This window comes from Pseudomonas sp. R37(2017) (assembly GCF_002113375.1).
In the GTDB taxonomy this organism is placed as follows: domain Bacteria; phylum Pseudomonadota; class Gammaproteobacteria; order Pseudomonadales; family Pseudomonadaceae; genus Aquipseudomonas.
Genome location: NZ_NEHO01000007.1, coordinates 1 through 57,671 on the forward strand (window position 1 = coordinate 1; position 57,671 = coordinate 57,671).

Annotated in this window: 51 protein-coding genes and 1 riboswitch (1 of these 52 running past the window's edge); of the genes, 19 read left to right on the plus strand and 32 right to left on the minus strand. The window is 61.0% G+C overall.

What is annotated here, in order from left to right; genetic code table 11:
• Positions 1–98 precede the first annotated feature (98 nt).
• Genes CAG47_RS28705 through CAG47_RS13335 form a run of 3 tightly spaced genes read left to right on the plus strand, consistent with a single transcriptional unit; the run spans position 99 to position 2,845 of the window.
• Entirely contained in the window at positions 99–266 is a 168-nt protein-coding gene (locus tag CAG47_RS28705) for a hypothetical protein (protein WP_177408982.1), read from the plus strand.
• Between the two features lie 12 nt (positions 267–278).
• On the plus strand, positions 279–1,289 hold the full coding sequence (locus tag CAG47_RS13330) for an extracellular solute-binding protein (protein WP_085725329.1): 1,011 nt from the start codon (positions 279–281) through the stop codon (positions 1,287–1,289).
• A complete protein-coding gene (locus CAG47_RS13335) occupies positions 1,289–2,845 on the plus strand; it encodes an iron ABC transporter permease (protein WP_085725330.1) in 1,557 nt (518 codons plus the stop codon). The genes CAG47_RS13330 and CAG47_RS13335 overlap by 1 nt, the downstream gene beginning before the upstream one ends.
• Positions 2,846–2,965: 120 nt before the next feature.
• Here the strand turns inward: CAG47_RS13335 and CAG47_RS13340 are convergent, their stop codons facing one another.
• The 12 genes from CAG47_RS13340 to CAG47_RS13395 all read right to left on the minus strand — a co-directional run bounded on the left by CAG47_RS13340 (position 2,966) and on the right by CAG47_RS13395 (position 17,968).
• Complete coding sequence (locus tag CAG47_RS13340) at positions 2,966–4,900, minus strand: methyl-accepting chemotaxis protein (RefSeq protein WP_085725331.1); 1,935 nt, start codon at positions 4,898–4,900, stop codon at positions 2,966–2,968.
• Positions 4,901–5,050: 150 nt separating this feature from the next.
• Positions 5,051–6,340, minus strand: coding sequence for an adenylosuccinate synthase (locus CAG47_RS13345; protein WP_085725332.1), 1,290 nt, complete (start codon positions 6,338–6,340; stop codon positions 5,051–5,053).
• Between the two features lie 54 nt (positions 6,341–6,394).
• On the minus strand, positions 6,395–7,582 hold the full coding sequence (locus CAG47_RS13350) for an ATP phosphoribosyltransferase regulatory subunit (protein ID WP_085725333.1): 1,188 nt from the start codon (positions 7,580–7,582) through the stop codon (positions 6,395–6,397).
• Between the two features lie 309 nt (positions 7,583–7,891).
• On the minus strand, positions 7,892–8,761 hold the full coding sequence (gene hflC, locus CAG47_RS13355) for a protease modulator HflC (RefSeq protein WP_085725334.1): 870 nt from the start codon (positions 8,759–8,761) through the stop codon (positions 7,892–7,894).
• Entirely contained in the window at positions 8,761–9,936 is a 1,176-nt protein-coding gene (gene hflK, locus CAG47_RS13360; RefSeq protein WP_085725335.1) for an FtsH protease activity modulator HflK, read from the minus strand. Before hflK ends, hflC begins: the two co-directional genes overlap by 1 nt.
• A 96-nt stretch (positions 9,937–10,032) precedes the next feature.
• Entirely contained in the window at positions 10,033–11,334 is a 1,302-nt protein-coding gene (hflX, locus tag CAG47_RS13365; protein ID WP_085725336.1) for a ribosome rescue GTPase HflX, read from the minus strand.
• Positions 11,335–11,346: 12 nt separating this feature from the next.
• On the minus strand, positions 11,347–11,607 hold the full coding sequence (gene hfq, locus CAG47_RS13370) for an RNA chaperone Hfq (protein ID WP_003221112.1): 261 nt from the start codon (positions 11,605–11,607) through the stop codon (positions 11,347–11,349).
• Between the two features lie 94 nt (positions 11,608–11,701).
• On the minus strand, positions 11,702–12,673 hold the full coding sequence (gene miaA, locus CAG47_RS13375) for a tRNA (adenosine(37)-N6)-dimethylallyltransferase MiaA (RefSeq protein ID WP_085725337.1): 972 nt from the start codon (positions 12,671–12,673) through the stop codon (positions 11,702–11,704).
• Positions 12,673–14,583: a DNA mismatch repair endonuclease MutL gene (mutL, locus tag CAG47_RS13380; protein WP_085725338.1), complete on the minus strand. Its 1,911-nt coding sequence runs from the start codon at positions 14,581–14,583 to the stop codon at positions 12,673–12,675. The genes miaA and mutL overlap by 1 nt, the downstream gene beginning before the upstream one ends.
• Positions 14,580–16,010: an N-acetylmuramoyl-L-alanine amidase gene (locus CAG47_RS13385; protein WP_085725339.1), complete on the minus strand. Its 1,431-nt coding sequence runs from the start codon at positions 16,008–16,010 to the stop codon at positions 14,580–14,582. Before CAG47_RS13385 ends, mutL begins: the two co-directional genes overlap by 4 nt.
• Positions 16,011–16,481, minus strand: a complete 471-nt coding sequence (gene tsaE / locus CAG47_RS13390; RefSeq protein WP_085725340.1) for a tRNA (adenosine(37)-N6)-threonylcarbamoyltransferase complex ATPase subunit type 1 TsaE — start codon at positions 16,479–16,481, stop codon at positions 16,011–16,013.
• A complete protein-coding gene (locus CAG47_RS13395; protein WP_085725341.1) occupies positions 16,469–17,968 on the minus strand; it encodes an NAD(P)H-hydrate dehydratase in 1,500 nt (499 codons plus the stop codon). Before CAG47_RS13395 ends, tsaE begins: the two co-directional genes overlap by 13 nt.
• Positions 17,969–18,031: 63 nt before the next feature.
• Between CAG47_RS13395 and queG the strand changes: the two genes are divergently transcribed.
• Positions 18,032–19,111 carry a tRNA epoxyqueuosine(34) reductase QueG gene (queG, locus tag CAG47_RS13400; RefSeq protein ID WP_085725342.1) on the plus strand — a complete coding sequence of 360 codons (1,080 nt, stop codon included), beginning with the start codon at positions 18,032–18,034 and terminating at the stop codon, positions 19,109–19,111.
• Here the strand turns inward: queG and CAG47_RS13405 are convergent.
• Both CAG47_RS13405 and orn read right to left on the minus strand, forming a co-directional pair.
• On the minus strand, positions 19,093–19,704 hold the full coding sequence (locus tag CAG47_RS13405) for a trimeric intracellular cation channel family protein (RefSeq protein WP_085725343.1): 612 nt from the start codon (positions 19,702–19,704) through the stop codon (positions 19,093–19,095). The genes queG and CAG47_RS13405 overlap by 19 nt on opposite strands.
• Positions 19,705–19,819: 115 nt before the next feature.
• Positions 19,820–20,362: an oligoribonuclease gene (gene orn / locus CAG47_RS13410; protein ID WP_085725344.1), complete on the minus strand. Its 543-nt coding sequence runs from the start codon at positions 20,360–20,362 to the stop codon at positions 19,820–19,822.
• A 107-nt stretch (positions 20,363–20,469) separates the two neighbouring features.
• Here orn and rsgA point away from each other — a divergent pair, with 107 nt between their 5' ends.
• The 4 genes from rsgA (at position 20,470) to CAG47_RS13430 (ending at position 23,561) form a co-directional block, all read left to right on the plus strand.
• Entirely contained in the window at positions 20,470–21,501 is a 1,032-nt protein-coding gene (rsgA, locus tag CAG47_RS13415) for a small ribosomal subunit biogenesis GTPase RsgA (protein WP_085725345.1), read from the plus strand.
• A 199-nt stretch (positions 21,502–21,700) separates the two neighbouring features.
• The gene (locus CAG47_RS13420; RefSeq protein WP_085725346.1) at positions 21,701–22,108 is read left to right on the plus strand and encodes a TIR domain-containing protein; all 408 of its coding nucleotides are present in this window, start codon (positions 21,701–21,703) and stop codon (positions 22,106–22,108) included.
• A 2-nt stretch (positions 22,109–22,110) separates the two neighbouring features.
• Positions 22,111–23,070, plus strand: coding sequence for a caspase family protein (locus tag CAG47_RS13425; RefSeq protein ID WP_085725347.1), 960 nt, complete (start codon positions 22,111–22,113; stop codon positions 23,068–23,070).
• Positions 23,070–23,561, plus strand: coding sequence for a toll/interleukin-1 receptor domain-containing protein (locus CAG47_RS13430; protein WP_085725348.1), 492 nt, complete (start codon positions 23,070–23,072; stop codon positions 23,559–23,561). Before CAG47_RS13425 ends, CAG47_RS13430 begins: the two co-directional genes overlap by 1 nt.
• A 47-nt stretch (positions 23,562–23,608) precedes the next feature.
• Here CAG47_RS13430 and motB read toward each other — a convergent pair whose 3' ends face one another.
• Together motB and motA are read right to left on the minus strand one after the other, a co-directional pair.
• The gene (gene motB, locus CAG47_RS13435; protein WP_085725349.1) at positions 23,609–24,658 is read right to left on the minus strand and encodes a flagellar motor protein MotB; all 1,050 of its coding nucleotides are present in this window, start codon (positions 24,656–24,658) and stop codon (positions 23,609–23,611) included.
• A gap of 3 nt (positions 24,659–24,661) precedes the next feature.
• Positions 24,662–25,513, minus strand: coding sequence for a flagellar motor stator protein MotA (gene motA, locus CAG47_RS13440; RefSeq protein ID WP_085725350.1), 852 nt, complete (start codon positions 25,511–25,513; stop codon positions 24,662–24,664).
• Positions 25,514–25,680: 167 nt separating this feature from the next.
• Here motA and CAG47_RS13445 point away from each other — a divergent pair, with 167 nt between their 5' ends.
• From CAG47_RS13445 to asd, 3 genes are read left to right on the plus strand one after another with little or no spacing between them, the layout of a single operon-like run.
• On the plus strand, positions 25,681–27,219 hold the full coding sequence (locus CAG47_RS13445) for an HDOD domain-containing protein (RefSeq protein WP_085725351.1): 1,539 nt from the start codon (positions 25,681–25,683) through the stop codon (positions 27,217–27,219).
• 41 nt (positions 27,220–27,260) lie between these two features.
• Complete coding sequence (gene rhdA / locus CAG47_RS13450) at positions 27,261–28,085, plus strand: thiosulfate sulfurtransferase (RefSeq protein WP_085725352.1); 825 nt, start codon at positions 27,261–27,263, stop codon at positions 28,083–28,085.
• 9 nt (positions 28,086–28,094) lie between these two features.
• Positions 28,095–28,955: an archaetidylserine decarboxylase gene (gene asd / locus CAG47_RS13455; RefSeq protein WP_085725353.1), complete on the plus strand. Its 861-nt coding sequence runs from the start codon at positions 28,095–28,097 to the stop codon at positions 28,953–28,955.
• Positions 28,956–29,094: 139 nt separating this feature from the next.
• On the opposite strand, the gene serB is transcribed toward asd, so the two are convergent.
• Positions 29,095–30,309 (minus strand): phosphoserine phosphatase SerB, encoded by a 1,215-nt coding sequence (gene serB, locus CAG47_RS13460; RefSeq protein ID WP_085725354.1) that lies wholly within the window; start codon positions 30,307–30,309, stop codon positions 29,095–29,097.
• A gap of 135 nt (positions 30,310–30,444) precedes the next feature.
• On the opposite strand from serB, the gene CAG47_RS13465 reads away from it, so the two are divergent.
• Positions 30,445–31,962, plus strand: a complete 1,518-nt coding sequence (locus CAG47_RS13465; protein ID WP_085725355.1) for an AhpA/YtjB family protein — start codon at positions 30,445–30,447, stop codon at positions 31,960–31,962.
• A gap of 250 nt (positions 31,963–32,212) precedes the next feature.
• Here CAG47_RS13465 and CAG47_RS13470 read toward each other — a convergent pair whose 3' ends face one another.
• The 9 genes from CAG47_RS13470 to CAG47_RS13510 all read right to left on the minus strand — a co-directional run bounded on the left by CAG47_RS13470 (position 32,213) and on the right by CAG47_RS13510 (position 41,704).
• Positions 32,213–32,926 (minus strand): membrane integrity-associated transporter subunit PqiC, encoded by a 714-nt coding sequence (locus CAG47_RS13470; RefSeq protein ID WP_085725356.1) that lies wholly within the window; start codon positions 32,924–32,926, stop codon positions 32,213–32,215.
• Positions 32,927–33,156: 230 nt separating this feature from the next.
• Complete coding sequence (gene parC / locus CAG47_RS13475; protein WP_085725357.1) at positions 33,157–35,424, minus strand: DNA topoisomerase IV subunit A; 2,268 nt, start codon at positions 35,422–35,424, stop codon at positions 33,157–33,159.
• Between the two features lie 7 nt (positions 35,425–35,431).
• On the minus strand, positions 35,432–35,956 hold the full coding sequence (locus CAG47_RS13480; protein WP_085725358.1) for a TIGR02281 family clan AA aspartic protease: 525 nt from the start codon (positions 35,954–35,956) through the stop codon (positions 35,432–35,434).
• A complete protein-coding gene (locus CAG47_RS13485; RefSeq protein ID WP_085725359.1) occupies positions 35,953–36,942 on the minus strand; it encodes an esterase-like activity of phytase family protein in 990 nt (329 codons plus the stop codon). Before CAG47_RS13485 ends, CAG47_RS13480 begins: the two co-directional genes overlap by 4 nt.
• Positions 36,942–38,846, minus strand: coding sequence for a DNA topoisomerase IV subunit B (gene parE / locus CAG47_RS13490; protein ID WP_085725360.1), 1,905 nt, complete (start codon positions 38,844–38,846; stop codon positions 36,942–36,944). Before parE ends, CAG47_RS13485 begins: the two co-directional genes overlap by 1 nt.
• A 50-nt stretch (positions 38,847–38,896) precedes the next feature.
• Positions 38,897–39,505, minus strand: coding sequence for a YqiA/YcfP family alpha/beta fold hydrolase (locus CAG47_RS13495; protein WP_085725361.1), 609 nt, complete (start codon positions 39,503–39,505; stop codon positions 38,897–38,899).
• A 209-nt stretch (positions 39,506–39,714) separates the two neighbouring features.
• Positions 39,715–40,530 (minus strand): 3',5'-cyclic-AMP phosphodiesterase, encoded by an 816-nt coding sequence (gene cpdA / locus CAG47_RS13500; RefSeq protein WP_085725570.1) that lies wholly within the window; start codon positions 40,528–40,530, stop codon positions 39,715–39,717.
• Positions 40,531–40,643: 113 nt separating this feature from the next.
• Positions 40,644–41,096 carry a DUF1249 domain-containing protein gene (locus tag CAG47_RS13505; protein ID WP_007977461.1) on the minus strand — a complete coding sequence of 151 codons (453 nt, stop codon included), beginning with the start codon at positions 41,094–41,096 and terminating at the stop codon, positions 40,644–40,646.
• The gene (locus CAG47_RS13510) at positions 41,087–41,704 is read right to left on the minus strand and encodes an NUDIX domain-containing protein (protein WP_085725362.1); all 618 of its coding nucleotides are present in this window, start codon (positions 41,702–41,704) and stop codon (positions 41,087–41,089) included. Before CAG47_RS13510 ends, CAG47_RS13505 begins: the two co-directional genes overlap by 10 nt.
• A gap of 214 nt (positions 41,705–41,918) precedes the next feature.
• Here CAG47_RS13510 and CAG47_RS13515 point away from each other — a divergent pair, with 214 nt between their 5' ends.
• Positions 41,919–42,665 (plus strand): RsiV family protein, encoded by a 747-nt coding sequence (locus CAG47_RS13515; protein WP_085725363.1) that lies wholly within the window; start codon positions 41,919–41,921, stop codon positions 42,663–42,665.
• On the opposite strand, the gene cytX is transcribed toward CAG47_RS13515, so the two are convergent.
• Complete coding sequence (gene cytX / locus CAG47_RS13520) at positions 42,634–43,926, minus strand: putative hydroxymethylpyrimidine transporter CytX (protein WP_085725364.1); 1,293 nt, start codon at positions 43,924–43,926, stop codon at positions 42,634–42,636. The genes CAG47_RS13515 and cytX overlap by 32 nt on opposite strands.
• A 103-nt stretch (positions 43,927–44,029) precedes the next feature.
• Positions 44,030–45,919 (minus strand): phosphomethylpyrimidine synthase ThiC, encoded by a 1,890-nt coding sequence (gene thiC, locus CAG47_RS13525; protein WP_085725365.1) that lies wholly within the window; start codon positions 45,917–45,919, stop codon positions 44,030–44,032.
• 150 nt (positions 45,920–46,069) lie between these two features.
• Positions 46,070–46,175: riboswitch (TPP riboswitch) on the minus strand.
• 205 nt (positions 46,176–46,380) lie between these two features.
• On the opposite strand from thiC, the gene CAG47_RS13530 reads away from it, so the two are divergent.
• The gene (locus tag CAG47_RS13530) at positions 46,381–47,820 is read left to right on the plus strand and encodes a TolC family outer membrane protein (RefSeq protein ID WP_085725366.1); all 1,440 of its coding nucleotides are present in this window, start codon (positions 46,381–46,383) and stop codon (positions 47,818–47,820) included.
• A 100-nt stretch (positions 47,821–47,920) separates the two neighbouring features.
• Here the strand turns inward: CAG47_RS13530 and waaA are convergent, their stop codons facing one another.
• Together waaA and CAG47_RS13540 are read right to left on the minus strand one after the other, a co-directional pair.
• On the minus strand, positions 47,921–49,198 hold the full coding sequence (gene waaA, locus CAG47_RS13535) for a lipid IV(A) 3-deoxy-D-manno-octulosonic acid transferase (RefSeq protein ID WP_085725367.1): 1,278 nt from the start codon (positions 49,196–49,198) through the stop codon (positions 47,921–47,923).
• Between the two features lie 11 nt (positions 49,199–49,209).
• A complete protein-coding gene (locus CAG47_RS13540) occupies positions 49,210–50,112 on the minus strand; it encodes a LysR family transcriptional regulator (RefSeq protein WP_177408984.1) in 903 nt (300 codons plus the stop codon).
• Between the two features lie 103 nt (positions 50,113–50,215).
• Between CAG47_RS13540 and CAG47_RS13545 the strand changes: the two genes are divergently transcribed.
• From CAG47_RS13545 to CAG47_RS13560, 4 genes are all read left to right on the plus strand, one after another.
• Entirely contained in the window at positions 50,216–50,548 is a 333-nt protein-coding gene (locus CAG47_RS13545; protein WP_085725368.1) for a multidrug efflux SMR transporter, read from the plus strand.
• Positions 50,549–50,713: 165 nt separating this feature from the next.
• Positions 50,714–51,889, plus strand: coding sequence for an FAD-binding oxidoreductase (locus CAG47_RS13550; protein WP_085725369.1), 1,176 nt, complete (start codon positions 50,714–50,716; stop codon positions 51,887–51,889).
• Positions 51,886–52,698 (plus strand): aldo/keto reductase, encoded by an 813-nt coding sequence (locus CAG47_RS13555; protein WP_085725370.1) that lies wholly within the window; start codon positions 51,886–51,888, stop codon positions 52,696–52,698. Before CAG47_RS13550 ends, CAG47_RS13555 begins: the two co-directional genes overlap by 4 nt.
• 32 nt (positions 52,699–52,730) lie before the next feature.
• Positions 52,731–53,696 carry a metal ABC transporter ATPase gene (locus CAG47_RS13560; protein ID WP_085725371.1) on the plus strand — a complete coding sequence of 322 codons (966 nt, stop codon included), beginning with the start codon at positions 52,731–52,733 and terminating at the stop codon, positions 53,694–53,696.
• A 197-nt stretch (positions 53,697–53,893) separates the two neighbouring features.
• On the opposite strand, the gene hldE is transcribed toward CAG47_RS13560, so the two are convergent.
• Both hldE and msbA read right to left on the minus strand, forming a co-directional pair.
• Positions 53,894–55,315: a bifunctional D-glycero-beta-D-manno-heptose-7-phosphate kinase/D-glycero-beta-D-manno-heptose 1-phosphate adenylyltransferase HldE gene (gene hldE / locus CAG47_RS13565; protein WP_085725372.1), complete on the minus strand. Its 1,422-nt coding sequence runs from the start codon at positions 55,313–55,315 to the stop codon at positions 53,894–53,896.
• A gap of 205 nt (positions 55,316–55,520) precedes the next feature.
• Entirely contained in the window at positions 55,521–57,323 is a 1,803-nt protein-coding gene (gene msbA / locus CAG47_RS13570) for a lipid A export permease/ATP-binding protein MsbA (RefSeq protein WP_085725373.1), read from the minus strand.
• 154 nt (positions 57,324–57,477) lie between these two features.
• On the opposite strand from msbA, the gene CAG47_RS13575 reads away from it, so the two are divergent.
• A protein-coding gene (locus tag CAG47_RS13575) for an O-antigen ligase family protein (RefSeq protein WP_085725374.1) crosses the window boundary here: on the plus strand, positions 57,478–57,671 show its 5' portion. It continues 1,672 nt past the right edge of the window; 194 of the gene's 1,866 nt are visible here — the first part of the coding sequence; its start codon is at positions 57,478–57,480; its stop codon lies off the right edge, out of view.

Consider the following 57,671-nt stretch of genomic DNA (forward strand, 5'->3'; position numbering starts at 1 on the left):
ACACCCCCACTCAGACGCCGGATAGATGAAAGCAAGCCAAACACAACATCAAAAACAGTATTGCAGAAAAGGGGGTAACCATAGATGTAGGAGCGAGCATGCTCGCGATGGACGTTAACGATGATGCTGGCTGCCTGACACTCCTCGGCACCACTGCGTCCATCGCGAGCGTGCTCGCTCCTACAGAAAAGAGATGGACCACGCAAGGCGCATTTGAGAAACAATATCGTTTATCATTGTTGCAAGTTTTTGCAATGCGACAGTGAGGAACCCTGCGAATGATGCTTCGAAATACCCTGCGCCGCGGCTTGACCACTACCCTGCTCGGCCTGGCACTTGCCTCCCCCCTCACCCAAGCCGCCGACCCGGTTTCCCTGACCCTCTACAACGGCCAACACAAAGAAGTCGGTGACGCAGTCGCCAAAGCCTTCGAAACCAAGACCGGCATCCACGTCAATGTACGCAAAGGCAGCAGCAACCAACTCGCCAGCCAGGTCGTCGAAGAAGGCGATCGCTCCCCTGCCGACGTGATCTACACCGAAGAATCGCCTCCACTGAACAAACTGGGTGAGCAAGGCCTGCTGGCCAAGGCGGATGACGCCACGCTGGCCGTTCTGCCCAAGGAATACGTCGCCGGCAATGGCACCTGGATTGGCGTGACCGCCCGAGTGCGCGTCGTCGCGTTCAACCCCAAACTGATCGACGAAAAAGATCTGCCGAAGTCGGTGATGGAGTTCTCCAATCCAAAATGGCAAGGCAAGGTCGGATTTGTACCCACCAGTGGCGCCTTCCAGGAACAAGCCGTTGCGATCATCAAGGTGCACGGCATGGACGCCGCGGAAGAATGGCTGACCGGGCTGCGCGCATTCGGTAAAACCTACAGCAACAACATGGTTGCACTCAAAGCCGTGGAAAATGGCGAAGTGGCCACCGTACTGGTCAACAACTACTACTGGTTTGCCTTGCAGCGCGAAAAAGGCCAGCTCGATTCCAAACTGCATTATTTCACCGGCGGCGACGTCGGCGGGCTGATCACCGTTTCCAGTGCAGCAGTGCTGAAATCCAGCAAACACCCGAAAGAAGCACAGCAATTGCTCGCCTACATGGCCAGTGAGGAAGGCCAGCGCGTGATCACCCAAACCACCGCCGAATACCCCCTGCACAAAGGCATGGAATCCGATCGCGGGCTCAAGCCATTCAGCGAACTGGAAGCACCGAAAGTCACGCCAGCCGACCTGGGCAATGCCGAAGAGGCCCTGGACCTGGAACGTGACGTTGGCCTGAACTGATGAGCGCATCGCTTTCCGCGCATGACGGGTACGCGCCACGGCGCAAGCGGCCGTCTATCTGGTTGGTCCTGCCGGTTTTGCTACTGGTGGTGCTCAGCCTGCTGCCGTTGGCCTATGTAGGACTCAAGGCCTGGCAAGCAGGCTGGGCCGAGGCACTGCATTTGCTGTGGCGCCCCTATGTGTTCGGACTGTTGCGCAACACCCTGGCACTGATGGTCGGGGTGACACTGGCCTGCGGCGTTATCGGCCTGTCGCTGGCGTGGTTGCTGGAGCGCAGCAACCTTCCAGGCCGGCGCCTGTGGGGCGTGATCCTGTGCCTGCCATTTGCGGTACCGGCGTTTGTCAGCAGCTTTACCTGGGTTTCATTGAGCGCGCATTTCGAAGGGCTCGGCGGGGCAATCCTGGTGATGACGCTCTCCAAATACCCGCTGATTTTCCTGCCGGTGGCGGCGACCCTGCGTAATCTCGACCCCTCACTGGAAGAGTCTGCGCGCACGCTGGGACAAAACCGCTGGGGCGTATTCTTCAAGGTCACCCTACCCTTGCTCTGGCCTTCACTGCTCGCTGGCTCCTTGCTGATTGCCCTGCACATGCTGGTGGAATTCGGCGCGCTGTCGATCATCGGCCTGCAAACCTTCACCACCGCGATCTATCAACAATTCGAGCTGGAGTTCAGCAATGCCAACGCGGCGATGCTCTCCGCCGTACTGTTGATACTGTGTCTGGCGCTGTTGTGGCTGGAGTTGCGCGCGCGCGGCAGAGGTCGACACGTACGCACCGGCCAGGGCGCCGCGCGACAGGCGGAGCAGGTTCAATTGGGGCCGTGGGCAGTGGCAGGACAGCTTTATTGCCTGATGCTGGCCATCATCGGCAGCGGGATTCCGCTGGGCATGCTGGCGTACTGGTTGGCGGTGGGTTCATCGGCAGCGTTTCCCGTGGCGGCCATCGTTGAAGCATTGCTGTCATCCCTCGCACTGTCGCTGGGTGGCGCTGCGGTTTGCCTGGTACTGGCGGTGCCGGTCGGCCTGCTGGTGGTGCGCTACAAAGGTCAATTGGCGATCTGGGCCGAGCGCTTGCCGTACTTGCTTCATGCTCTGCCGGGACTGGTCATTGCCCTGACTCTGGTGTATTTCGCCCTGCACTATGTACCGATGCTGTACCAGACCTCGGCACTGCTGCTGATCGCCTACGCCTTGCTGTTTCTGCCGCTGGCCCAGGCACCCATCCGCACCGCCCTGAACAAGGCAGCACCGCAGCTCGAAGAGGCGGCACGCACGCTGGGCGCCTCGTCTTTCAGCGCCTTTTGCCGGGTGACACTGCCGATCATTTTCCCGGCGCTGGGGGCGGCGTTTGCGCTGGTGTTTCTGGATGCGATGAAGGAACTGACGGCGACTTTGCTGCTGAGTCCGACCGGGCTCAATACATTGGCGACCGAGGTCTGGGCTCATACCGCGAACGTTGAGTTTGCGGCGGCGGCGCCTTATGCGGCGTTGTTGATTGTGGTGTCGGGGTTGCCGGTCTATCTGCTGACGACCCGGATGTATCTGAGCCGCTGAAACCGCTTTCGCGAGCAGGCTCGCTCCCACAGGTTTCGATGGTGAACACAAAGTTTGTGAACACCCCGGGTCAAATGTGGGAGCGAGCCTGCTCGCGAAGGGGCCGGCACCAACAACCGATCACGCTCTGAACTGCCCCAGGCTCGCCTTCAACTGCGCCGCCAGGCCATCCAGCACCTTGCCGCTCGCCGTGGTCTCCACGACGGCTTGCGCCGCTTTCTCGGCCTGGGCGTGAATGGTCTGGACCCGCCCCCGCACTGCCTGCGCGCCCTGAGCCTGATGCGCCGCAGCCTGGGTAGCCAGGCCAATCGCCGCATGCACCTGCTCGACCGATGCCTGCACCGACTGCTGCAACCGCGCACTGTCACGCAACACCAGCAAGCCTTCACTGGCCTGGCGCCCGGCCTGACCAATCGCCGCCACCGCCTCACGCGCGCCTTGCTGCAGCGCAACGATGTGCGCCTGAATATCGCCGGTGGAGCTTTGCGTCTTGCTCGCCAGCGCCCGCACCTCGTCGGCCACCACCGCGAACCCGCGCCCGGTCTCGCCGGCACGTGCTGCCTCAATAGCCGCGTTCAGTGCCAGCAGGTTGGTCTGCTCGGCGATGCCATGAATCACCGTCAACACCACCTCAATCTGTTCACTTTGCTGCGCCAGGCGCTCGATGACCTGCGCCCCGGTATCGACCTGACCGGCCAACGCCTCAATCAGGCTGCCGACCTTCGCCGAAGTTCGAGTGTTTTCATCAGTGGCCTGACGAATGTCCACCACCTGCTTCAGCGCCGCCTGCATGGCATGGCTTTCCGACTGCGCCTCATCGGCCATTTGCGACAGCGCACGCAAACTCTCCGCCACCTCGTCACGCTGCATGCCAGCAGCCGCATCCGCGCCAGCATTGCGCAAGGTCATGGCGCCAATTTCCACACCGGTACGCTGAGCCACATCGCCTGCCTCGCGCACGATCGGCTGCAACTTATCCACAAAGCGATTGACCGCCGAGGCCATGTCGCCGATTTCATCCTTGCTGTTGATCTGCACACGCTTGGTCAGATCACCCTCGCCCGCCGCCAGGTCATCCATGGCGACGATCAGCATTTTCAGGCGATTGACCACTCGGCGACCGAGCACCACCGCCAACAACAGCAGAACACCAAAACCCACTACCGCCAGGCACACACCGATGCGCCAGCGCAAAGTCGCAGCCGCTTCCTGCACGGTGCTGGTGGTGTTGGCTTTCATTTCGGCCGCCGTGGACTGAGCCGACTGCAGACGCGAGCGCATGGCCGCCGCGCTGTCAGCCGCCGCGCCTTTGAGGCTGTCGCCTACCAGTTGATCACTACTGGCGATCAACGCCGAGAAGCGCTTGTCCAGAGCCGCGAGATCGGCCTCCACCGAAGCGGTCGAGACCCCCATCAAAACCTTGCCGATTTCCACGCCATTGGGGTTGATCGAAGCCTCGATGTAGAAGACCGAAGGATCGTTCTTCGCCGCATCCAGTACCTTGTCGAGCGCCCGCTCGCCCTGGCCTTTTTCCAGCAGCGCCTTGTTGATCGGATTTTCCCGGTTGAGGTAGCGCGTCAAGTGCTGGCCGGTGGCATCGTCATACACCACGAACAGCACATTCGGATTGCGTTGGGCCCGACGGGCGAATTCAGACAGTGTCGGAATGTCGTTGTCCCACATGGCGCGGGGCGCGACCGAAGCCAGAAGCTGCGCCATATCGCTGGCGGAATCCTTCAGGTCCTTTTCCAGGGTCGAACGCAATTGCGCCTGCTCTTCCTCAAGTCGCGAGGACAAACCGGCCGTGAGGCGTTGACGGGTACTGGTAGAGAGACTGTCCAGACTGGACGTCACTTCGCGCCCTGCCTGCTCAAGCTCCGTAGAAAGCTTTTGGCTGTCCACGCCCAGGCGCTTACTCAAATCGGCTTCCAATGCGGTCACCGTGCTCCGGGTCAGAGCAACAGCTACCAGCACCTGCACCAAAAGGGCGATACCAAGGGTAACGAACACGGGCCGCAACAAACGGCTTTGTAACAACGAGAGAACGGCAGACATCTGAAATCCCTCTGCTTTGGCGCCATTAAATTGATAGCACGCCGGAAGCAATGCTTTTTTTAATGTTCCCAGCAAAGGTCATGCCGTCCTGCAGACAAATACGACAAAGGCCCCGATCAAGGAGCCTTTGTGTTTTACATCAACAACTTATCAAGCAAACGGATGACGCAGAACGATGGTTTCGTTGCGGTCCGGCCCCGTCGAAATAATGTCGATCGGCGCACCGATCAGCTCTTCGACGCGCTTGATGTAAGCACGGGCGTTAGCTGGCAGCTCTTCGAGGGTTTTGGCACCCACGGTCGACTCGGTCCAGCCCGGTACTTCTTCGTACACAGGCTGCAGGCCCACGTAGCTGTCAGCATCAGTCGGGGCAACGGCCTTGCCTTCCGCATCCTTGTAGCCGACGCAGATGTTGATGGTTTCCAGACCGTCGAGCACGTCCAGCTTGGTCAGGCAGATGCCCGAGATGCTATTCACATCGATAGCGCGACGCAGGATAACAGCGTCGAACCAGCCACAACGACGTGCACGGCCGGTTGTCGCACCGAACTCGTGACCTTGTTTAGCCAGGTGCGCACCGACTTCGTCGAACAGCTCAGTCGGGAATGGACCCGAACCTACACGCGTGGTGTAAGCCTTGGTGATGCCCAGGATGTAGTCAAGGAACATGGGACCAACGCCCGAACCGGTAGCAACGCCGCCAGCGGTGGTGTTGGAGCTGGTCACGTACGGGTAGGTACCGTGGTCGATGTCCAGCAGAGAGCCTTGGGCGCCTTCGAACATGATGTCTTTGCCAGCGCGACGCAGGTCGTGCAGCTCAGCGGTCACGTCCAGCATCAGCGGCTTGAGCAGCTCAGCGTATTCTTTGCATTCGGCCAGGGTCTTGTCGAATTCGATGGCCGGCTCTTTGTAGTAACCCACCAGCATGAAGTTGTGGTAATCCACCAGTTCACGCAGCTTGTCTTCAAAGCGCGGCATGTTGAGCAGGTCGCCCACACGCAGGCCACGACGTGCAACCTTGTCTTCGTAGGCCGGACCGATGCCGCGACCGGTAGTACCGATCTTCAGCTCGCCACGGGCCTTTTCACGGGCCTGGTCCAGCGCAACGTGGAAGGACAGGATCAGCGGGCAGGAAGGGCTGATACGCAGGCGCTCGCGCACCGGTACGCCTTTCTCTTCCAGCTTGACGATTTCCCGCATCAAGGCGTCAGGTGCAACCACCACGCCATTGCCGATCAGGCACTGCACACCTTCGCGCAGCACGCCCGACGGAATCAGGTGCAGAACGGTCTTTTCACCGTCGATCACCAGAGTGTGGCCAGCGTTGTGGCCACCTTGGTAGCGCACTACGGCGGCAGCATGTTCGGTCAGCAGATCAACGATCTTGCCTTTGCCCTCATCACCCCACTGGGTGCCCAGGACTACGACATTCTTACCCATAACACTTGTCCTCATTCGCGCAAACTTGGTGCCGGCGGCAGCCGGCGGGAAAACTCAAGAAGCCAGTGGCGATACTTGCCAAAGCCCGTTCTGCTGAATCAATTGACGGTCGCAGTCCGCTTCACGGGCGGCGGCCAAAGGTTGTCCAGGCAAAGCCTGAACGACACGCTGACCCTCACTGCGCAACTGGCAAACCTGCTGCCAGAGTGCCGCATCCGTACTGTCAGGCATCCAGATACCGCCAGACGGTAGCTCGATCTCAGCACGCCCCAGGGTCACCAGGGTTTTCAAATCGGTAGAGAAACCGGTTGCCGGACGGGCACGACCGAAGTCGGCGCCGATGTCGTCGTAACGACCGCCCTGGGCAATGGACTGACCAACACCCGGTACGAACACGGCGAACACCACACCGGTGTGGTAGTGGTAACCGCGCAGCTCGCCCAGATCGAAATACAGCGGCAGCTCAGGGAAACGCACGGACAGCCGCTCGGCAATCGCCAGCAAGTCGTCCAGCGCCGCCAGTACAGGGGCCGGCGCCTTGGCCAGACGCTCGCGGGCTGCGCTCAATACTTCACGACCGCCACACAGATCGACCAACGCACGCAACATGCCCGACAGATCGGCAGGCAAGCCTTCGGTCAAGGTAATGACCTCATCGATGGCCTTGCGTTGCAAAGCATCGAACAACTGCTGCTCGACTTCACCAGACAAACCAGCCGCGCGGGCCAGGCCACGGTAGATGCCAACATGACCCAGGTCCATGTGCACATCCGGCACATCGGCCAGTTGCAGCATGGCCAGCATCAGACTGATGACTTCGACGTCGCTGCCTGGGCTAGCGTCGCCGTACAGCTCGGCACCCAGTTGAATCGGGCTGCGCGAGGACGACAATGCACGAGGCTGGGCATGCAGCACGCTACCGGCATAGCACAGGCGGCTCGGACCTTCCCGGCGCAGGGTATGCGCATCGATGCGCGCCACTTGCGGCGTGATGTCAGCCCGGAAACCCATCTGCCGACCCGATTGCGGGTCGATGACCTTGAAGGTGCGCAGATCCAGATCCTGGCCTGCGCCAGTCAGCAGGGATTCCAGGTACTCGATATGGGGAGTCACGACAAACTCGTAACCCCAGCTCTGGAACAGATCCAACACCTGACGACGCGCGACTTCAATACGCGCAGCTTCCGGTGGCAGTACTTCTTCGATGCCATCTGGCAGAAGCCAGCGGTCTACCGTTGCCATTACGCCTTCCCCTATCTCCGGGCAGCCAGCCTGTCGGCGAGCCTTGAGTGAAGCAGAAAATGATCGGCTCATGCACAAACCACGGGCATGAGCGACGAAGCGAAAAGCCTTTACCGGCTTCGCCAACCACTTTCCTCGAAAAACTGTCGAGCCAATTGGCCCGGCATCTGCTCAAAAAACAGCAATCAAACGTGCAGACGCAAAAAAGCCGGGAATTTCCCGGCTGCCGCATCATACACACGTTTTCCCAAAGGATCACCCCGCCAGAGCTTTTAGCCGCCCGGCGGAGTGATTCAGGTCAACGTCGTATCAAGGCTTGGCTTTTTCCAGGTAGCGGAAGAAGTCGCTGCTTGGGTCGAGGACCATGACGTCGGATTTGTTCGCGAAACTTTCACGGTAGGCACGCAGGCTACGATAGAACGCGTAGAACTCCTGATCCTGACCGTAGGCCTTGGAATAGATCGCAGCAGCCTGGGCATCGCCATCACCGCGAACCTCTTCGGATTCACGATAGGCTTCAGCCAGCAGCACGCGGCGCTGACGATCGGCGTCGGCACGGATGCCCTCGGCCAGCTCGTTACCCTTGGCGCGGTGCTCGCGAGCTTCACGCTCACGCTCGGTGCTCATACGCTCGAACACACTGCGGTTCACTTCTTTCGGCAAGTCGATGGCCTTGACCCGGACATCGACAACTTCGATGCCCAACTCTTTCTCGGCCATCTTGTTCAGCGAAGCCGTGATATCCGCCATCAGCGCATCGCGCTCACCAGAGACCACTTCATGCAGGGTGCGCTTACCGAACTGGTCACGCAGGCCCGATTCCAGACGACGGGACAGACGCTCGTCGGCGATCTGCTTGAGGCCGGAAGTCGCGGTGTAGTAACGCTCCGCGTCCTTCACGCGCCACTTGGCATAGGCATCGACCATCACGGCTTTCTTTTCCAGCGTCAGGAAGCGCTGCGTCGGTGCATCCAGCGTCATCAGGCGTGCGTCGAATTTACGCACCTGGTTAACGTAAGGCACTTTCACATGCAGGCCTGGCTGAACATCGGTCTGAACCACGCGACCGAACTGCAGCAACACCGCACGCTCGGTCTGAGCCACGATGTAGAAGCAGTTCCAGGCAGCGATCGCCACGACGACGCCGACAATAAGGGCGATCAGCGATTTATTGCTCATCAGCGACTCTCCCTGGTACGTGCTTGCTGTTGCTGCAGGTCTGCTGCCGCACGCACATTCGCTTCATTGCTGGTGGCTGCCGAACTGCTGATCGGAGCACTGACGCTGCGTCCACTTTCGACCATCTTGTCCAGCGGCAGGTACAGCAGGTTGCTCTGGCCATTCTTGTTGCCGGTCACGAGTACCTTGCTGGTGCTGCTGAAGACTTCCTGCATGGTGTCCAGGTACAGACGCTGGCGGGTGACTTCAGGTGCCTTGCGGTACTCGGCGACCAGCTTGGTGAAGCGATCGGCCTCACCCTTGGCGCGCGAGACGGTTTCGTCACGGTAACCATTGGCATCCTCAAGGATGCGCTGGGCCTGACCACGCGCTTCCGGCACAACGCCGTTGGCATAGGTTTCAGCCTGGTTGCGCGAACGCTGCTCGTCTTCCCGGGCGCGGATCACGTCATCGAAGGCTTCCTGGACTTCACGCGGTGCCGCTGCGCTCTGAACGTTGACCTGGGTGACGGTGATACCGGTGCGATAGGTATCCATGAAGCGCTGCAGACGCTCCTTGATCTCACTGGCCATCAACTCACGACCCTCGGTCAGCACCTGGTCCATCGCGGTGGAGCCCACCACATGGCGCAAGGCGCTGTCGGTCGCGTGCTGCAGGCTGATTTCCGGCTGATCGACGCTCAGCACGAAGTCCTGCAGGTTGCTGATCCTGTACTGCACGGTCAGCGGCACTTCGACGATGTTTTCGTCTTCAGTCAGCATCTGGCCCTGCTTGGTGTAGGCACGCTCGCGCGTGACGTTTTCCATGTACTTCTTGTCGATCGGCGGGAAGTAGATATTCAGGCCCGGCCCCACGGTTTCGTAGTACTTGCCGAAGCGCAGCACCACGGCTTGCTCCTGTTCGTCGACGACATAAACCGCGCTGTACAGCCAAACGGCGGCCAACACGACCAGGCCGATGCCGAGCAAGCCGCCAAAGCCGCCACTCTTGCCCGGACCACCGCCGTCGTCGCCACCACGTTTCTTACCACCACCGAACAAACCGTTCAGGCTTTCCTGCAGCTTTCGGAAGGCCTCGTCGAGATCCGGTGGTCCCTTGCGGTCGCCGTTGTTACGACGCTTGCCACCCCAGGGATCCTGATTATTCGAGTTGCCACCCGGCTCATTCCAAGCCATAGCGCTCTCCATCTGATAAAGCAAAGACGCACCCACGGCGCGCCGACCAATGCTACAGAATGCCTGTCACCACGGCACAACCGCTTTCTCAGGCTTTTATTGCAAAGTGTGTTGCTCGATGAATTCCATCGGTTGCAAACCTTCGCGGCTCACCAGCCGATTCAATTCGGCCCGTGGCAAACGAACGGCCAGTAAACTGATGCCTTCGTCATCGTGTTCTTCTTTCTGTACCGCACCGAGTTCGAAAAACTGCGCACGCAGTCGAGCAAAACGGCTGGGCAGGCGCAAGGTGCCAACAAACAACTCCTCGCCAAGCAACTCGGCCACGGCCTGCCTGAGCAGGTCCAGACCTGTACCATCTTTCGCCGAAAGCCAGACCCGTTGCGGCTTGCCATCGGCATCGCGCTGGATCTGCGGCTCCACGCCCTCGAGCAAATCGAGTTTGTTATAGACCTCCAGGATCGGCAAGTCTTGAGCCCCGATCTCTCCGAGCACCACCATGACCTGTTCAATCTGGGCCATACGCTCAGGCTCATGGGAGTCGATCACGTGCAGCAACAGATCGGAGTTGCTCGACTCTTCGAGCGTAGCTCGAAATGCCTCGACCAGCTTGTGCGGCAAATGCCGAATGAAGCCCACGGTGTCCGCCAGCACGATCGGGCCCAGATCCTCGAGTTCGAGTCGGCGCAAGGTCGGATCGAGGGTGGCGAACAATTGGTCAGCTGCGAAGACTTCGGAATCGGTGACCGAGTTGAACAGCGTCGATTTGCCGGCGTTGGTATAACCCACCAGGGAAACCGTCGGAATGTCAGCCCGCTTGCGGCCGCGACGTGACTGCTCGCGCTGGCTGCGAACCTTTTCCAGGCGTCCCTTGATTTGCCTCAGGCGCACTCGCAACAGGCGCCGGTCGGTTTCCAGCTGGGTTTCACCCGGACCGCGCAGACCGATACCGCCTTTCTGTCGCTCGAGGTGAGTCCAGCCGCGAACCAGCCGCGTGCTCATGTGCTCAAGCTGGGCCAGTTCGACCTGGAGCTTGCCTTCATGGGTACGGGCGCGTTGGGCGAAGATATCGAGAATCAGACCCGTGCGGTCGATCACGCGACACTCGAAAACACGTTCGAGGTTACGTTCCTGACTGGGCGTGAGGATGTGATTGAAAATCACCAGATCTGCCTGCTCGGCTTTGACCAGGTCGCGAAGTTCCTCGACCTTGCCGCTGCCAATCAGGTATTTGGCGGTTGGCCGATTGCGCGGCACGTTGAAAAACGCGGCGGTCTCGGCGCCAGCCGACGTTGCCAACTCCTGGAACTCCTGCGGATCTTCGCGCGCCTCAGGGTCCTGACCATCCAAGTGAACGAGAATGGCTCGCTCACCACCACCGTGGCGCTCAAAGAACAAAGGAGACTCCTATCAGGCGTTACCTGGCTCAGCGTCACCTGCATCGGATTCGGTCGCGCTAGGCAGACGAATTGGACGCACCGGCACCACTGTAGAGATAGCGTGTTTGTAGACCATCTGGCTTACGGTGTTTTTCAGCAGGATGACGAACTGGTCGAACGACTCGATCGTACCTTGCAGTTTGATACCGTTGACCAGGTAGATGGACACCCCAACTTTCTCTTTACGTAAAGTATTCAAGTAAGGGTCTTGTAGCGAATGCCCTTTTGACATGTGCCGCACTCCTTTAAGGATTCAATATAAAAAAATAGGTAAACAGATGGCTTCAGCCGCCACACCCCCAAGGATAGACGGCAATTGCAAGGACTCAGCTCAATATGGAGATGGTCCCTAGGTATTTCAAGGCGCGTGGCAGATTGTCGCAATCCAGACTGTCCAGCCAATGCAGATCAGTCCAACTGCGCAGCCAGGTGAACTGGCGTTTCGCCAATTGGCGCGTGGCAATGATTCCACGCTCCTGCATCTCGGCTGACGTCAGCTTGCCATCCAGGTAGTCCCAGACTTGGCGGTAGCCTACTGCACGTATAGACGGCAACCCGGCATGCAGGTCACTTCTCTTGCGCAGGGCTACGACCTCGTCAATGAATCCCTGTTCCAACATTAAAGTGAATCTTTGTTTAATTCGCTCGTGCAGTACCTGGCGATTTGCCGGGGCAATAGCCAAGTTTGCAACAGTATAGGGCAATTGTTGCCGCCCCGAAGCGGCTGCTTCAGTACTTTGCACAGATTGTTTCAATCGCAGGGCAGTCATGCTTTGACCGCTGACACGATAAACTTCCAGCGCTCGACTCAAACGCTGGGGATCGTTCGGATGTATTCGCGCCGCAGACTCCGGATCGATCACCGCCAATTGTTCGTGCAAGGCTTGCCAGCCAAGGCGCGCAGCCTCTTCTTCGATTTGCGCACGGACGTCGGGGTCGGCAGCCGGCATATCCGCCAGACCTTCAACCAAAGCCTTGTAATAAAGCATGGTGCCGCCCACCAGCAGCGGAATTTTTCCGCGCGCGGTGATATCGGCCATGGCTTCCAGGGCGTCGCGGCGGAAATCCGCGGCCGAATAGCTTTCGGCCGGGTCGAGAATATCGATCAGGCGATGCGGATACTGTGCCAGCAGCTCTTTGGAAGGCTTGGCGGTACCGATGTCCATGCCACGGTAGACCAGTGCCGAATCGACGCTGATCAACTCGCACGGCAGGACTTTGCTGAGTTCGATGGCCAGGTCGGTCTTGCCGGCGGCGGTCGGACCCATCAGGAAAATCGCAGGTGGGAACTGGCTCATCAACGACCGCGCAAAAACAGTTTGTCCAGATCGTCAAGGCCCAGCTGGGTCCAGGTCGGTCGGCCATGGTTGCATTGACCGCTGCGCTCGGTGTTTTCCATGTCACGCAGCAGACCGTTCATTTCCGGCAGGGCCAGGCGCCGATTCGCGCGAACCGCGCCGTGGCAGGCCATGGTCCCGAGCAATTCGTTCAGGTGCGCCTGAATGCGATCACTGGTGCCGAACTCCATCAGATCAGCCAGTACGTCGGCGACCAGCCGGTTGGCTTCGGCCTGTTTGAGCAGTGCCGGGATCTGCCGGATCGCCAGGGTTTCCGGGCCCAGGCGCTGCAACTCAAAGCCCAGGCGCTGGAACCAGGCGACATGCTCCTCGGCGCAATCGGCTTCACGCTGGCTGACGGCCAGGGATTCCGGCACCAACAACGGCTGGCCACTCAAGCCTTCGCTGGCCATGGCGACCTTCAGACGTTCGTACATGATCCGCTCATGCGCGGCATGCATGTCCACCAGCACCAGGCCCTGGGCATTCTCCGAAAGGATGTAGATACCCTTGAGTTGTGCCAGCGCATAACCCAGCGGCGGAATGTCATCCTGCCCGGCCGGTAGCGCGACAGCATTGGCCTCGGGCAGCGGTGCAAAAAACTCGCGATAGGCGGCCTTCGCTTCAGCGACAGGCACACCGGACTGCGGACGCGGGGTGTATTGATACTGATAACCCGCGCCAGAACCCGACCCCGCCGGCGTATTGAACGACGGCTGAGCCTGGGGCTGCTCCAGCAGTGCGTTGGCGGCCAGGCGCATTTCGCCCTGAGGCCCGAACTCGCCGGCTTCGAGGCCGGTGGGCCGAACGATGGCAGTGGCAACCGGCGTCGCCAGATGGTCGTCCGGTCGCACATCGCCCAGGGCGCGGTGCAAGGTGCCGTAGAGGAAGTCGTGAACCATGCGCCCTTCACGGAAGCGCACTTCGTGCTTGGTCGGGTGCACATTGACGTCGACGCCGGTCGGATCGACTTCGAAAAACAGTACGAAGGTCGGGTGCCGACCGTTGAACAGCACGTCGCGATAAGCCTGGCGTACCGCGTGGGCCACCAGCTTGTCGCGCACGGCACGGCCATTGACGAAGAAATACTGCAAGTCGGCCTGGCTGCGATTGAAGGTCGGCAAGCCAACCCAACCCCACAGACGCAGACCGTTGCGCTCGATTTCTATCGGCAGTGCCTGCTCCAGGAATCCAGGACCGCAGATCGCCGCCACGCGCCGGGCGCGGGCCGCTTCATCCCGGGCTTCGTGCAGACTGAGGATGGTCTTGCCGTTGTGGCGCAAATGGAACGCCACATCGAAGCGCGCCAGCGCCAGACGCCTGATCACTTCTTGCAGGTGATCGAATTCGGTTTTTTCGCTTTTGAGAAACTTGCGTCGTGCCGGCGTATTGAAAAACAGATCGCGCACTTCCACCGATGTGCCCACCGGATGAGCCGCCGGCTGTACCCGGGCCGCCATTTCACGGCCCTCGGTCTCGACCTGCCATGCCTGATCGGCGTCGCGGGTCCGGGAGGTCAGGGTCAGGCGCGCGACGGAGCTGATCGATGCCAGGGCCTCGCCGCGAAAACCCAGGCTCATGACCTGTTCGAGGTCTTCCAGGTTGCGGATCTTGCTGGTGGCGTGACGAGCCAGGGCCAGGGGCAGATCGTCGGCGGAAATTCCGCTGCCATCGTCGCGCACCCGCAGCAGCTTGACACCACCCTGCTCCACATCGACGTCGATGCGCCTGGCACCGGAGTCAAGGCTGTTTTCCAGCAGCTCCTTGATCACCGAAGCCGGGCGCTCGACCACCTCACCCGCGGCAATCTGGTTCGCCAGTCGCGGACTGAGCAGCTCGATTCGCGCGCCGTTGTTCACGACCTGGTTCATTCTTTGGCCGCCAATTCAGTGCCCGGGATAGTCAGGTGCTGACCGATCTTGAGCTCATCGCTCGACAGGTTGTTGGCGCTGCGCAGGGTCGCGGGCGATACCTGATAGCGCACGGCGATCATTGCCAGGGTCTCGCCCGGGTTGACGCGGTGGTCACGTGGACCCTGCACAATCTTGCCAGAGTCACGCAGCCAGGCGATGTAAGTGCCGGGTGGCGGGTTCTGCTGGAAGAACTGGCGCACGCCGCTGCTGATCGAACGCGCCAGTGCCTGCTGGTGGCTTGATGCGGCGAGCTTAGAGGCTTCGTTGGCGTTGGAGATAAACCCGGTTTCCACCAGGATCGACGGAATATCCGGCGACTTCAGCACCATGAACCCGGCCTGTTCGACCCGCTGCTTGTGCAGAGGGGTCACCCGGCCGATGTTGCTCAGCACCTTCTGGCCAACGTTAAGGCTGGATGTCAGGGATGCCGTCATCGACAGGTCAAGCAGCACCCCGGCAAGCATGCGGTCCTTGTCATCGAGGCTGACGTTACCGGCGCCACCGATCAGGTCGGAGCGGTTTTCGCTATCGGCCAGCCAGCGGGCCGTCTCCGAAGTCGCGCCGCGATCGGACAGGGCAAATACCGAAGCACCGAAAGCGGCGGCGGAAGGCGCGGCGTCGGCGTGGATCGAGACGAACAGGTCGGCGCCTTTCTTGCGGGCGATTTCGGTACGGCCGCGCAACGGAATGAAGTAGTCGCCGGTACGGGTCAGTTCAGCGCGGAAGCCTTTCATGCCGTTGATCTGACGCTGTAGTTCGCGGGCGATCTGCAACACCACGTCTTTCTCACGCTGACCGCGAGAACCCGATGCTCCTGGGTCTTCGCCACCGTGTCCGGCATCGATGACCACAATGATGTCGCGCTTGCCGGCCGGGGCCGGTGGCAACTTGATTGCCGGCTCGACTGGCGTGACCGGCACTGCAGGCACGGTGGCGACCGACGGTGTGGGCGCGGGAGGAGGCGCGGCATCCGCGGCGTTATCGAACAGATCGACCACCAGGCGGTTGCCATACTGGGCGTTCGGCGCCAGGGAGAAGCTTTTCGGCGTTACCGCCTTTTTCAGGTCGATGACCACCCGCAGGTCGGTCGGCGTGCGTTGAGCCGAGCGCATGGCGGTAATCGGGGTGTTCGAGGTGTTGACGTTGAGCGGCGCACCGAGGGTCGCGCCATTGATGTCGATGACCAGGCGATCCGGAGCCGTCAGGGTAAAGACGCTGTGCTGCACCGGCCCGGTCAGGTCAAACACCAGTCGTGTGTTGTCCGGTGCTCGCCACAGACGAACACTGTTGACCTTCGAATCGGCCACAGCGTCGACGGTCACCGCCAAAAACAACACCCCTACGGCAGCCACCAACGCTCGAAAGCGCATACCTAACCCCATCATCTATTTGGATTCCAATGCCAAGGCGGCACACCAGGCCTCGCCACGCGAACCCTGGGATAAAATTGTCAGCGAACGCCCGCTGTCTTGCGGGCTAATGGTAATGGTCAGGTCCGGCTTTGGCAAAAAGCCTTCACCTTTGTCGGGCCACTCGATCAGACACAGTGCATCGTCTTCGAAATAGTCGCGGATACCGAGGAACTCCAGTTCTTCCGGATCGACCAGACGGTACAAATCGAAATGGAAGGCACGAACGTCGCCGACCACATAGGGCTCAACCAGGGTGAAGGTCGGGCTTTTCACGGCCCCGACATGTCCAAGTCCGCGGATGATGCCTCGGGACAACGTGGTTTTGCCCATTCCCAGGTTGCCCTCGAGGAAAATCAGGCCATGCCCTTTTGTGATCTGTGCGATACGCGCGCCAAACGCGGTCATCGCCTCTTCATCCGCCAGGTACAGGGTTACTTCAGACACGGTGCATGCTCCTCCAACAACTGACGAATGGCTGGTATCAGATCACTGGCCGCCAGCCCACGGCCCGATTTACCTTGTTGCTCACCGGCATTGGCGTGCAGCCAGACCGCCAGGCAGGCTGCGTCGAATGCCTCCATGCCCTGGGCCAGCAACGCGCCGATCACACCGGCCAGAACATCACCCAAACCGGCGGTAGCCATCGCCGGATGACCCTGATGACACAACGCCAGGCGCCCGTCAGGACTGGCGACCAGACTCCCCGCGCCCTTGAGCACCACGACCGCTGTATATTTTTTGCTCAACGCATGGGCCGCAGCCGGTCGATCCGCCTGAACCTGGGCCGTACTCATTCCGAGCAAACGCGCGGCCTCCCCCGGATGTGGCGTGATCACGCAGTCCGCGGGCAAACTCACACGCTCCCCAGCCAACATATTCAGTGCATCGGCGTCCCAGACTTGCGGTAGCGGTGCGTTGGCGGCGGCCGATAACAGGCTGCACCCCCAACCAGCCTGCCCCAGTCCCGGACCGACAACCAGTACAGAAACTTTTTGAAGCAAACCCATCAACTGATTGGCTGACGAAGTGCCCAGCACCATCGCCTCGGGCAACCGCGCCAGTGCGGCGGGGACATGTTCGCTGCGAGTCGCCACCGAGACCATGCCCGCGCCGCTGCGCAGGGCGCTTTGGGCACTGAGCAGGATTGCACCACCGAACCCGCGATCACCGCCGATCAGCAGCACATGCCCGAATCGGCCCTTATGGGAAGCAGGGGCCCGGGGGGCCAGGCGCGGCAGATTATCAGCCGTGAGACGACGGGCACTGGTCGGCGCCCCCCCAAGCACCTGCGGATCGGCGTGCAGGTCATTGAAAACCAGCTCACCCACGACATCCGCCGCATCACCGGTGAACAAGCCCAGTTTCAGGCCGATGAAGGTGACCGTCAGATTTGCTCGCACCGCGCAGCCGAGGAGGCGACCGGTATCGGCGCATAAGCCGGAAGGGATATCTACCGCCACGACTGGCAGTCCACTGGCATTGATCGCGGCGATGACACTGGCGTACGGCTCGCGCACCTCACCGGTCAGGCCAGTACCCAACAAGGCGTCCAGCACAATGCCACGCAACTCGGACCGGACACCCCAGGACTCGATGGTGACGCTTTCAGACACCGCCTCGGCATGGGCCAATGCCGCATCCCCCTGCAGACGTTGCCGATCCCCCACCGCCAGCACCCGAACCGACCAACCGGCACGCTGGGCCAATGCGGCCACCAGATACCCGTCTCCGGCGTTGTTGCCGTGACCGGTCAGTACACTCAGTTCGTTCGCTGTCGGCCATTGTCGCACCAGCGCCCGCCACGTCGCCCGCGCGGCGCGCTGCATCAGTTCGAAGCCTGGTGTGCCGGCGGCGATCAGGCTCGCGTCGAGCCCTCGGACCTGCGCGGCGCTGTACAGCGCGTCGGGAAATTCATCTTTAGTGTGCGGCATGCGTCTTCGGGCTCCGATGTCTGGCAGAATTATACGCACCTCAGCTCCGGTTTCTCTCGCCTCATGCCCGCTATTACCACAGACCTTCCTGCTCTCGCCCAATCCATCAAGGACTGGGGCCGCGAGCTGGGCTTTCAGCAAGTCGGCATCAGCGGCCTCGACCTGGGCGAGCATGAGCAGCACCTGGATCGCTGGCTCGCCGCCGGCTACCACGGCGAAATGGACTACATGGGCGCCCATGGCAGTAAACGCTCGCACCCGGAAGAGCTGGTGCCCGGCACGTTACGCGTGGTTTCACTACGCATGGACTACCTGGCGGGCGATACCCACATGGCGAAAATGCTCGCCCAGCCGGAAAAAGCCTACGTCTCGCGCTATGCCCTGGGGCGCGATTACCACAAGTTGATCCGTAAACGCGTGCAACAACTGGCGGAAAAGATTCAGGCGGTCATCGGGCCTTTCGGTTATCGCGCATTCGTCGACAGTGCCCCGGTGCTGGAAAAAGCCATCGCCGAACAGGCCGGCCTGGGCTGGATCGGCAAAAACACCCTGGTGTTGAATCGCAAGGCAGGCAGCTATTTCTTCCTCGCCGAACTGTTCGTTGATTTGCCGCTGCCGGTGGATCCGCCCCACGCCACCGAGCATTGCGGGCGATGCAGCGCGTGCCTCGACATCTGCCCGACCAATGCCTTCATTGGCCCCTATGTGCTGGACGCCCGGCGCTGCATTTCCTACCTGACCATCGAACTCAAGGGCGCGATCCCTGAAGACCTGCGGCCGCTGATCGGCAATCGGGTGTTCGGTTGCGATGATTGCCAGATTGTCTGCCCATGGAACCGCTTCGCCCGGCCTTCCGGTGAAAACGACTTCAAACCTCGTCACAATCTGGACAATGCCGGGCTGGCGGAACTGTTCATGTGGGATGAAGAGAAGTTTCTCAGCAGTACCGAAGGCTCGCCGCTGCGCCGGACCGGTTACGAAAACTGGTTGCGCAACCTGGCGGTAGGGTTGGGGAATGCACCTTCAACGATTCCAGTGCTGGAGGCGCTGAAGGCGCGCCGGGAGCACCCTTCAGAACTGGTACGTGAACATGTCGAGTGGGCGTTGCGACAACATGCCGAGCGTCAGGCTTCGTCGTTGTAGACGAACTTGGGCATTTCCCAATGAAAACGGATCGCCAGCAATCGCAACAGAAAACCGCCGAACAAGGTGATCAGAATCGATTGTTCATTGGGTAATTGCAGATAGATGCAGAGCATGTAACACCATGCCGAGACGAAAGACACGCTGGCGTAAAGTTCGCGACGGAAAACCAGCGGAATGTCGTTGCAGAAGATGTCCCGCAAGATTCCACCGAATACACCGGTGATCACACCGCTGACCGACGCCACCAACATGCCGTGCCCCATTTCCAGGGCAATAATGCAACCAATCAGCGTAAACGCCACCAGACCCATGGCATCGAGCACCAGAAACAGCGAACGCAGATGTCGCATCCAGCGCGCGGTGAACACGGTGATCATCGCAGCAACCGTGGTCAGCACCAGGTATTCCGGGTGCTTGACCCAAGTCAGCGGGTAGTGCCCGAGCAACACATCGCGCACCGACCCGCCACCCAGCGCCGTGACGCACGCAATCAGCACCACGCCAAACCAGTCCATCCCTCGACGACCGGCAGACAAGGCACCGGTCATGGCTTCGGCGGTGATGGCGATCAGGTAAAGCATCAACAACATGGTGGCGGTCCTTGCAAAAAGGCGCGCAGTCTACTGACTTCGCCGAAGCACCAAAAGAGCGCTTTCGGTTACGCCGCGCTGAATCTTTCGCGGCGTCGGCCCAACCGCCACAAAGTCAGACCTTGATGAAATGTTTGCGGTAGTGCTGCAACTCGGCGATGGATTCGCGAATGTCATCCAGGGCCAGGTGGGTGCTGCCCTTCTTGAAGCTGTCGCGCACGTCCGGCGCCCAGCGCGCGGCCAGCTCCTTGAGCGTCGACACGTCGAGATTGCGGTAATGGAAATAGCTTTCCAAGGATTTCATGTGGGTATAAAGGAAGCGACGGTCCTGGCAGATGCTGTTGCCACAGATCGGCGACTTGCCCTTCGGCACCCACTTCTCCAGGAAAGCGATGGTTTCGGCTTCGGCTTCGGCCATGCTGATACGGCTGTCGCGCACACGTTGGGTCAGGCCCGAGTTGCCGTGAGTACGGGTGTTCCACTCATCCATGGTAGCGAGGACTTCATCGCTGTGGTGAATGGCGATTACCGGGCCTTCGGCCAGGGTATTGAGCTCACTGTCGGTGACGATGGTGGCCATTTCGATGATGACGTCGGTGTCCGGGTTCAGACCGGTCATTTCCAGGTCGATCCAGATCAGGTTCTGCGCGTTTTGCATGTGTCGGCTCCTAGGCAATGCTGCGCAGTTTAGCCTAGGCCGGTGGCCGGGCGTGCTAAACTCGCGGCCGTTTTACCTAATCGCTGCATTCTTTATACGGAACACCCATGGCCAAACGCCAACTCAATCGCCGCCAGAACTGGCGCATCGAAAAGATTCAGGGCGAACGCGCTGCCCGCGCCGCCAAACGCGAGTCCTCGGCTGTCGAGGCACTTGAGGGCGGCGACCTGGGCCCGGAACAGCATGGCCTGGTGATCGCGCACTTCGGTGTGCAGGTCGAGGTCGAGGCCCGTGACGGCGAACTGGCCGGCCAGGTGTTCCGTTGCCACCTGCGCGCCAACCTGCCAGCGCTGGTGACCGGCGATCAGGTGGTCTGGCGTGCCGGCAACCAGGGTATTGGCGTGATCGTGGCGCAACTGCCGCGCAACACCGAGCTGTGCCGCCCGGACACCCGCGGCCAGCTCAAGCCCGTGGCGGCCAACGTCGACATGATCGTCATCGTGTTTGCTCCGCTGCCCGAGCCCCACGCCAATCTGATCGACCGCTATCTGGTGGCGGCCGAACATGCGGGCATCAAGCCGCTGTTGCTGCTGAACAAGTTCGACCTGATCGACGAACACAACGCCCCGGCGCTCAATGCCTTGCTCGCGGTGTATCGCACCCTCGGCTATCCGGTGCTGGAAGTGTCGGCCCACCACGGCAACGGCATGGAACAATTGCAGGCGCAACTGGACGGGCGCATCAGCGTGTTCGTCGGCCAGTCCGGTGTCGGCAAGTCGTCGCTGGTCAACAGCCTGCTGCCGGATGTCGAAACCCGCGTCGGTCCGCTGTCCGAGCTGTCCGGCCAGGGCACCCATACCACCACCACCGCGCGACTGTTCCACTTTCCCGGCGGCGGCGAGTTGATCGACTCCCCGGGTATCCGCGAATTCGGCCTGGGCCACGTCAGCCGAGCCGACGTCGAAGCCGGCTTCATCGAGTTCAACGACCTGCTTGGCACCTGCCGCTTCCGCGACTGCAAGCATGACCGTGAACCCGGTTGCGCCTTGCTCAAGGCCCTGGAGGACGGCCGCGTGCAGCAGCAACGGATGAACAGCTATCGCTCGATCATCGCCAGCCTGCCGGAAAACGGCTACTAAACATGCACGCCGGCCGCCCTGCCTCCAGCGGGGCTGGCCAGCGGCTGGATCATCCACCACTTAAACATCAGACCTTTCCGTAAGACACCAGCAGGGACTCTTGTAGGGCATTTCTCTTTAAATCGCCTCCCCTTGTAGCCGCCAGCCAATAGCCTAGTTTCAGACCCTCTTCGCACTCCAGCGACACCGAGGGATACCCATGCAAACCTACCATCTGTTCATCAGCCACTCGTGGAACTACTCCGACGCCCACGACAATCTCGTGCGCCTGCTCAACGCCAAGCCCGGTTTCACCTACAAGAATTTTTCAGTGCCACCGGACAACCCGATTGTCGGCGCGAAAACCGACAAACAACTTGAGGAGGCCATCGAAAACAAGATCCGCCCCTGTTCGGCGGTATTGATCATGGCCGGGATGTACTCCACCTACAGCAAATGGATCAACAAGGAGATCGAGATCGCCAAGCGCATGGGCAAGGTGATCATTGCAATCAAGCCGTTCGGCGCCGAGCGCATTTCCACGGTGGTACGCGAAGCGGCACACGCCGAATGTGCGTGGAACACCAACAGCATCGTCAATGCGATTCGCCAGCATACGGCGGTGTAACCATGCGCAAGGGACTGTTTATCGGCATCAACGACTACACCCATGTTTCGCAATTGAGCGGTTGCAGCAATGACGCCATGGCCATGGCTTCGGTGCTGAAGACCGATGCCAACGGCGATCCGAACTTCAAGAACATCGTCCTGACCTCCGCCGAGGACTACCTGAGCCGGGAGAAGCTCGAAGACCAGATCCGCGAGCTGTTTTCCGGGGACTGTAATGTCGCGCTGCTGTACTTCGCCGGCCACGGCAGCTTCGATACCGATACCGACGAAGGCATGCTGATCCCGCAGGACTACAAGAGCGCCAAGGACGGGATTCGCCTCAGCGACATTCTCAACTGGGCGAGCAAAGCCACGAAGATCAAAAACAAAGTGATCATTCTCGACTGCTGCCAGAGCGGCTCGGCCGGCGAACTGCGCGCCTTGCGCAGTGAAGGCAGCGTGGTCGGCGAAGGCATGACCATTCTGACCGCCTGCAAAAAGGAAGAGCCCGCGATGGAGGGGGGGCAGCACGGTGTTTTCACCGGACTGCTGCTCCAGGCCCTGCACGGCGGCGCGGCGAACATCCTGGGCAAGATCACCCCCGGCAGCCTCTATTCATTTGTCGACAACGCCCTCGACGCCTGGGAACAACGCCCGGTGTTCAAGACCAACGTGTCGCAGTTCATCTCCCTGCGCGAAGTTTCGCCACTGATCCCCAAGGAGATCCTGCGCAAACTCCCCGACTGGTTCGCCGAAGCGGAGTCGGTCTACCCCCTTGCACCCAGCTTTGAGCCCACCGAACCCGAGTTCAACCCGGAACAAGGCGAGGTCTTCGCCCAATTGCAAAAGTGCAACCGCCACAGCCTGGTCGAACCGGTGGACGCCGAACACATGTACTACGCCGCCATCCACTCCACCGGCTGCCGCCTCACTGCCCTCGGCGCCTATTACCGTGAACTCGCGATCAAGGGACATTTCTGATGCCAGTGTTTATCAGCTACCGCCACATGGACCGCGCCCTCGCGGTCAAAATCAACGCGCGCCTGATGCAGGCCAGCATCAAGACTTACCTCGACGTGCTGGATGCCGAATCCCAGACCACGGACGACATCACCGCCGTGATCACCCGCAACATCAGCGAATGCACGCACCTGCTGGCGGTGGTGTCGGAGAGAACTGCGCTGTCCTGGTGGGTGCCATTCGAAATCGGTGAAGCGACCATCACCAACCGGCGCATCTGTTCGTTCAAGACTGGCCCGGCAGAACTGCCGCTGTACCTCGACAAGTGGCCGAAGCTGACCAGCGAACGGGACATCGAGTTTTTCATCGATGCCTATCGCAACGAAACGATGCTCAAGCGTGCGATGACACTGGATTCGGTGACCGGTAGCGAGTCGGTGCGCAGCGTCAACAAATCCAATGCCGATCGCTTTCACGCCGAGCTTAAATCCCGAATCACCCGAGGTTTTTAATGTAGGAACGACAAAAAAGCCGACATCACTGTCGGCTTTTTTGTTTGTCACTGCTTCGGCGGTTCAGCCGGCTTGGCTGGTTCACCCGGTTTCGGTGCCGGGTCGTCGAACAGGTTCAGGCGCTCGCGCACTTCGTGGGCCGGCAGCGGTTCCTTGTCTGCCGGCAACGCGTTCGGGTCGACCGGTGCAGCAGCCGGCGCGGCTCCCGGAGCAGCTGAACCTTGCGGCGCATCAGGAGCTGGCTCGGCACCTTGCGAACCTTCGATTGCACGTTGTGCTTTCTTGGTCAGCACCACGATGTCGATGCGACGGTTCACCGGATTGAACGGATGCTCGCGATCGAACAGGGCCGACGAGGCATAACCGACCACGCGCGCCACCTGCGCATCCGGATAGCTGCCCGCCACCAGCGCACGACGCGCGGCGTTGGCACGGTTGGCCGAAAGCTCCCAGTTACCGAAATCACCGGTGCCGGTGTACGGCTTGGCATCGGTGTGGCCGCTGATGCTGATCTTGTTCGGCACCGCCTTGATGGTGTCGGCCATGGCCAGCAGGATGTCTTCGAAATACGGTTTCAGACGAGCCGAACCCGAGTCGAACATCGGGCGGTTTTCCGCATCCATGATCTGGATACGCAGGCCATCCGGGGTAATTTCGAACAGGATCTGGTCCTTGAACTTCTGCAGTTGCGGGTTCTCGTCAACCTTGTTCTGCAGTTCTTGCAGCAACAGTTCGAGGCGTTCCTTTTCAACCTGCTCGGCCATGCCTTCGACCTGGTCGGTATCGACAGTCACCTTGTCCGGTTGTGGCTGGGACTTGACCTCGGGGTTGAGGGTGTTTTCCGGCGCCATGGTCGGCGTACCGCCCAGATCGATGATGTATGGCGTGCCGCTTTCGGAAAAGCCGATCGGGTCCTTGAAGTAACCGGCAATGGCGATCTTCTGCTCCGGCGTGGCGGTGGACAGCAGCCACAACACCAGGAAGAACGCCATCATCGCCGTGGCGAAGTCGGCGAAGGCGATTTTCCACGCGCCGCCGTGATGCCCGCCGCCGTAGCGCTTGACGCGCTTGATGATTATCGGCTGGTTATTCTCCATGACTTAACGCCCGCGAACCGCTTGTTCCAGCTCGGCGAAGCTTGGACGGTGCGCCGGGTACAGCACCTTGCGCCCGAACTCCACGGCCAGCGACGGCGGCATGCCGGAAGCCGAAGCCACCAGTGAGGCCTTGATGGCTTCGTAGACGTTCAGCTCTTCCTTGGCATCGTGGGCCAGGGAATGGGCCAGCGGACCAAAGAAGCCGTAGGCGGCGAGAATACCGAAGAAGGTGCCGACCAGCGCCGCACCCACGTGCAGGCCGATGGACTTCTGGTCGCCATCGCCCAGCGAAGCCATGGTCACCACGATACCCAGTACCGCCGCGACGATACCGAAACCGGGCATGCCGTCGGCGATGCCGTTCACGGCGTGGGACGGATGCTCCAGCTCTTCCTTGAGGCTGAGCAACTCCATGTCGAACAGGCCTTCCAGCTCGTGCGGGGCCATGTTGCCGGAAGACATGATGCGCAGGTAATCGCAGATGAACGCGGTCATGCGCTCATCCTTGAGGACCGTCGGGTACTTGGCGAAGATCGGGCTCGCGGCGGCATCTTCAATGTCGCCCTCGATGGCCATCATGCCCTCGCGGCGACTCTTGTTGAGGATCTCGTAGATAAGACCCAGCACTTCAAGGTAGAAACCGTGGTTGAACCGCGAACTGAACATGCCCAGGGACTTCTTGAGCACGTGCATCGTCATGTGGCCGGGGTTGGCTTGCAAGAATGCGCCGAGGGCCGCGCCGCCGATGATCATGACCTCGAAAGGTTGGATCAGGGCGGCAATCTTGCCGTGAGAAAGCACGTATCCGCCGAGCACGCTCGCGAATACGACGATGATGCCGATAATTTTAGCCATAGGTTAGGAGAGCACTTACTGAGTCGGGTTCAAGGTCATATTCGGAAGTTAAAAAATCTCTTCTTCTACTTATCGGCAAAACTGCGCCAGACTATAGCCAGTTCAGGCGAAAAGCTAATTCGACCCAATCCGGGCACAGGTAATGTTGATAATGATCGCCTCCCACCATGGTTAACGAAACGAACGTTCCAACACCAAAACCGACGACACTCGAAGGCTGGGTCAAGCTGCTCGATGGCGTACGCCTTCCTGTTCCACAAGCCAGCCACGACCGTGTCTGCAAGGCCATCCGCGACAATCGCAGCTCGCTGCGCGATATCGCCGACCTCATGCAAGGCAGCCCCGCCCTGGCCTTGAGCGTGATTCGCGAAGCCAACCGACACACCCATGGCGGCATGACAGAGCCCGCGGAAAACCTCGAGATTGCGATCAATCGCCTCGGTCTGAAGCGCACCGAAGAGCTGCTCGCGCGCCTGCCCGCCAAACCCCGGTCCGAAATCCCCACAGCCTTGCGTCAGTTGCAGATGATCAGCCAGCACGCCATGCAACAGGCCAACGGTTTTTTTGCCAGTCGCCTGGCGCGCCTGTGGCAGGACATCCATTGGGGCAGCCTGCTGTTTCTTTCGCCCTTGTGGCCTTTGGCGCTGACCCATCCAAAATTGCTCGAAGAATGGGAGCTGCGGGTCATCCATAAAGGTGAGTCGGCACGCAAAGTCGAAAAGCAATTGTTTGGCGTACGTTTGCTGGACATCGGCCAGGCGCTGGTGGAGGTCTGGCGCTTGCCGATCTGGGTGCAGCAGGGTTATCGCCTGCTGCTCAACGAGCAGCGGGAGCTGGTGAAAGTGCTGCGCATCGCCCGTGACAGCGAGCATCCGTTGCGCCAGCAGAACCGCCTCGATGACGATCCGACCCTGCGCCGCTGGCTCAACCAACCGGCCAATACGGTGCTGCTGGCCAACGGTCTGGCGCTGTCGGCACAACACGCCTGGGACAGCCCGCACAGTGAACGCTGGCAGTACCTGACCAGCCTTTACCTGCAAATGCCGATGGACGAAGTGCAACAACAACTGCACCAGCAAGCCGCCAACAGCGCGCGCCATCACGCCTTGCCGGACCTCTGGCACCCCGCCGAATCGCTGATCTGGCCGTGGGGCATGAATCGTATCCACGCCGGACTGCTGCCAGCCGCGGCACCGACTGCCGAAGACCTGGCGAAATGGCGCAAGCAATGCAGCGAGTTGCTGGTCGAGCCGAGCCGTTTCACCAATGCCATGCACTTGACCATCGCCGCCCGGGACGCCCTCGTGGCTTGCGGCATGCGCCGGGTGATGATCCTGATGGCCGACCGCACCCACGCCAACCTGCGTGTGCACCAAACGGCCGGCCTGCCGAAGGAAGCGGCCGGATTGAACTTCGTGGTCAGCCAGAGCAACGTATTGCAACGCCTGCTCGCGCAACAGGCCCAGGTCCGCCTGACACCGGCCAACAACGCGCAATTCTCGGCCCTGCTGCCCAACAGCCTGCGATCGCAGTTCAGCGGTGAACATCTGTTGCTGCGTTCGCTGGTCAACAATGGCCGAGTGATCATGATCGTCCTGGCGGATCAGGGCGGCGGGCCGTTTTCGGAAATTTCGGTACAGGCTTTCGGCAAAACCGCGCAGTGCATCGAAAAAGCCCTGCACAGCTTTAGCCACCGCGGCCAATAAGCTGCGCTACAATCCTCCCTTTTGTGCTCTGGAGACCTCACATGTCTGACTTCTCTGGCTTGCCGCTGGTGATCGAGCCGAGCGACTTGCTCCCTCGCCTCGAAGCCCGCGAACTGATTCTGGTGGACCTGACCAGTGCCGCCCGCTACGCCGAAGGACACATCCCAGGCGCGCGCTTCGTCGATCCGAAACGCACGCAACTCGGCCAGCCTCCCGCCCCGGGACTGATGCCCCCGCAGGCAGCACTCGAAACGCTGTTTGGCGAGCTGGGACACAATCCCGATGCGGTCTACGTGGTCTATGACGACGAAGGCGGGGGTTGGGCCGGACGCTTCATCTGGCTGCTGGATGTCATCGGCCACAGCAAGTACCACTATATAGACGGCGGCCTGCCGGCCTGGCTGGCAGAAGGCTTGCCCATGTCGATCCAGATCCCGCCATCGGCGGGTGGCCCGGTTTCATTGACCTTGCATGATGAACCCACCGCCACCCGCGAATACCTGCAAAGCCGTCTCGGCGCCGCCGACCTGGCGATCTGGGATGCACGCGGGCCGTTGGAGTACTCCGGCGAGAAAGTCCTCGCGGCAAAAGGCGGACACATCCCCGGTGCGATCAATTTCGAATGGACCGCCGGCATGGACCAGGCACGCCAGCTGCGCATCCGCACCGACATGCCGCAGATCCTCGAACAACTCGGGATCAGCAAAGACAAAGAAGTGATTACCCACTGCCAGACCCACCATCGTTCTGGCTTCACCTATCTGGTGGCCAAGTCTCTCGGTTATCCGCGGGTCAAAGGCTACGCCGGCTCCTGGGGCGAATGGGGCAACCATCCCGACACGCCCGTAGAGATCCAAGGTTTTTAAGGACAGTTAATGAACAAGCGTCTGTTTATCCTCAGCCAGTACCTGCTGCCCCACAATTTGCTCTCGCGACTGGCCGGCTGCATCGCCGAATGCCGCGTGCGCTGGTTCAAGAATGCCTTTACCGCCTGGTTCGCCAAGCGTTATCAGGTAGACATGTCCCAGGCGCTGGTCGAAGACCTGACCGCCTACGAGCACTTCAACGCGTTCTTCACCCGCGCGCTGAAAGACGGTGCCCGTCCGCTGGACGAAACCCCGGGCGCGATCCTCAGCCCGGCCGACGGCGCGATCAGCCAGCTCGGCCCGATCGAGCACGGCCGCGTGTTCCAGGCCAAGGGCCACAGTTTCAGCGTGCTGGAGCTGTTGGGCGGCGATGCGGCAAACGCTGCGCCGTTCATGGGTGGCGACTTCGCGACCATCTACCTGTCGCCGAAGGACTACCACCGCGTGCACATGCCGCTGGCCGGCACCCTGCGCGAAATGGTCTACATCCCGGGTCGCCTGTTCTCGGTCAACCAGACCACCGCTGAAAACGTTCCGGAACTGTTCGCCCGCAACGAGCGCGTAGCGTGCATTTTCGACACCGAGCGCGGGCCGATGGCCGTTGTGCTGGTGGGCGCGATGATCGTGGCCTCGATTGAAACCGTCTGGGCCGGTCTGGTGACTCCGCCGAAGCGCGAGTTGAAAACCTTCCGTTACGACGAAGCCGCCCGCGCGCCGATCCACCTGGAAAAAGGTGCGGAACTGGGTCGCTTCAAGCTGGGTTCGACCGCTGTCGTGCTGTTCGGGCCGGATCAGGTGAAGTGGGCTGAAGAAATGACCGCCGGTGCGGCGGTGCAGATGGGTCAGGGCATGGGCTCGCCAAAAGCCTGATCGACACACACCTGTAGGAGCGGGTGCCCGCTTGCGGCCTGGTCGCGATGAACCATAGTGCGACGCGGGCATTCAGAACGCCCGCGTCTTCGTTGACGACCATCGCGAGCAGGCTCGCTCCTACAGTAGTTTTGCGGTGTTACAGTTGGCCGTCGCGATCGCGGAAGCCCAGCAGATACAGCACGCCATCCAGCCCCAGGGTGGAAATCGCCTGCTTGGCCGACTGTTTCACCAGCGGCTTGGCGCGGAACGCCACGCCCAGCCCGGCAATCGCCAGCATCGGCAAGTCATTGGCACCATCGCCGACAGCAATGGTCTGCTCCAGGCGCAAACCTTCCTTGTGCGCCAGCTCTTTGAGCAAATCCGCCTTGCGCTGCGCATCGACAATCGGCTCGACCGCCACGCCGGTGACTTTGCCGTCGACCACTTCCAGTTCGTTGGCAAACACATAGTCGATCCCCAGCTTGGCCTGCAATTGCTTGGCAAAGTAGGTGAAGCCACCCGACAGAATCGCGGTCTTGTAGCCCAGGCGCTTGAGTTCGGCGAACAGGGTTTCGGCACCTTCGGTCAAGCGCAGCGAGGCGCCGATGGAGTCCAGCACCTTGACGTCCAGGCCTTTGAGCAAGGCCAAACGCTCTTTGAAACTGGCGCGGAAGTCCAGCTCACCGGCCATCGCCCGCTCGGTGATTTCCGAGACCTTGTCACCCACGCCAGCCGCCTTGGCCAGTTCGTCGATCACTTCGGCCTCGATCAGCGTCGAATCCATGTCGAATACCGCCAGACGACGGTTGCGACGGAACAGCGAATCTTCCTGGAAGGCGATGTCGACGTTCAGTTCCTGGGCGACGCTGAGGAATTCGGCCCGCAGCGCCTGCGGATCAGCCGCCTCGCCACGCACGGAAAACTCGATGCAACCCTTGCCCTTGTCGGCCGGCGTGTCCAGCGGCATGCGCCCGGACAGACGATCGATGTGGTCGATGTTCAGGCCATATTTGGCGGTGATCGAGCTCACGGCCTGCAACTGCCCGGCTGTCACCTTGCGGGTCAACAGGGTCACGATGTGGCGTTTTTTGCCCTGGTTGCCGACCCACTGCTGGTAATCCACTTCGGATACCGGCGTGAAACGCACTTGTTGATCGAGTTCATAGCCCTTGAACAGGATGTCCTTGAGCACGGACTTGCCTTGCTCGGTGTCGGGAATTTCAACCAGGATGCCGAACGACAAGGTGTCGTGGATCACCGCCTGACCGATGTCGAGAATGTTCACACCACCTTGGGCCAGAACGCCGGTAATGGCCGCAGTCAGACCCGGACGATCGGATCCCGTGATGTTTATCAGGACGATTTCGCGCAAGGCGCACCCCCGCAAGTGGAAAAAAACCGCATTCTACCCACTTTCAGTGACCATCGGGCACCGTGAGCGCTTTGACGGCCTAGGGCCTGTCGCTATACTGCGCGTCAACTTCACGGACAAAAGAGCCGAGCTCAAGTGAACCGGCCCACGCCAGTAAAAACCGATAACTTCTTCCTGCTGATCTTCCGGGCACTGCGCCACCGCCGTGTACCGATTGCATTGCGCATTGCCAGCCATAACGTGATCCTGGTCGCCCTGGCCCTGGTCATCTATGCCGGCGTGATGGGCTTGCAGTTCAAGCAGGCCATGCACGAGCAGGCGGATGCGCTGGGCGAAAGCCTGACCACGCAGACGGCCACCTCGGCCACCGAGCTGTTGGTGTCCAACGACATCCTCAGCCTCAATGTGCTGCTCAACAACCTGACCAAGAACAAGCTGGTGGCCCACGCCGCCATCTACAGCCCGGACAACCGCATCCTCGCCGAATCGGGCCAGCGTCCCAAGCATGGCCTGTTGGGCGAAGCCGAGGGCATGTACCAGAGCAAGATCACCTTCCAGGACGTGACTGCCGGGCAATTGCGCATCAGCCTGGACATGGATCAGTTTCAACTGCCGATGACCATCAGCCTGCAAAGCATGGGCATCCTGAGCGCCATCCTGCTGGCGTTGTCCCTGGCCTTGAGCCTGCGCACGGGGCGCTATCTCTCCACGCCGCTGCTGCAATTGCGGATGTGGCTGCGCAATATCGACGAATACACCCCGGCGACGGACCGCCAGGATGAAATCGGCGACCTGGCGCGGCAACTGCACGCCAACTTCGCCCCGGAACCAGCGCCGATGCCTGAACCGGAACCGGAACTCGACGACGTCGATGACGAGGCCGAACCGGCCTTCGAAGTCCGTAACCTGCGCGACCCGAGTTTCGACGAGAGCCGCCCGGTAGCGGCGCTCAAGCCAGCGCCTCGGCAGATCGTCAGCACCGTCGAAGACGACGATGACGAAGACCCGTTCTCCGACCTGCGCGACGAGTCGCTGGACAGCACGCCGCAACCGGTAATCCGCAAGGCCACGCCAAGCGTGCCACAACACAGCGCGGTGCTGGCGGTGCAACTGGGTTCCCAGGAACAGCTGCGACGCCTGCCACGGGCACGCCTGGAAGAACTGCTCGAACGCTATGGCGACTGCCTCGACCAGGCCGCGTCGCTGTATCAAGGCGAAGTGGAGACCTTGAACGATGGCAGCACGTTGATGCTGTTCCACACCGAAGACTGCGGCGACGATTACCTGACCAATGCCATTTGCTGTGGCGAATTGCTGCGGGCCCTGGGGCACCAGTTGCAGATTGAAGTCGCGGACAGCGGCATCACCCTGCAACTGCAACTGGGCCTGACCCTCGGCGACGAACTGTTCGGCCTGAGCCAGATCGACCTGCTGCTGACCGACTCCGCCCAGGACGCACTGGCCTTGTCGCAACACAGCCGCAATCTGCTGCTGGTAGAGCGCAAGATCAGTGACGACACGTTGATTCGCCAGCGCGCGCGGATCCGCCCTATCGCCAGCCCTGAGGGTGCTTGCTGCGTGGAACGGTTGATGGAGCCGTATCCATCGATGCTGGAGCGGCAACTGGCGCGGATGCATGAGCGCCGGGCGTAAGCCTTGACCTCGATGTGAAGAAGCCCGCAGATGAGTGATCGTCTGCGGGCTTTTTTGTTGTCTGCTCTGCCCTCTTCGCGAGCAGGCTCGCTCCCACGGGCTCTGGGGCGTTCATATAATTTGTGTACGACACGAACACTGTGGGAGCGAGCCTGCTCGCGAAGAGGCCAGTCCAGGCGCCAGATATCTCCAGCCCGCAGAAACAACAAAGCCCGCATCAATGCGGGCTTTGCCTTGAATCATTCCAGGCTTAGAAGCGGAACACTTCCATATCCGTACGAACAGGTGCGGCCATCGGGATCTTCGGCTGCTTTTCCTGTTCTACCGCAGGGGCTGCCGCCTTGGCTGCCGGCTTGCGCGGGACTTCGGCGATCGGCTGCTGATTGGCCAGCGGCTTGATCGCCACCGACAGTTGCTCGGCCAGGCGTTGCAGCAACACACCCTGAGCCTGGACCTGAGCAGCCGTACTACCGGCATGCTGTTCCTGCAGATGGACGATGCGGTTGTCGCGAACCTGCCCGCGACGGTCGATCAAACGCCATTGCGCGTCGAGGATAGCCGGTTGCTTTTCCCCCGAATCCAGGCGCGTGATGGTCAGCAGCACCTGAACATCCGGGGTGAAACCCACTGTCGCCGGGGCCAAGACTACGCGCTGGCTGTCCAGGTGACCTGCGACCTGACGCAGCAACAGTTGATCGATATCCGACGAAAGGCTGCCGGCCCAACGACCGTCGGTCGAGGCTTGCAAGCTGCCGTCCGGCTGACGCTGCAACAGGGTTTCGCGTTGCAGGTAGTCGGCCACGGTGACCGGCCCCAGCAATACCGCCATGCCCGCGCTCTGTGCAGGCTCAACCGGACTTCCAGCGTCAAGCTGATACAACGACACCGGCTGGTGAACGCTGCAACCCGCCAGGCCAAGAACGCCGACGAGCATGAGAATAAAAGGAAGGCGCAGAGCAGTCATCGTCCCATCCAGGTGATCGTTAAAAGGCTGATCACAGTGAAAATACTCAATAAATATGAAGAACGCGCGGCACTGCCGGCGCTGGAAAGGCCATATCATCCGTGAATATGCGTTCCGACTCCAGCGCAAAGCGCCGAACTACGGGTTAAATCGCAGATTGACGCCTCCAGGGGCGCTCTCGATCAACTTCCACGCGCGGGTGAAACCAGTCAAGAACGCCCCCAGGTCGCCTAATTGAGGTTTTCGACGAGCAGTGCATCTACCCTCTGGAAGCCACGCGGCAATTTGTTGCCACGACGACCGCGCTCACCCTTGTAGTGTTCGAGGTCGTCCGCTTTCAGTGACAATGTACGTTTCCCGGCCTGCAACACCAGTGTTGCACCGTCCGGCAATACGGCGATGTCCGTCACATACTCTTCGCGACTGGCCACTCGTTCACCGGGAATCCCGATGATCTTGTTGCCTTTGCCCTTACCTAATTGTGGCAGGTCGGCGATCTTGAATATCAGCAGGCGACCTTCGGTCGTCACCGACGCCAGCCAGTTCTGCTCACGATCGGCCACGGGGCGCGGCAGCATGACCTTGGCGTTGTTCGGCAGACTCAGCAGCGCCTTGCCCGCCTTGTTCTTGGCCTGCAGGTCTTCACCCTTGACCACGAAACCGTAGCCGGCGTCGGAGGCGATCACATACAGCGCATCGTCTTCGGGCATCATCACGCATTCGAAACTCGCCCCTGGCGGCGGCGTCAGGCGACCGGTCAGCGGCTCGCCCTGGCCACGGGCCGACGGCAGGGTATGGGCTGCCACCGAATAACTGCGGCCGGTGGAGTCGATAAACACGGCAAACTGGTTGGAGCGCCCGGCTGCCAAGGCCTTGAAACCGTCCCCTGCCTTGTAGGAAAGGCCGGTGGCATCGATCTCGTGGCCTTTGGCGGAGCGAATCCAGCCTTTTTCCGACAGCACGACCGTCACTTTCTCGTTCGGCAACAGATCGTGCTCGGTCAGGGCCTTGGCCTCGGCGCGCTCGACAATTGGCGAACGGCGGTCGTCACCGTAGGTTTCCGCGTCCTTGATCAGCTCACTGCGCACCAGTTTCTTCAACTTGGCTTCGCTGCTCAGCAAGGCCTGCAGCTTGGCTTGTTCCTTGAGCAGCTCATCCTGCTCGGCACGCAGCTTCATCTCTTCCAGTCGCGCCAACTGACGCAGACGAGTGTCGAGAATGTAGTCGGCCTGGATTTCGCTGAGGGCGAAGCGTTCAATCAGCTTGGCTCGTGGATGCTCCTCGGTACGGATGATGTGGATCACTTCATCCAGGTTGAGGTAGGCAATCAACAAACCGTCCAACAGGTGCAGACGACGCTCGACCTTGTCGAGGCGGAATTGCAGGCGACGACGCACGGTCTGCACCCGGAATTCCAGCCATTCGACCAGCAGCGCTCGCAGGTTTTTCAGCTGCGGCTTGCCATCCAGGCCAATGATGTTGATGTTGACCCGGTAGCTCGACTCCAGATCGGTGCTGGCGAACAAGTGCTGCATCAGCGCATCGTGGTCGAAGTTTTTCCGGGCAACCGGAATGATCACGATCCGGCAAGGGTTTTCGTGGTCGGACTCGTCACGCAGATCGGCAATTTGCGGCGCCTTGGACGGTTTGGCCTGCATCATCGCGGCGATCTGTTCCAGCACCTTGGCACCCGAAACCTGATGCGGCAGCGCGGTGACGATAATGTCGCCGTCTTCGATGTGATACACGGCACGCATGCGCACCGAGCCGCGGCCGGTTTCGTAGATTTTCAGCAGATCGGCGCGCGGCGTGATGATTTCCGCTTCGGTCGGATAGTCCGGACCCTGAATGTGTTCACAGAGCTGTTCGACCGTGGCCTTGGGCTCGTCGAGCAAGCGCACGCAGGCGGTGGCAACTTCGCGCAGGTTGTGCGGCGGAACGTCGGTGGCCATGCCCACGGCGATACCGGTGGTACCGTTGAGCAGAATGTTCGGCAGACGGGCCGGCAAGACCAGCGGCTCGTCCAGCGTGCCGTCGAAGTTCGGCCCCCAGTCCGCCGTGCCCTGGCCCAGCTCGCTGAGCAGCACTTCGGAGTAACGCGACAATCGCGCCTCGGTGTAGCGCATGGCGGCGAAGGACTTGGGATCATCCGGCGCCCCCCAGTTACCCTGCCCGTCGACCAGCGTATAGCGATAGCTGAACGGCTGGGCCATCAGCACCATGGCTTCGTAGCAGGCCGAATCGCCGTGGGGATGGAATTTACCGAGCACGTCACCGACGGTACGCGCCGATTTTTTGTGCTTGGAGTCGGCGTCCAGCCCCAGCTCGCTCATGGCGTAGACGATACGCCGCTGTACCGGCTTCAGACCGTCGCCGATATGCGGCAAGGCACGGTCCATGATCACGTACATGGAGTAGTTGAGGTAGGCATTTTCGGTGAAGTCAGCCAGTGACCGGCGCTCTACACCGTCCAGGCTGAGATCAAGGGAGTCGCTCATGCGGGCCTCATCGGTTCGTTGTCTGGCGCAGCAGCATGGTGCCACCGCGCTGGGTAAATTCAAGTTTGTTCAGTGCGCTCATGCCGAGCAACACTTGATCGCCTTGCAGACCGGGGGCCACCAGTGCACGTACGTCGTGCAACACGATGTCGCCCAACTGCAGGCGTTCGATACGGGTGCGATAGCCCTGGCTCAGGCCATTGGCCGTGCTCACGGTTACGCCAAATCCTTCTTCGAGCTTCAATCGCTTTGCCAGGTCCGCCGGGATCGACACATCGGTCGCACCGGTGTCGAGCATGAAGTTCACCGGCTGGCCGTTGATCTGGCCGCTGGCGACGAAATGCCCCTGCACATTGCCGACCAACTTCACTTCAATGAAACCTTCGCCTTGCTCCGAACTGACCACCACATTCGGATTTTGCTGTCGTGCTTCCCACTGGCCGAAAAACCGCGTGGCCAGGAACAGCCCGGCACACCAGGCCAGCACCATGAACACTCGACCAATGCGCTGCCCCGGGCTTTGTTGCCTCATGGCCTGGCGCTCCAGCCACCTTCCGGTGCGGCAAAGCGCCAGACCACTGGACGCACCTCGCCATCGACGCGCGGGCCGAAATTATTGTCGACACCGATCCAGGCGCCATCGGCATCCACTATCAGCGCTTCTTCCAGCCCGTAGTTCTGCGGATAACGACGGTCGCCCTGCAACAACTCGGCAGCGTATGACCAGCAGCGCTCGACCTTGGCTGTCTGAGCATCCCGGCGGCAAATCCGGTAGACGTTGCGCTCCAGGGTGAACAGCTTGCCATTGAACAGCGACAGGTCAGAAAAATCCCGCGGGACAGCTTTGGCGCGAGGAAACTGCTCAGGCTGCATCTCCATGCCCGCCTCGCTCAGCAACACGCAGCCACCGTCGCAATCCCACGTCGCCTGCTGGCGCTTGACCAATAGCAGTCCGCGGCCCTGGCGCTCGGCGGCAAGCCATATCTGGTCCCCCGCCGGATTGATAGCCAACCCTTCAAACAGCGCATTGAATTGCAACAGCAAGCCTCTGGCTCGCGCCTCGCGAACCATCATCGGCGAGATTTTCAACCAGGCAGCGGGCCCCGTTGATGGCACCTGCAAGACAGCGGCATGGCCTTCGCTGACGATGTAACGATTGCCAGCGCTGTCGCAGGTGATGCCTTCGAAGTCCAGATCGCCGCCACGTACGAACGAAGCGCCCCAGACACTGGATTTCAGCCCCCAGGGCAAGCCGCTGTCAGGCACCGGCGGTACATCGATATGCACCGTTTCGGCCTCCCAGGCTGGTTCACGGGTATCGAGGCGATAGATCTGGTCATCGTCGCGGTCGGAAACCGCCCACAGCTCGTTGCCACATTGCGCCAGCCCGGACAGGTTGCCACCGCGCATGCCGTTGACGACATGCCCGGACAACAGGCGCAATTCTGGCACCGGCTCGGCGCGAACCGTAATCGACGTCAGCAGCAACCCACAGGCCAGGGCAAAGCCCAGACGCATCAGCCCAGCACCTCGGCCAGGTTGCCCTTGGACTCCAGCCAGGTCTTGCGGTCACCGGCGCGCTTCTTCGCCAGCAGCATGTCCATGATTTCCGACGTCGCTTCGAAATCTTCCAGGGTCAATTGCACCAGGCGGCGGGTGTTCGGGTCCATGGTGGTCTCGCGCAGCTGCGGCGGGTTCATTTCGCCCAGCCCCTTGAATCGCGTGACCTGCGGCTTGCCGCGCTTCTTCTCGGCCACCAGACGATCGAGGATGCCATCGCGCTCGGCTTCGTCGAGGGCGTAGTAGATTTCCTTGCCCAGGTCGATGCGGTACAGCGGCGGCATGGCCACGTAGACGTGACCTTCATCCACCAGCGTGCGGAAATGCTGGACGAACAACGCACACAACAAAGTGGCGATGTGCAGACCGTCGGAGTCGGCGTCGGCGAGGATGCAGATCTTGCCGTAGCGCAGCTGGCTCATGTCCGTAGCGCCCGGATCGACACCGATGGCCACGGCGATGTTGTGCACTTCCTGGCTGGCCAGCACTTCGCTGCCGTCCACTTCCCAGGTGTTGAGGATCTTGCCGCGCAACGGCAGGATCGCCTGGAACTCTTTGTCCCGCGCTTGTTTGGCAGAACCGCCGGCGGAATCACCTTCCACCAGGAACAGTTCGGCGCGCATCGGGTCCTGTCCGGCGCAATCCGCCAGTTTGCCCGGTAGCGCCGGGCCCTGGGTGACGCGCTTGCGCTCGACCTTCTTGCTCGCCTTGAGACGACGGCCGGCGTTGTTGATCGCCAGCTCCGCCAGCAACATGCCGGTTTCCGGGTTGGCGTTGAGCCACAGGCTGAATGCATCCTTGACCACACCGGAGACGAACGCCGCCGCTTCGCGGGACGACAGGCGCTCTTTGGTCTGGCCGGAGAATTGCGGCTCCTGCATCTTCATCGACAACACGAAGGCAATGCGCTCCCAGACATCTTCCGGCGCCAGCTTCACACCGCGCGGCAACAGGCTGCGGAATTCGCAGAATTCGCGCATGGCGTCGAGCAGGCCCTGACGCAAACCGTTGACATGAGTACCGCCCTGGGCGGTCGGGATCAGGTTGACGTAGCTTTCCTGCACCGCGTCGCCACCTTCCGGCAGCCACAGCAGTGCCCAGTCGACCGCTTCCTTGTTACCGGCGAAGGCGCCGCAGAACGGCTCGTCCGGCAGGCGCTCGAATTCGCTGACCGCATCCACCAGGTAGGAACGCAGGCCGTCTTCGTAATGCCACTCGACCTTCTCGCCGGTGGCCTTGTCTTCAAAGCTGACCAGCAGCCCCGGGCACAGTACGGCCTTGGCCTTGAGCACGTGCTTGAGGCGGCTGATGGAGAACTTGGGGGAGTCGAAGTATTTCGGATCCGGCGCGAAGAACACGCTGGTACCGGTGTTGCGTTTGCCGACCGTACCAACGATTTCCAACTCGGTGGCCTTGTAGCCATCCTTGAAGGTCATCTGGTATTCGTTGCCATCACGCTTGACCCGCACCCGCACTTCGGTGGACAAGGCGTTGACCACCGAAATACCCACCCCGTGCAGACCGCCGGAGAACTGGTAGTTCTTGTTGGAAAACTTGCCGCCGGCATGAAGCTTGGTGAGGATCAACTCGACGCCCGACACGCCCTCTTCTGGGTGAATGTCCACCGGCATGCCACGGCCGTCATCGCTGACTTCCAGGGAATGGTCGGCGTGCAGGATGACCTGCACCGATTTGGCGTGCCCGGCCAAGGCTTCGTCGACACTGTTGTCGATGACTTCCTGGGCAAGGTGGTTCGGCCGACTGGTGTCGGTGTACATGCCGGGGCGTTTGCGCACCGGGTCGAGGCCCGAGAGGACTTCGATGGCGTCTGCGTTATAAGAGCTAGCGCTGGGAGTGGCCATGGGTTCTCGTCGTCAAAGTTCGGTGAAAAAACAATTCATGGGGCTATCGCTCACAATGCGCTGAAATCGATGGCCTGATACAAATCGGCGCCAATGCCGGCAAAACTCAACATGGCCGGCAGTCGCGAGGCAAAACCCTGGAAACCGTGGTCGCCGCCGGCCTGGATACGCAAGGCGCATGCCCGGTAATACCGCTGGGCGAGGCGATAGTCCAGCGTTTCGTCAGCTGTCTGCAACCATACCTGATATCGCTGTGGCTCCCGGAGTGCCGGCACTTCCAGTTCGGCCAGGGCCGTCACGTGGTCGTGGGTCATTTCCCAGGTTTCTTCGGTATACAGGTTTTTCTGCGTCCCGAGAAAGCCGTCGAACATCCGATGCGGGCTGACGGCAGGATTGATCAACAGGGCTTTCAAGCCATGGCGCTCGGCCAGGTGAGTGGCATAGTAGCCGCCGAGTGAGCTGCCGACCAGCAATGGCCGCCCGAGCTCGGCAATCGCCTGCTCCAGCTGGCCGATGGCTTCGCGGGGATGGTGATGCAAGGCCGGGACGCGCAAATGTTCGCTCAGGCCCAGGCGCTCCATTACCTCGACCAACTGACAGGCCTTTTTCGACAAGGGCGAGCTGTTGAAGCCGTGGATATAAAGGATCGAACCGGACATTTGAGCCCCCTGTGCGTCGGCTAAAGAGGCGGAGTTTACAGGGACCCGGGGGAATCGGGGTATTCGCGGAATTCATGGCGTCTGTACAGACGCCTTCGTCGGAGCGCCGCCCGGAGCAAGCCCGCTCCCACACCGGACCTGCGTCGGTCACAAGCCCCTTGTGGGAGCGAGCCTGCTCGCGAAGGCCGCGACTGGACCTTCCTGGAAATTCAGTAACCGTTGGAACCGTAATCCACGGTGAATTCGAACCCGGTAACCCGCTCAATACCGGTTTCCAGCCGCCCATCGGGCAGCAGTCGCAACCAGCGATAGCCCGGCGCCTGTTCCCCGACCTTGAAATCTTCGCTGCCTGGCTCGAACTGGATGCAGGTCGAGGGCGAGGCGATCAGACGCACGCCTTTACGTAATTGATCGATCTCTTGATGCACATGCCCCCACAGCACGGCACGCACCTGTGGAAAACGATCCAGCACTTCGAAAAACGCCTCGGGATTGCGCAGGCCGATAGGCTCCATCCATGCGCAACCAATCGACACCGGATGATGGTGGAAGCACACCAGATGATGGCGTTCCGGCGCTTCACTCAACGAGCGGGCGAGCAACTGCAATTGTTCGTCCTGCAAATACCCAGGCACCGAACCCGGCACCGCCGAATCGAGCAACGTGACCCGCCAGTTGCCGATATCCACCATCGGTTCGAGCAAGGCGCTCTGCACCGCCGCCTCGGCCATGATCTGCGGTTCGTCGTGATTGCCGGGAATCCAGCGTGCCGGCGCATCGAGCTGACGCGTCATGTTGCGAAATTGCCGGTAGGACTCCAGCGTCCCGTCCTGGGACAGATCCCCCGTGGCCAGGATCAAATCGATCCGCGGCTGTTGCGCACGCACCAGATCGATGACCTTTTGCAGGCTGTCGCGGGTGTTCATGCCCAGCAACGCGCCGTCCGCTTCGGCGAACAGATGGCTGTCGGAGAGTTGCACCAGCAACGCCGGATCGGCGGTGGTCAATGTGGATACGCTCGGCAAGGCGTTCTCCCAGGGCATGATCACGAGGAATGGGTCAGTGCGGCAATTATGCTGGGGGATGATCGAAAGGGGAAACCTGCGAACCTGACACAGTTCACAACCGCGCTTCAGAGTTAACGTACTACTTCGTACTCATGCCCCAGCGCCAGGCAATGGCTCAGCCATTCGCCCAGAAACATGTTCAGCTGGGCCTTCTCGTCCGGCTGGTGCATCGAGGCGTTCGGATAAGGATAGATGCCGCGGAAGCGTCGCGCATGTTCGGCGCTGACCACTTCGGCCATGCGCGCGTCGTGATAGACCTGCACTTCCAGTTGCGGCACCGGCAGCCACGGCAGGCTGTGTTCCTGACGCACTTGCAGGGTCGTGGTGTAAGGACAGGTCAGCAGCACTTCCAGCGCCAGCACGCCGAGCATCTGGTCGCCATGGGTCACGGCGATGCGCCGCGCGGCGGGCTCGCTGCGCATGTCCGGCAACAGTCGCATCAAGCGCGCATAGTTCGCCTCGCAGGACGCTTGCAGCCCCACCAGGTCCACCCGATAGCGATCGCGCAGCTTGTTTACGACCATAACCCCCTCACTTCAACGCGGTTCAAAGCCAGCCATTGCAAGGCAATGATGCTCGCCGCGTTGGCAATACGCCCGTCGCGCACGGCTTGCAGGGCATCGTCGAAAGCCCAGACCGTGACGCGGATGTCTTCCGCCTCTTCCTCCAGCCCATGCAGGCCGCCAACCCCGTTACTGTCGCAACGCCCCAGGTACAGGTGGACGAATTCGTTGCTGCCGCCCGGCGACGGAAAGTATTTGAGCATCGGCCAGAGCGCCCCGATCACCAGCCCAGCTTCCTCCTGCGCCTCGCGGTGAGCAACTGCTTCGGGTACTTCATCCTTGTCGATCAGACCGGCGACCAGCTCGATCAGCCACGGGTTGTCGGTCTTGCCCAGGGCGCCGACGCGGAACTGCTCGATCAGCACCACTTCATCGCGCTGCGGGTCGTAAGGCAGCATGCAGACCGCGTCATGGCGAACGAACACTTCCCGATTGATCTCGCGGCTCATGCCCCCGGCGAACAATTCGTGGCGCAAGTGCACGCGTTCGAGTTTGTAGAAGCCCTCGTAGCACTTTTCGCGCCGTACGATATCAACGGTGGTCGGAATGGTATTGGCAAAATCCGTCATGACTGTCCTCGTTACTGCAAATCCTCAACGAGGCTCCCACCTCGACTTCGCGCCATCCTAACGCGCCCGTGACGTTTGATGCAGCCCCTTTCCCGTCAGCGGGATGGACGGTGAGGGCGAAACCCACTCTAATTAGCTTAGTGGCGAACTGACTGCTTCGTTGAGAGTCGAAGCCGGTAACTTTTTGCCTTCCCCTGTTTCAGAAAGGACGCTCATGTCGCTTTTCAAAATCGCCTCCGTGGCCGTTATCGCCCTGACCCTGGGCGCTTGTGCGAGTCTGTTCAAGCCCAACTACCGGACACCGCTGGAAACCACCCGCGACGCCTCCGAGCAACTCAAGCCCGGTTGCAGCAACCCGGATTGCCCGCTGGTCAATATCGATACCCTGCACTTCCCGTCCGAGCCGCAATTGGACGGCATCATCGAAAAACGCCTGCTGCAAATGACCCGCACCTCGCCCGATGCTCCGGTGGCTCCGACCCTGGCGGCCTATCGCGAAGAGTTCCTGCGCTCCGCCGGCCCGCGCAACAGCAGCTATCTGCAGGCCAAGGTACGCGAGCAGCATGACGGCTTGGTGATCGTCGAATTGTCCAGTTACCTGGACACCGGCGGCGACCATGGCACTCCGGGCCGAGGCTTCATCAACTATTCGCGCCAGCAGCACAAAGTGCTGACACTGTCGGACATGCTGGTACCGGGCCAGGAAGACGCGTTCTGGAAAGCGGCGCAAGTTGCGCATAACAGCTGGCTGATCAGCACCAAGCTCGATCAGGAACCGGAGTTCGTGAAGAGCTGGCCGTTCCAGAAAACCCGGAACGTGGCGCTGACCTATGGCGGGGTGATCCTCAAGTACGAAACCAGCACCATCGCGCCCTACGCGCTGGGCCATGTCGAACTGAAGATCCCCTACCCTCGCCTGAACGGCATCATCAAGCCCGAGCTGTTTCCCGGCCGTAACTGAAGGCCCGCCCCAGCACAAACTGCAGCAGCCCTGCCAGGACCAGCGCCGGCAGGGTGGCGCCGACATCCGGGTACAGGTTGGCCAGCAAATGATAGGTGCTGATCCCGCCCAGCCAGGCGAGCAGTGCGGGCCAGCGTAGCGCTGTCGAGGCTACCTGGCCGCTGCGTTTGCGCAGGATGAAGTGGTCAACCAGCACCACGCCGAACAAAGGCGCGAATACCGAACCGATCAGCAGCAGGAAGTTCTGGTACTGGGCCAGCGGTGCCAGCAGGGCAATCAGCGTGCAGATGACGCCAATGGCCAGGGCCAGGTGCTCGACTTTGGCACGCAACAGGATCCCGCTGGACACCGCCGCCGAGTGAATATCGGCAAAGGCGTTTTCCGATTCATCCAGCAGAATCAGCAACAGCGGAATGCCCAGGCCGGCACCGGCCAGCGCCAGCAGCAAGGCATTGACTTCACCGCTCGGCGCAAACGCCAGGGTGTAGGCCACGCCCAGGCTCATCAGCCAGAAATTACCGATGAAGAAACCGATGGCAGTGCCACCGAAGACGTTTTTCGCCCGCTTGCCGAAGCGCGAGTAGTCGGCGATCAGCGGCAACCACGACAGCGGCATGGCAATGGCAATGTCGAACCCCACGGCAAACGGCATCGAACCATCGCCGGCCTGGGCCCACAATGCAGCCAGATCGGTCTTGGCGAACAGGTTCCAGGTCAGCCAGGTGCAAGCGGCCAGCAGCAGCCAGATACCCCATTTGCGCAGGATCTGGCGCACGAACGTCAACGGACCGCTGACCGCCAGCAAGGTCGCCAGGGCGCCGAAGAACAGGGTCCAGAGCACGGGATTGGACATCAGGCTGCCTTCACTGAAGGCCTTGGCGCCCAACAGGCTGGCGGCATCGCGCATGACGATGATTTCGAACGAACCCCAGCCGATCAATTGCAGCAGGTTCAGCACCGCCGGCAGGCTCGCGCCTTTGGTGCCGAGGCTGAGCTTGAGCGCGGCCATCGACGACAGGCCGGTGTCACTGCCGATTACCCCGACCGCCGCCAGCAGCAGAACGCCGACCAGGGTACCGAGAAAAATCGCCAGCAACGAACCGGACAGGCCCAGGCCCGGTGCGAGCAATGCACCGGTCTGCAACACCATCAGGCCGATGCCGAGGGAGAACCACAGGGAAAACAGATCACGACCGCCGAAGACACGTTTGTCGGTCGGCACCGCGATATCGGGGGAGTAAGTGCTGGGTTGAATACTCAAGGGGGTTGACTCATAGAGATGATAGCCACAAGCCGCAAGCGTCAAGCTGCAAGAAAAAGCCGGCGTCACACGTGCTTCTAACTTGCAGCTTGCAGCTTGTTGCTTAAACCTTTTGGTAAAGCTGACTGCCTTCCTGCTTGAAGCGCTCGGCCTGTTCGGCCATGCCTTGCGCGACGTCCACGTCGACCGCATCGATCCGTTGGTTGGCCGCGTACTCGCGAACTTCCTGGGTGATCTTCATCGAGCAGAACTTTGGTCCGCACATCGAGCAGAAATGCGCGACCTTGGCCGAATCCTTCGGCAGCGTCTCATCGTGATACGAACGAGCGGTGTCCGGGTCCAGGCCCAGGTTGAACTGATCTTCCCAGCGGAACTCGAAACGCGCCTTGCTCAAGGCATTGTCGCGGATCTGCGCGCCCGGATGCCCCTTGGCCAGATCGGCGGCATGCGCGGCGATCTTGTAGGTGATGATCCCGGTCTTCACGTCATCCTTGTTCGGCAGGCCCAGGTGCTCTTTCGGCGTCACGTAGCAGAGCATGGCGCAACCGAACCAGCCGATCATCGCCGCACCGATACCGGAGGTGATGTGGTCGTAGCCTGGCGCGATGTCGGTGGTCAGCGGGCCAAGGGTGTAGAACGGCGCCTCGTCGCAGCACTCCAGCTGCTTGTCCATGTTCTCTTTGATCAATTGCATCGGCACGTGGCCCGGGCCTTCGATCATGCACTGCACGTCGTGCTTCCAGGCAATCTTGGTCAGATCGCCGAGGGTTTCCAGCTCGCCGAACTGCGCTTCGTCGTTGGCGTCGGCAATCGAGCCCGGACGCAGGCCATCGCCCAGCGAGAAGCTGACGTCGTAGGCCTTCATGATTTCGCAGATTTCTTCGAAATGGGTGTAGAGGAAGTTCTCCTTGTGGTGCGCCAGGCACCACTTGGCCATGATCGAACCGCCACGGGAGACGATGCCGGTCACGCGCTTGGCGGTCATCGGCACGTAGCGCAACAGCACGCCGGCGTGAATAGTGAAGTAGTCGACGCCTTGCTCGGCCTGCTCGATCAGCGTGTCGCGGAACAGTTCCCAGGTCAGGTCTTCGGCCACGCCGCCGACTTTTTCCAGGGCCTGGTAGATCGGTACGGTCCCGATCGGCACCGGCGAGTTGCGGATGATCCACTCGCGGGTTTCGTGAATGTGTTTGCCTGTGGACAGGTCCATGACCGTGTCCGAACCCCAGCGGATACCCCAGGTCAGCTTCGCCACTTCTTCTTCGATGGACGAGCCCAGGGCACTGTTGCCGATGTTGCCGTTGATCTTCACCAGGAAGTTCCGGCCGATGATCATCGGTTCCAGTTCGGTGTGGTTGATGTTGGCCGGGATGATCGCGCGGCCACGGGCGATTTCCTCGCGGACGAACTCGGGGGTGATTTCTTTCGGGATGCTCGCGCCGAAACTGTGGCCGGCATGCTGCTCCTTCAACAGGCCAGCGGCGCGGGCCTCTTGCAGCTTCATGTTTTCGCGGATGGCAACGTACTCCATCTCAGCGGTGATGATGCCTTTGCGCGCGTAGTGCATCTGGCTGACGTTGGCCCCGGCCTTGGCACGACGCGGGTTGTTCACGTGGGCAAAGCGCAGTTTGGTCAGTTCCGGATCGGCAAGGCGCTCCTGGCCGAAGTTCGAACTCAGGCCACTCAAGCGCTCGGTGTCGCCACGATCGTCGATCCACGCCGAACGCACATCACCCAAACCCTTGCGCACGTCGATCACGACGTTGGGGTCGGTGTAAGGACCGGAAGTGTCGTAGACCGTAACCGGAGCATTGATTTCGCCGCCAAAGTCGGTGGGCGTCACGTCCAGGGTGATTTCCCGCATCGGCACACGGATGTCCGGACGAGAGCCCTGGACGTAGACTTTTTGCGAACGGGTAAAGGGTTGAACCGACTGTTCATCAACCTTGGCCGATTCACTCAGGTTGATCGCGTTTTTTGCTTTTATGGTCATCACGGGCTCTCCAGACAGCATCCAGGCAGTGGATTGTCGGAGCAGAACCTGAAAGGCACGGACGCACCAGGACTGGTGCTGTGCGTCGTCACACGGAGAACGTTCGATTGTCGAACAATTTCCCGGACGAAGCACAAGAGGACTCGCCGGGTGACGAGAAATCTTGTTCCCTACGCAGGCGCTAACCTGATCAGGTTCAACGGGATCCGAAATTATTCGATCTCAGCCTCATATCAAGGCACCCCGACAAGAACCCGAGCAGTCTAGACACAACTGGCAAAGAACGCCAACCCCACTGCAAATACCATGATGAATGGCGTTATTACACGCAGTATCAGGATTGTTGCCGCCCGAATGCACAACTACACTCGCTACGCTGAGCCGAGCATTGACGCTGTCATAGCAGGGCCTTAGCCTTGGCGCTCAAATTACCTCTGTAATATCAATTCTAGGGATCGTCTATGCTGCGCAAACTCTCACTGGCCCTTGCCGTGTCTTGTGCGTCCAACGGATTGGCCTGGGCAGCAGATGCGCCCTTATCGAACAAGACGGACCTTGTCAGCGTTTATCAGGAAGCGGTCAACAACAACGCCGACCTGGCGGCTGCCATCGCCCAATACGGCGCGCAGAAGGAAGTCGTACCCCAGGCCCGCGCCGGACTGCTGCCGAACCTTTCGGGCGGCGCGAATATTTCCGAGGTGCGTACGGATCTCGATCAGCCGTCCGCCACGTCCAACCGCGACGCTCACTCTTACCAGGCCACCTTGGCGCAACCGCTGTTCCGGGCTGATCGCTGGTTCCAGTTCCAGGCCGCCAAGGACGTCAACGAACAGGCCGCCCTGCAACTCTCGGCGACCGAGCAGAACCTGATCCTGCAAACCGCCAACAGTTATTTCAACGTGTTGCGCACCCAGGACAACCTGGCCTCGACCAAGGCCGAAGAAGCGGCGTTCAAACGCCAGCTCGATCAATCCAACGAGCGTTACGATGTCGGCCTCTCGGACAAGACCGACGTTTTGAACTCACAAGCCAGCTACGACACCGCACGCGCCAACCGCATCGTTGCGCAGCGCCAGGTGGACGACGCCTTTGAAGCATTGATTACCCTGACCAACCGTCAGTACAACTCGATCTGGGGCATCAGCCATAATTTGCCGATCCTGCCGCCAGCTCCGAATGACGCCAAGGCCTGGGTCGAAACAGCGGGCAGGCAGAACCTCAATCTGCTGGCCAGCAACTATGCCGTCAGTGCCGCCGAGCAGACCCTCAAGCAACGCAAGTCCGGGCACTTGCCGACGGTTGACGCGATAGCCCAGTACGAGAAAGGCGACAACGACGCACTGGGTTTCAGCAACCCGAACAACCAGCCCGTGCCGTACGGTGGCAACGTCGAGCAAACGACCGTGGGCCTGCAACTGAACATCCCGATCTACAGTGGTGGCCTGATCAGCTCCCAGGTGCGCCAATCCTATGCACAACTGGACCAGACCGAGCAGCAACGCGAATCCCTGCGCCGCAGCATCGTGGAAAACACCCGCGACCTGCACCGCGCGGTGAACACCGATGTCGAACAGGTACAGGCGCGCAAGCAATCGATCATCTCCAACCAGAGCGCGGTGGAAGCGACTGAAATCGGCTATCAGGTGGGTACGCGAAACATCGTCGACGTGCTCGATGCGCAACGTCAGCTCTACACCTCGGTGCGCGACTACAACAACACCCGCTACGACTACATCCTCGACACCCTGCGCTTGAAGCAACAGGCCGGTACGTTGAATCCCGGCGACCTGCAAAACCTGGCACGCTGGCTCAATCCGAACTACAACCCGGACAAGGACTTCCTGCCACCGGATCTGGCCAAGGCGGCCGAAGAGCAGTTGAAGGCGCGGCCTGAGCAGTAAAGGTAAAAGCTTCGCGAGCGTGCTCGCTCCTACAGGGTTTTGTGCAACACCACAGATTCACTGTAGGAGCGAGCATGCTCGCGAATGAGTACAACGCGGTCTAACGACCGATCAACCGCCCCAACCCATCCAGCAACCGCTGCAACGCACCCTGATTGGTGCGCATCACTTTCAACCCGGCCTCTGCCATGCGCTGTGCATCACGGGGCAGTTCGAACAGTCGCTGCACCGCCACCGCCAGCCCTTCGGCATCCTCCACTTCCTGCAACGCCCCGGCACTGCGCAACTGCGCGGCGATTTCGAGGAAGTTGAAAAGATGCGGCCCGCTCAGCACCGGTTTGGCCAGGGCCGCCGGCTCCAGCAGGTTATGCCCGCCATTGGGCACCAGGCTGCCGCCGACGAATGCACTGTCAGCCAGGGCGTAGAGAAACAGCAACTCGCCCATGGTGTCGCCCAGCAGCACTGAAATATTCGCGCTGACCGCATCGCCACTGGAACGCCGGACCGTGCCGAACCCTTGTTGCTGGCACAACCCGTACACCGAATTGAAGCGCTCCGGATGACGCGGCACCAGAATCAGCAAGGCATCGGGGTGATTGGCCAGCAACCGACGATGGGCCGCCAGCACCACTTCGTCTTCGCCGTCATGGGTACTGGCCGCGATCCACACCGGCCGCTCCAGCGCTTGCCATTGCCCGCGCAGATGGCTGGCGCGTTCAAGCAGTTGTGGGTCGATGGTCAGGTCGAACTTGATCGAACCGGTCACTTCGACGGTTTCCGCCCGTGCGCCGAGATTGCGGAAGCGTTGGGCTTCGGCTTCGGTCTGCACCGCGAACAGGCTCATCTCGGTGAGCATCGGCTGGGTCAGTTTGCGGAACCGGCCGTAGCCCCTCGCCGACCGCTCGGACAACCGCGCATTGGCCAACGCCACAGGAATCCCGCGTCTGGCACATTGATGAATATGGTTGGGCCACAGTTCGGTTTCCATGATCACCGCCAGTTTTGGCTGGACCCGATCGAGGAAGCGCCGTGCAGCGCAAGGCAGGTCATAAGGCAGATAACAGTGCTGGATGCGCGGCTCATTGGCGAACAGTGCCAGGATGCGTTCCGAACCCGTCGGCGTCATGCAGGTCACGGTGATCGGCAGATCCGGATAACGCGCCAGCAAGGCGCGGATCATCGGTGCGGCAGCAATGCTTTCGCCCACCGAGACTGCGTGAACCCAGATGCCGCCCGGTTTCATCGGCGGCATCGCGCAGGAGAAACGCTCGCCGATGCGCCGGGCATACGCCGGCGCCTTGCGCGCACGCAGCCAAAGCCGAATCGCTACCAATGGCAGCCCCAGATAAAAAAGCGCGGTGTAGAGAGTTCTATTCATGGCGGCGGAGTTTATCGGCTTTTTTCGCCAATCGTCTGCAAGTGCACGGCAAAACGTTCGGCGAGCCAGCGCGCGGCCGGACCGAGCGGATCGTCCCGACGCCATACCAACTCCACCACCAGGGCCGGCGGGGTCCATTCACTGACCAGTTCGACCATCTGATTCTGATACGTCGGGTACTGCACCACGTGGCGCGGCAACCAGGCCCAGCCCAGGCCACGCACCAGCCATTCGGCCATCACATAGAAACTGTCGGCGCGCCAGACTTGCGGGCTGGCGGGATCACTGCCGGGATAAATGCTTGACTCCGTGGACATCAACAACTGCCGATGTTGCGCCAGTTGTTGCCCATCCACCGAGCCTTTGCCCGCCAACGGATGATCCTTGCCACACACCGTGACCATTTCCACGCTGCCCAGCACCCGCCGCTCAAGGGCCTCGGGAATCTGATCGTGAAAGAACAACAGCCCCAGATCGGCGCGCCGCTCCACCAGCTTGCGCGCGACATCACCCTGGGCGGCGCTGGTCAGTTGCACCTCAAGGCTGGGAAATTTTTCCGCCAGGGCCTCGAAGCTTTCAATGATCGGCTGATAAGGCATCGCTTCATCCTGCGCCACACGCAATCGCGCTTCCTGGCCGCGCATCATCGCCAGCGCCCGGCCGTTGAGTCGTTCGCACTGGCGCAACACTTCCCGCGCTTCGTCCAGCAAAGCCGTACCAGCCTCAGTGAGTGTCGGCTGACGGCCGCTGCTGCGATCGAACAGGCTGACGCCCAGGTCTTCTTCCAGCAACGCTATCGAACTGCTGACCGCCGACTGCGCCTTGCGCTGATCCCGCGCCACGGCAGAAAACGAGCGCTGCTCCGCTACGCTGACAAACAATCGCAGTTGCTCCAGATTCCAATGCATGCTCATGGCTCAACCCATCTCAGTAACAGATAGGTAATGACTTTACCGCATCTGGCGAATCACTAGAATGCCGACCCAAGAGAGCAACACTTCACACGAGGATCGAACCATGACCGCTTACTACTACCTGGCCATTGCCATCTGCGCCGAAGTGATTGCCACTGTTTCGATGAAAGCCGTCAAGGGTCTCAGCACCCCGCTGCCATTGGTGCTGGTCATCCTCGGCTACGGTATTGCCTTCTGGATGCTGACCCTGGTGGTGCGCAGCGTTCCGGTGGGTGTGGCCTATGCCGTGTGGGCCGGCATGGGCATCGTGATGGTCAGCGTTGCGGCACTGTTTATCTATGGGCAGAAGCTGGACGTGCCGGCAATGCTGGGGATGGCGATGATTGTGCTGGGCGTGGTGGTCATCCAGCTCTTCTCCAAAACTGCGGGGCATTAGGAGCAGTTACAAGCTGCAAGCTGCAAGCTGCAAGCTGCAAGCTGCAAGCTGCAAGCTGCAAGCTGCAAGCTGCAAGCTGCAAGAGGGATATTCTCCTGCACTTGCTTGCAGCTTGAAGCTTGAAGCTTGAAACTTGCAGCTTCGCTCAAGCACAGAGGTCGCTGCATGCCATCCGTTATTTCCACCGACGTTCTGATTGTCGGCGCTGGTGTCGCCGGCCTCTGGCTGAATGCGCGCCTGCGCCGCCAGGGTTTTTCGACCGTGCTGGTGGAAAGCGCCAGCCTCGGCGGCGGGCAGAGCGTGAAGTCCCAGGGCATCATCCACGGCGGTGCCAAATACGCGCTGCACGGCGCCCTGACCGGCGCCTCGGAAGCCATCGCCGACATGCCGCGCCGCTGGCGCGAAGCCCTGGCCGGTGACGGCGAGCTGGACCTGTCCGGCGTGCGCCTGCTGTCCGAAGCCCATTACCTCTGGTCCCCCGGCAGCCTCGCCGGCAACCTCACCAGCTTCTTTGCCAGCAAGGCCGTGCGCGGTCGCGTCGACCAGGTCAAGGGCGAGCAATTGCCGCCAGCCCTGCAGGACAAGCGCTTCAAGGGCAAGGTCTATCGCCTGGCGGAACTGGTGATCGATGTGCCGAGCCTGATCCAGCGCCTGGCCGACCTCGCGGGGGATGGCTTGCTCGCCGGCCAGAAGATCGAGCCATTGCTGGAAGGCGGCGTGCTGGTCGGCTTGAAAGTCGATGACCGCGAGATCCGCGCCCAGCGCATCGTCCTCAGCGCCGGCGCCGGGACCGCGGCATTGCTAGAAACTCTGGGCCTGAGCCAGCCCGCCATGCAACGCCGGCCGTTGCACATGATCATCGCCAAAGGGCCAAGCCTCAAACCGCTCTATGCCCACTGCCTGGGCGGCGGCACCAAACCGCGTATTACCGTGACCACACACCCGGCAGCGGATGGCCAATGGGTCTGGTACCTCGGCGGCGACATCGCGGAATCCGAAGGCGTAGCCCGTGAGCCCGCCGAGCAGATCGCCACCGCCCAGAAAGAACTCGGCCAATTGCTGCCATGGATCGACCTGAGCACCGTGCAATGGGCGACTTTGCGCGTGGATCGCGCCGAACCGCTGCAATCGGGCCTGACCCGCCCCGACAACGCCTTTGTTGCCGAGCAAGGCCGACTGCTGGTGGGCTGGCCTACCAAGCTCGCCCTGGCGCCAGACTTCGCCGACCGCGTGATCGCCAGCCTGACCCGCGACGGTATCCAGCCAGGCCACCCGGCAGCGCTGCCTGAACTACCGAGGCCGCCCATGGGCGTGCCTGCCTGGGAGCAACTGCTGCCATGAGCCAACCGACCCTGCACGATCTGCATCGCCCGTTGGGCAGTACCGGCCTGCTGGTTTCCCCCCTGGGCCTGGGCACGGTGAAACTGGGCCGCGACCAAGGCGTGAAGTACCCCAACGGCTTCCGGATTCCCGATGATGATGAAGCGCGCATGCTGCTCAACCTCACCCGCGACCTGGGCATCAACCTGATCGACACCGCCCCGGCCTATGGTCGCAGCGAAGAGCGCCTCGGTCCTCTGCTGCGCGGCCAGCGTCAGGATTGGGTGATTGTCAGCAAGGTGGGCGAAGAGTTTGCCGATGGCCAGTCCCGTCACGACTTCAGCGCCGCACACACGCGAATGTCGGTGGAGCGCAGCCTGCAACGCCTGGAAACGGACTTCATCGATCTGGTGCTGGTGCACTCCGACGGCAACGACCTGGCAATCCTCAATGACTGCGAAGTCTACGACACCCTCGCCCAGCTCAAGGCCGAAGGCAAGATTCGCGGCTTCGGCTTTTCCGGCAAAACCGTCGACGGCGGCCTGAAGGCACTCGAGCAAGGCGATTGCGCAATGGTCACCTACAATCTGAACGAACAAAACGAGAAGGCCGTCATTGACTATGCTGCTGCACACGGCAAAGCCATTCTGGTCAAGAAAGCCCTCGCCAGCGGTCATGCCTGCCTGAGTCCGGGCGTGGATCCGGTGCGCGCCAGTTTCGAGTTGTTGTTTGAACATCCGGGTGTTGCCAGTGCTATTGTCGGGACCATCAATCCGCTGCACCTCGCCCACAATGTCGCGACCGTTGCCCAGGTCCTACGTAGCCACTGACGCCGCCCGCGCGGCCTTAAGCAGGAGCCGACATGTCGCGTACGCTCATCAGAAAGAACCCGAGCAACTTCAAGACCCTGCCGTTATTCGTCGAAGCGACCCCCGAAAGCCTGGCTTACCAGAGCGTCGGCAGGCCGCTGAATTTCTCCCAGACCCTGCAACGTCGTCGGCCGGTGACGGTCGGCGACAGCGAACGGTTTGCGCTCGAACTGGCCAATCTCGGGGTTTCGGTGCGCCTGACCCTGCACTGGCAGAATCGTGACTATTGGGTGCTGGTCCGCCAACGCCGGCAGGACCGTGGCGACGTGGTGCTCAAGCTGATCTCCGGCTACGTGCCAGCCCATGAACTGAACCTGCCCTTGCACACGGCGATCCAGGAGATTGCCGAAGAGTGCCTGCTGGAAACGCCCGAAGGCTGGCTCAGCGGGCGCTTCAACGACACCTGGCTGCCGGCGCCCTACTCGGCCGCCCTGCATTACCGCGAAGCCCTGCCGTTTCGCTTGTCGCCATTGTCCGGCTCGGCCCGGCCGGTACGCTGCGCCAACCTGATGCTGATGGAACGCCCGCGGGCTTATGTGCATTTGCCCACGGCGTCACTGCAACTGATCTACGACTTGCGCCTGGACGTTCCCAGGGAAGCCAAATCCCTGAGCCTGTTCCATGTCGATGAAAGACTGGAAGGCGATCAACTCGTCGCTCGCCTCGACCGCAAGCGCCCCGACCTGTACTTGATGCCCTTGCAGGACGGCCATCCGATGGCTGAGCTCTACACCTTGAAAAAGGATCAGTTGTACCCGGCCAGCACGCGCGGTCTGTACCTGGCCGAGAGTTTTGCCCGACAGGAAGGCTGGCTGGTGCGCGATGAGCGAATTCGCTGGAAGGACTGGGTGAGGCAGCAGGGTTTGACCCCGCCGGGGAAAGATACGGGTCTGGCGCGGTTGCGTGGCAAGGCCAGGTTACTGCTGAAGAAAATCGTGCCGCGCAAGGCGGCACGATAAGGCGACTAGCGCGCTTCTGTGGCGGAGCTTTTGTGGCTAGGGGGCTTGCCCCCGTTGGGGCGCGAAGCGGCCCTAAAACCTGCAACGGTGATGTACCTGATATACCGCAGAGTATGGTTCTACGACTGCTTCGCAGCCGAACGGGGGCAAGCCCCCTCGCCACAAAAGCCCCCAACCACAGCAAGCCCGCGTTGATATCAGGACTTGCGGATCTTCTCGACAATCGCGGTGGTCGAGCTGTTTTCCACCAGCCCCAGCACTTTCACGGTACCGCCATAGGCCTTCACGATGTCCGCGCCGACCACCTGGTCGATCCCGTAGTCGCCACCCTTGACCAGCACGTCCGGCTTGACCGCGCTCAGCAGGTTTTCCGGTGTGCCTTCAGAGAAGCTGATCACCCAGTCCACCGCGCCCAGACCGGCCAGTACCGCCATGCGCCGGTCGACGCTGTTGATTGGGCGGCCCGGCCCTTTCAGGCGGCTGACCGATGCATCGTCGTTGATCGCCACGATCAGGCGATCGCCCTGGGCCCGCGCCTGCTCCAGGTAGGTCACGTGACCGGCGTGCAGGATGTCGAAGCAACCGTTGGTGAACACGATCCGCTCGTTGTGCGCGCGGGCATCATCGACCGCCAGCAACAACTGCTCAAGCCCCAGCACACCACGCTCGGAACCCTCCTCGCGCTGGATTGCACGACGCAGTTCCGGCGCACTGATGGCTGCCGTACCGAGCTTGCCGACCACGATACCGGCCGCCAGGTTGGCCAGGGCCACCGCGTGAGGCAGCTCTTCACCAGCGGCAATCGCGGCCGCCAGGGTGGAAATCACCGTATCGCCGGCACCGGTCACGTCGAACACTTCACGGGCACGGGCCGGCAAGTGCAGCGCCGGATGATCCGGGCGCAGCAAGGTCATGCCGTGCTCGCCACGGGTCACCAGCAAGGCACCGAGGTCCAGGTCGTGCATCAGTTGCGCGCCCTTGTTGACCAGCTCGTGCTCATCGGCGCAACCACCGACGATGGTTTCGAATTCGTTGAGGTTTGGCGTGATCAGGCTCGCACCGCGGTAGATCGAGAAGTCCCTGCCCTTGGGGTCGGCCAGCACCGGAATGCCACGGGCTCGGGCGGCCTGGATCAGCGCCTGATGGTTTTTCAGCGCGCCCTTGCCGTAATCGGAGAGCACCAGCACCTTGATGCCTTCGAGCAAGTCATCGACCTGCGCTGCCAGCGCCAGCGCATCGGTGGCGAAGGGTTCTTCGAAGTCGATACGCAGCAATTGCTGGTGACGGCTCATGACCCGCAGCTTGACGATGGTCGGCTGGTGCGCAATGCGCTGGAAGATGGCCTGCACGCCGGCGCCCTTGAGACTGTTGGCCAGGCTGTTGGCGGCTTCATCGTCACCGGTTACGCCGACCAGCGAGGCTGGAGCCCCCAGGGCGGCAATGTTCAAGGCAACGTTGGCAGCGCCGCCCGGACGGTCTTCGATATGATCGACCTTGACCACCGGCACCGGCGCCTCAGGAGAAATCCGTGAGGTACCACCATGCCAGTAGCGGTCGAGCATGACATCGCCGACCACCAAGACAGGGGCTTGATCGAATCGCGGCATGGACAACTTCATGGTGCAACCCACATACAGAATGAACAGGGGCGCGATATTAACACAGGGTTGGTGTCGGCTTGTGCGGTGGCTGCAACCGGATGATTCGCCGGGCTTTATTGCTCATTTTTTGAACAGAAAAGCCGCCAGGCGACAACACGCCCCCTGGCGGCTAACTGCTCGGGAAACCGTTGCCGGCCCCCCGTACAACGGCTGGTGACCCGGGTCAGGCGATGTCTTCGGCCGGGGCGTCGAGGCCCATCGCATTGAGGCGCGAGTAGTAGCCGTTTTGCGCCAGCAGTTGATCGTGGGTGCCGCGCTCGACGATTTTCCCCTGATCCATGACCAGGATCAGGTCGGCTTTTTCGATGGTCGACAGGCGGTGAGCGATCACCAGTGTGGTGCGACCTTTCATGACCTGATCCAGGGCTGCCTGGATATGCCGCTCGGACTCGGTATCGAGTGCCGATGTCGCCTCATCGAGAATCAGCAGCGGAGCATTCTTCAACAGCGCCCGGGCAATCGCCAGGCGCTGGCGCTGGCCACCGGACAGCAGCACGCCGTTTTCCCCGACCTGGGTGTCCAGGCCTTCAGGCAATTGAGCGATGAAATCCATTGCGTAGGCGTCCCGGGCCGCTTTTTCAATGTCTTCACGGGGTGCGCCGGCCAGGTCGCCATAAGCGATGTTGTTGGCCACGGTGTCGCTGAACAGGGTCACGTGCTGAGTCACCTGGGCGATGTGCTTGCGCAGGTTCAACAGCTTGTACTGCTCCACTTCGACGCCATCGATGAGGATCTCGCCCTTGTCGTGGTGATAGAAGCGTGGAATCAGGTTGGCCAGGGTCGACTTGCCGCTGCCGGAACGCCCCACCAATGCCACCATTTGCCCCGGCTCGACCGAGAAGCTGATGTCATTGAGCACCTGACGTTCGGTGTCGGGGTAGGTGAAACTCAGATTGCGCACGTCCAGGCGGCCGCTGACGACATCGCGCTCGACGGTACCGGTATCGATTTCGGGTTCTACATCCAGTTGCTCGAAGATACTTTCGGCACCGGCCACACCCTTCTGGATGGTCGAGCTGACTTCGGACAGCTGGCGAATCGGCTTGGGCAGCAGACCAGCCAGGGTGATGTAGGCCACCATGTCGCCGGCGGAAGCATCGCCACGCAGGAACAGCACGAGGAACATCAGCACGGCCATGGCGGTGTAGATCACCAGCTGCAGCAGCGGCGTGTAGATGGCGCCGGTGCGGGTCATGCGCAGTTGTTTGTCGGTGTTGCCCTGGCTGGCATCGAAAAAGCGTTTCTCTTCGTACTGTTCACCGCCGAAGCTGCGCACCACGCGATAGCCCTGGATCGTTTCGGACGCCACATGCGTCACGTCCCCCATGGCCATCTGGATTTTCTTGCTCTGCTTGCGGAATTTCTTGCTGGCCGTACGCACCATGAAGGCGATCAGCGGCAGGATGGCGACCATGACCAGCGTCAGGCGCCAGTTCATGAACAACAGCGAGGCAAACAGGAAGATCACTGTCATGCCTTCACGAATTACGACCTTTATCGCATCTGTTGCCGCCCCCGTGACCATGGTCACGTTGAAGGTGATACGTGAAATCAGGTGCCCCGAGTTATGCTTGTCGAAATACCGGTTCGGCAACACCAGCAGGTTGTTGAACAACTGGACCCGCAAGTCATGGACCAGGCCAAGGGAAACCTTGGCCAGGAAGTAGTTGCCCAGGTACGACCCCAGGCCCTGCCATGCGGCGATCAGGATGATCAACAACGGCACCGCCTGCAGCAGTTGCAGATCCCGCAGGTAGGGCACGGTTGGAAACAGCGCCGCTTCAGGATTGGACAGACCGTCGACGAAGTACTTGAGGATGTAGCCCAGCATTGGCTGCGTCGAAGCGAAAATCAGAAAACCGACGATGCTGATCAGGAACAGGCTGATGTACGGCCGGACATAGCTGAGCAGACGGAAGTAGATTTTCAAGCTCGAAGGGCTTGCGGAGAGACTGGAGTCGGTCATATCACGCGAATGTCGATGAAAAGGACGCTGACTTTAGCACAGCTTCCTCAGGGTTCTGGCAATCGCATACAGTCTGTGTATTGTGGCGCGTCAAATAGCCACCCGATGTCCTTGCCTTGGTACTGTCGCTCAATTCAGGAATAAGTTACTCAGCATGCAATCAAACGCTTTGAACAGCACGTCCAATAGAATTTTCGATTTCATTTGTTTGTGGATCCTTCCGCTCGGTTACTTATTGTTGCTTTGTGCCCTGTTTTTCCTGCCGGGGCGCAGTGTGCATCACAAGCTTTACTATGGCCTGTTCAGCATTCCGACACTGATTGCACTGTGCTTGCGTCCGCGGCTCGC

Bases quoted from the DNA above. Each gene is read 5' to 3' on its own strand.
- hfq (WP_003221112.1), bottom strand. From the start codon at position 11,607: ATGTCAAAAGGGCATTCGCTACAAGACCCTTACTTGAATACTTTACGT.
- CAG47_RS13550 (WP_085725369.1), top strand. From the start codon at position 50,714: ATGCCATCCGTTATTTCCACCGACGTTCTGATTGTCGGCGCTGGTGTC.
- CAG47_RS13395 (WP_085725341.1), bottom strand. From the start codon at position 17,968: ATGCCGCACACTAAAGATGAATTTCCCGACGCGCTGTACAGCGCCGCG.
- CAG47_RS13560 (WP_085725371.1), top strand. From the start codon at position 52,731: ATGTCGCGTACGCTCATCAGAAAGAACCCGAGCAACTTCAAGACCCTG.
- CAG47_RS13340 (WP_085725331.1), bottom strand. From the start codon at position 4,900: ATGTCTGCCGTTCTCTCGTTGTTACAAAGCCGTTTGTTGCGGCCCGTG.
- CAG47_RS13445 (WP_085725351.1), top strand. From the start codon at position 25,681: ATGGTTAACGAAACGAACGTTCCAACACCAAAACCGACGACACTCGAA.
- CAG47_RS13420 (WP_085725346.1), top strand. From the start codon at position 21,701: ATGCAAACCTACCATCTGTTCATCAGCCACTCGTGGAACTACTCCGAC.
- thiC (WP_085725365.1), bottom strand. From the start codon at position 45,919: ATGACCATAAAAGCAAAAAACGCGATCAACCTGAGTGAATCGGCCAAG.
- CAG47_RS13345 (WP_085725332.1), bottom strand. From the start codon at position 6,340: ATGGGTAAGAATGTCGTAGTCCTGGGCACCCAGTGGGGTGATGAGGGC.
- motB (WP_085725349.1), bottom strand. From the start codon at position 24,658: ATGGAGAATAACCAGCCGATAATCATCAAGCGCGTCAAGCGCTACGGC.
- parE (WP_085725360.1), bottom strand. From the start codon at position 38,846: ATGGCCACTCCCAGCGCTAGCTCTTATAACGCAGACGCCATCGAAGTC.
- waaA (WP_085725367.1), bottom strand. From the start codon at position 49,198: ATGAATAGAACTCTCTACACCGCGCTTTTTTATCTGGGGCTGCCATTG.
- CAG47_RS13530 (WP_085725366.1), top strand. From the start codon at position 46,381: ATGCTGCGCAAACTCTCACTGGCCCTTGCCGTGTCTTGTGCGTCCAAC.
- CAG47_RS13485 (WP_085725359.1), bottom strand. From the start codon at position 36,942: ATGCGTCTGGGCTTTGCCCTGGCCTGTGGGTTGCTGCTGACGTCGATT.
- motA (WP_085725350.1), bottom strand. From the start codon at position 25,513: ATGGCTAAAATTATCGGCATCATCGTCGTATTCGCGAGCGTGCTCGGC.
- miaA (WP_085725337.1), bottom strand. From the start codon at position 12,673: ATGAGCCAGTTCCCACCTGCGATTTTCCTGATGGGTCCGACCGCCGCC.
- CAG47_RS13515 (WP_085725363.1), top strand. From the start codon at position 41,919: ATGTCGCTTTTCAAAATCGCCTCCGTGGCCGTTATCGCCCTGACCCTG.
- hflK (WP_085725335.1), bottom strand. From the start codon at position 9,936: ATGGCTTGGAATGAGCCGGGTGGCAACTCGAATAATCAGGATCCCTGG.
- CAG47_RS28705 (WP_177408982.1), top strand. From the start codon at position 99: ATGCTCGCGATGGACGTTAACGATGATGCTGGCTGCCTGACACTCCTC.
- CAG47_RS13540 (WP_177408984.1), bottom strand. From the start codon at position 50,112: ATGAGCATGCATTGGAATCTGGAGCAACTGCGATTGTTTGTCAGCGTA.
- rhdA (WP_085725352.1), top strand. From the start codon at position 27,261: ATGTCTGACTTCTCTGGCTTGCCGCTGGTGATCGAGCCGAGCGACTTG.
- mutL (WP_085725338.1), bottom strand. From the start codon at position 14,583: ATGAACCAGGTCGTGAACAACGGCGCGCGAATCGAGCTGCTCAGTCCG.
- hldE (WP_085725372.1), bottom strand. From the start codon at position 55,315: ATGAAGTTGTCCATGCCGCGATTCGATCAAGCCCCTGTCTTGGTGGTC.
- rsgA (WP_085725345.1), top strand. From the start codon at position 20,470: ATGGCCAAACGCCAACTCAATCGCCGCCAGAACTGGCGCATCGAAAAG.
- msbA (WP_085725373.1), bottom strand. From the start codon at position 57,323: ATGACCGACTCCAGTCTCTCCGCAAGCCCTTCGAGCTTGAAAATCTAC.
- CAG47_RS13480 (WP_085725358.1), bottom strand. From the start codon at position 35,956: ATGAGGCAACAAAGCCCGGGGCAGCGCATTGGTCGAGTGTTCATGGTG.
- asd (WP_085725353.1), top strand. From the start codon at position 28,095: ATGAACAAGCGTCTGTTTATCCTCAGCCAGTACCTGCTGCCCCACAAT.
- orn (WP_085725344.1), bottom strand. From the start codon at position 20,362: ATGCAAAACGCGCAGAACCTGATCTGGATCGACCTGGAAATGACCGGT.
- parC (WP_085725357.1), bottom strand. From the start codon at position 35,424: ATGAGCGACTCCCTTGATCTCAGCCTGGACGGTGTAGAGCGCCGGTCA.
- CAG47_RS13425 (WP_085725347.1), top strand. From the start codon at position 22,111: ATGCGCAAGGGACTGTTTATCGGCATCAACGACTACACCCATGTTTCG.
- CAG47_RS13430 (WP_085725348.1), top strand. From the start codon at position 23,070: ATGCCAGTGTTTATCAGCTACCGCCACATGGACCGCGCCCTCGCGGTC.
- CAG47_RS13330 (WP_085725329.1), top strand. From the start codon at position 279: ATGATGCTTCGAAATACCCTGCGCCGCGGCTTGACCACTACCCTGCTC.
- queG (WP_085725342.1), top strand. From the start codon at position 18,032: ATGCCCGCTATTACCACAGACCTTCCTGCTCTCGCCCAATCCATCAAG.
- CAG47_RS13505 (WP_007977461.1), bottom strand. From the start codon at position 41,096: ATGGTCGTAAACAAGCTGCGCGATCGCTATCGGGTGGACCTGGTGGGG.
- CAG47_RS13470 (WP_085725356.1), bottom strand. From the start codon at position 32,926: ATGACTGCTCTGCGCCTTCCTTTTATTCTCATGCTCGTCGGCGTTCTT.
- hflC (WP_085725334.1), bottom strand. From the start codon at position 8,761: ATGAGCAATAAATCGCTGATCGCCCTTATTGTCGGCGTCGTCGTGGCG.
- CAG47_RS13405 (WP_085725343.1), bottom strand. From the start codon at position 19,704: ATGTTGTTGATGCTTTACCTGATCGCCATCACCGCCGAAGCCATGACC.
- CAG47_RS13335 (WP_085725330.1), top strand. From the start codon at position 1,289: ATGAGCGCATCGCTTTCCGCGCATGACGGGTACGCGCCACGGCGCAAG.
- CAG47_RS13350 (WP_085725333.1), bottom strand. From the start codon at position 7,582: ATGGCAACGGTAGACCGCTGGCTTCTGCCAGATGGCATCGAAGAAGTA.
- CAG47_RS13555 (WP_085725370.1), top strand. From the start codon at position 51,886: ATGAGCCAACCGACCCTGCACGATCTGCATCGCCCGTTGGGCAGTACC.
- CAG47_RS13495 (WP_085725361.1), bottom strand. From the start codon at position 39,505: ATGTCCGGTTCGATCCTTTATATCCACGGCTTCAACAGCTCGCCCTTG.
- CAG47_RS13510 (WP_085725362.1), bottom strand. From the start codon at position 41,704: ATGACGGATTTTGCCAATACCATTCCGACCACCGTTGATATCGTACGG.
- CAG47_RS13545 (WP_085725368.1), top strand. From the start codon at position 50,216: ATGACCGCTTACTACTACCTGGCCATTGCCATCTGCGCCGAAGTGATT.
- CAG47_RS13385 (WP_085725339.1), bottom strand. From the start codon at position 16,010: ATGATGGGGTTAGGTATGCGCTTTCGAGCGTTGGTGGCTGCCGTAGGG.